General features: G+C 55.2%; 51 protein-coding genes and 1 riboswitch (2 of these 52 cut by a window edge). Of the genes, 21 read left to right on the top strand and 30 right to left on the bottom strand.

Annotated features, from left to right (window positions below; translation table 11 throughout):
* From aceF to pdhR, 3 genes are all read right to left on the bottom strand, one after another.
* Positions 1 to 792 carry the start of a pyruvate dehydrogenase complex dihydrolipoyllysine-residue acetyltransferase gene (gene aceF, locus AAF463_RS03555; RefSeq protein WP_350261534.1) on the bottom strand. The gene continues 1,104 nt to the left of window position 1, outside the view, so 792 of the gene's 1,896 nt are visible here — the first part of the coding sequence; the start codon lies at positions 790 to 792; its stop codon lies beyond the left edge, outside the window.
* Between the two features lie 14 nt (positions 793 to 806).
* Entirely contained in the window at positions 807 to 3,473 is a 2,667-nt protein-coding gene (gene aceE, locus AAF463_RS03550) for a pyruvate dehydrogenase (acetyl-transferring), homodimeric type (protein ID WP_101762093.1), read from the bottom strand.
* Positions 3,474 to 3,600: 127 nt separating this feature from the next.
* Positions 3,601 to 4,365, bottom strand: coding sequence for a pyruvate dehydrogenase complex transcriptional repressor PdhR (gene pdhR, locus AAF463_RS03545; protein ID WP_008108566.1), 765 nt, complete (start codon positions 4,363 to 4,365; stop codon positions 3,601 to 3,603).
* A gap of 513 nt (positions 4,366 to 4,878) precedes the next feature.
* On the opposite strand from pdhR, the gene aroP reads away from it, so the two are divergent.
* From aroP to AAF463_RS03530, 3 genes are all read left to right on the top strand, one after another.
* Positions 4,879 to 6,234, top strand: coding sequence for an aromatic amino acid transporter AroP (aroP, locus tag AAF463_RS03540; RefSeq protein ID WP_110867537.1), 1,356 nt, complete (start codon positions 4,879 to 4,881; stop codon positions 6,232 to 6,234).
* A 161-nt stretch (positions 6,235 to 6,395) separates the two neighbouring features.
* Positions 6,396 to 7,802, top strand: a complete 1,407-nt coding sequence (locus AAF463_RS03535) for an MFS transporter (RefSeq protein WP_350261533.1) — start codon at positions 6,396 to 6,398, stop codon at positions 7,800 to 7,802.
* Positions 7,799 to 8,752, top strand: coding sequence for a family 43 glycosylhydrolase (locus AAF463_RS03530; RefSeq protein WP_101762097.1), 954 nt, complete (start codon positions 7,799 to 7,801; stop codon positions 8,750 to 8,752). The genes AAF463_RS03535 and AAF463_RS03530 overlap by 4 nt, the downstream gene beginning before the upstream one ends.
* Here the strand turns inward: AAF463_RS03530 and ampE are convergent.
* Both ampE and ampD read right to left on the bottom strand, forming a co-directional pair.
* On the bottom strand, positions 8,734 to 9,588 hold the full coding sequence (gene ampE / locus AAF463_RS03525; RefSeq protein WP_192235712.1) for a beta-lactamase regulator AmpE: 855 nt from the start codon (positions 9,586 to 9,588) through the stop codon (positions 8,734 to 8,736). The two genes, AAF463_RS03530 and ampE, sit on opposite strands and share 19 nt — an antisense overlap.
* 16 nt (positions 9,589 to 9,604) lie before the next feature.
* Positions 9,605 to 10,156, bottom strand: coding sequence for a 1,6-anhydro-N-acetylmuramyl-L-alanine amidase AmpD (ampD, locus tag AAF463_RS03520; protein ID WP_101762099.1), 552 nt, complete (start codon positions 10,154 to 10,156; stop codon positions 9,605 to 9,607).
* A 180-nt stretch (positions 10,157 to 10,336) separates the two neighbouring features.
* Between ampD and nadC the strand changes: the two genes are divergently transcribed.
* From nadC to hofC, 4 genes are all read left to right on the top strand, one after another.
* Complete coding sequence (gene nadC / locus AAF463_RS03515) at positions 10,337 to 11,233, top strand: carboxylating nicotinate-nucleotide diphosphorylase (RefSeq protein ID WP_350261532.1); 897 nt, start codon at positions 10,337 to 10,339, stop codon at positions 11,231 to 11,233.
* A gap of 177 nt (positions 11,234 to 11,410) precedes the next feature.
* On the top strand, positions 11,411 to 11,854 hold the full coding sequence (gene ppdD, locus AAF463_RS03510; protein WP_350261531.1) for a prepilin peptidase-dependent pilin: 444 nt from the start codon (positions 11,411 to 11,413) through the stop codon (positions 11,852 to 11,854).
* Positions 11,854 to 13,242 carry a type II secretion system protein GspE gene (gspE, locus tag AAF463_RS03505; RefSeq protein WP_350261530.1) on the top strand — a complete coding sequence of 463 codons (1,389 nt, stop codon included), beginning with the start codon at positions 11,854 to 11,856 and terminating at the stop codon, positions 13,240 to 13,242. Before ppdD ends, gspE begins: the two co-directional genes overlap by 1 nt.
* Positions 13,235 to 14,434: a protein transport protein HofC gene (gene hofC / locus AAF463_RS03500; protein ID WP_277974523.1), complete on the top strand. Its 1,200-nt coding sequence runs from the start codon at positions 13,235 to 13,237 to the stop codon at positions 14,432 to 14,434. Before gspE ends, hofC begins: the two co-directional genes overlap by 8 nt.
* 33 nt (positions 14,435 to 14,467) lie before the next feature.
* Here the strand turns inward: hofC and AAF463_RS03495 are convergent, their stop codons facing one another.
* Positions 14,468 to 15,508: a GMP reductase gene (locus AAF463_RS03495; protein WP_176970696.1), complete on the bottom strand. Its 1,041-nt coding sequence runs from the start codon at positions 15,506 to 15,508 to the stop codon at positions 14,468 to 14,470.
* Between the two features lie 218 nt (positions 15,509 to 15,726).
* Here AAF463_RS03495 and coaE point away from each other — a divergent pair, with 218 nt between their 5' ends.
* Genes coaE through yacG form a run of 3 tightly spaced genes read left to right on the top strand, consistent with a single transcriptional unit; the run spans position 15,727 to position 17,289 of the window.
* Complete coding sequence (gene coaE / locus AAF463_RS03490) at positions 15,727 to 16,335, top strand: dephospho-CoA kinase (protein ID WP_350261529.1); 609 nt, start codon at positions 15,727 to 15,729, stop codon at positions 16,333 to 16,335.
* A gap of 4 nt (positions 16,336 to 16,339) precedes the next feature.
* Complete coding sequence (gene zapD, locus AAF463_RS03485) at positions 16,340 to 17,083, top strand: cell division protein ZapD (RefSeq protein ID WP_101762106.1); 744 nt, start codon at positions 16,340 to 16,342, stop codon at positions 17,081 to 17,083.
* A gap of 8 nt (positions 17,084 to 17,091) precedes the next feature.
* Positions 17,092 to 17,289, top strand: coding sequence for a DNA gyrase inhibitor YacG (gene yacG, locus AAF463_RS03480; protein ID WP_061718119.1), 198 nt, complete (start codon positions 17,092 to 17,094; stop codon positions 17,287 to 17,289).
* Between the two features lie 27 nt (positions 17,290 to 17,316).
* Here the strand turns inward: yacG and mutT are convergent, their stop codons facing one another.
* A complete protein-coding gene (gene mutT / locus AAF463_RS03475; RefSeq protein WP_101762107.1) occupies positions 17,317 to 17,712 on the bottom strand; it encodes an 8-oxo-dGTP diphosphatase MutT in 396 nt (131 codons plus the stop codon).
* A gap of 188 nt (positions 17,713 to 17,900) precedes the next feature.
* Here mutT and AAF463_RS03470 point away from each other — a divergent pair, with 188 nt between their 5' ends.
* A complete protein-coding gene (locus tag AAF463_RS03470) occupies positions 17,901 to 18,287 on the top strand; it encodes a response regulator (protein ID WP_101762108.1) in 387 nt (128 codons plus the stop codon).
* A 42-nt stretch (positions 18,288 to 18,329) separates the two neighbouring features.
* On the opposite strand, the gene secA is transcribed toward AAF463_RS03470, so the two are convergent.
* The 21 genes from secA to ilvI all read right to left on the bottom strand — a co-directional run bounded on the left by secA (position 18,330) and on the right by ilvI (position 43,599).
* Positions 18,330 to 21,035 (bottom strand): preprotein translocase subunit SecA, encoded by a 2,706-nt coding sequence (gene secA, locus AAF463_RS03465; RefSeq protein WP_101762109.1) that lies wholly within the window; start codon positions 21,033 to 21,035, stop codon positions 18,330 to 18,332.
* 76 nt (positions 21,036 to 21,111) lie between these two features.
* Positions 21,112 to 21,612 carry a secA translation cis-regulator SecM gene (secM, locus tag AAF463_RS03460; RefSeq protein WP_338064763.1) on the bottom strand — a complete coding sequence of 167 codons (501 nt, stop codon included), beginning with the start codon at positions 21,610 to 21,612 and terminating at the stop codon, positions 21,112 to 21,114.
* A 274-nt stretch (positions 21,613 to 21,886) separates the two neighbouring features.
* Entirely contained in the window at positions 21,887 to 22,804 is a 918-nt protein-coding gene (lpxC, locus tag AAF463_RS03455; protein ID WP_097094933.1) for a UDP-3-O-acyl-N-acetylglucosamine deacetylase, read from the bottom strand.
* 101 nt (positions 22,805 to 22,905) lie between these two features.
* Positions 22,906 to 24,060, bottom strand: coding sequence for a cell division protein FtsZ (ftsZ, locus tag AAF463_RS03450; RefSeq protein WP_008108602.1), 1,155 nt, complete (start codon positions 24,058 to 24,060; stop codon positions 22,906 to 22,908).
* 71 nt (positions 24,061 to 24,131) lie between these two features.
* Complete coding sequence (gene ftsA / locus AAF463_RS03445) at positions 24,132 to 25,388, bottom strand: cell division protein FtsA (RefSeq protein WP_007888634.1); 1,257 nt, start codon at positions 25,386 to 25,388, stop codon at positions 24,132 to 24,134.
* On the bottom strand, positions 25,385 to 26,224 hold the full coding sequence (gene ftsQ / locus AAF463_RS03440) for a cell division protein FtsQ (RefSeq protein WP_350261528.1): 840 nt from the start codon (positions 26,222 to 26,224) through the stop codon (positions 25,385 to 25,387). Before ftsQ ends, ftsA begins: the two co-directional genes overlap by 4 nt.
* Position 26,225: 1 nt before the next feature.
* The gene (locus tag AAF463_RS03435; RefSeq protein WP_137385156.1) at positions 26,226 to 27,146 is read right to left on the bottom strand and encodes a D-alanine--D-alanine ligase; all 921 of its coding nucleotides are present in this window, start codon (positions 27,144 to 27,146) and stop codon (positions 26,226 to 26,228) included.
* A complete protein-coding gene (gene murC, locus AAF463_RS03430; RefSeq protein ID WP_101762113.1) occupies positions 27,139 to 28,614 on the bottom strand; it encodes a UDP-N-acetylmuramate--L-alanine ligase in 1,476 nt (491 codons plus the stop codon). Before murC ends, AAF463_RS03435 begins: the two co-directional genes overlap by 8 nt.
* A gap of 70 nt (positions 28,615 to 28,684) precedes the next feature.
* On the bottom strand, positions 28,685 to 29,743 hold the full coding sequence (murG, locus tag AAF463_RS03425) for an undecaprenyldiphospho-muramoylpentapeptide beta-N-acetylglucosaminyltransferase (protein ID WP_192235725.1): 1,059 nt from the start codon (positions 29,741 to 29,743) through the stop codon (positions 28,685 to 28,687).
* Positions 29,740 to 30,954: a cell division protein FtsW gene (ftsW, locus tag AAF463_RS03420; RefSeq protein ID WP_101762115.1), complete on the bottom strand. Its 1,215-nt coding sequence runs from the start codon at positions 30,952 to 30,954 to the stop codon at positions 29,740 to 29,742. Before ftsW ends, murG begins: the two co-directional genes overlap by 4 nt.
* On the bottom strand, positions 30,954 to 32,270 hold the full coding sequence (murD, locus tag AAF463_RS03415; RefSeq protein WP_350261527.1) for a UDP-N-acetylmuramoyl-L-alanine--D-glutamate ligase: 1,317 nt from the start codon (positions 32,268 to 32,270) through the stop codon (positions 30,954 to 30,956). Before murD ends, ftsW begins: the two co-directional genes overlap by 1 nt.
* Before the next feature lie 2 nt (positions 32,271 to 32,272).
* Complete coding sequence (mraY, locus tag AAF463_RS03410) at positions 32,273 to 33,355, bottom strand: phospho-N-acetylmuramoyl-pentapeptide-transferase (RefSeq protein WP_007888613.1); 1,083 nt, start codon at positions 33,353 to 33,355, stop codon at positions 32,273 to 32,275.
* Positions 33,349 to 34,710: a UDP-N-acetylmuramoyl-tripeptide--D-alanyl-D-alanine ligase gene (murF, locus tag AAF463_RS03405; RefSeq protein WP_350261525.1), complete on the bottom strand. Its 1,362-nt coding sequence runs from the start codon at positions 34,708 to 34,710 to the stop codon at positions 33,349 to 33,351. Before murF ends, mraY begins: the two co-directional genes overlap by 7 nt.
* Entirely contained in the window at positions 34,707 to 36,194 is a 1,488-nt protein-coding gene (gene murE, locus AAF463_RS03400) for a UDP-N-acetylmuramoyl-L-alanyl-D-glutamate--2,6-diaminopimelate ligase (protein ID WP_350261524.1), read from the bottom strand. Before murE ends, murF begins: the two co-directional genes overlap by 4 nt.
* A complete protein-coding gene (locus AAF463_RS03395; protein WP_222234395.1) occupies positions 36,181 to 37,947 on the bottom strand; it encodes a peptidoglycan glycosyltransferase FtsI in 1,767 nt (588 codons plus the stop codon). The genes murE and AAF463_RS03395 overlap by 14 nt, the downstream gene beginning before the upstream one ends.
* A 16-nt stretch (positions 37,948 to 37,963) precedes the next feature.
* Positions 37,964 to 38,284, bottom strand: coding sequence for a cell division protein FtsL (gene ftsL / locus AAF463_RS03390; RefSeq protein ID WP_101762119.1), 321 nt, complete (start codon positions 38,282 to 38,284; stop codon positions 37,964 to 37,966).
* Entirely contained in the window at positions 38,281 to 39,222 is a 942-nt protein-coding gene (rsmH, locus tag AAF463_RS03385) for a 16S rRNA (cytosine(1402)-N(4))-methyltransferase RsmH (protein ID WP_101762120.1), read from the bottom strand. The genes ftsL and rsmH overlap by 4 nt, the downstream gene beginning before the upstream one ends.
* A 2-nt stretch (positions 39,223 to 39,224) precedes the next feature.
* Positions 39,225 to 39,683 (bottom strand): division/cell wall cluster transcriptional repressor MraZ, encoded by a 459-nt coding sequence (mraZ, locus tag AAF463_RS03380; protein WP_007885013.1) that lies wholly within the window; start codon positions 39,681 to 39,683, stop codon positions 39,225 to 39,227.
* A gap of 489 nt (positions 39,684 to 40,172) precedes the next feature.
* A complete protein-coding gene (gene cra, locus AAF463_RS03375; protein WP_101762121.1) occupies positions 40,173 to 41,183 on the bottom strand; it encodes a catabolite repressor/activator in 1,011 nt (336 codons plus the stop codon).
* A gap of 197 nt (positions 41,184 to 41,380) precedes the next feature.
* Entirely contained in the window at positions 41,381 to 41,872 is a 492-nt protein-coding gene (gene ilvN, locus AAF463_RS03370; RefSeq protein ID WP_007885011.1) for an acetolactate synthase small subunit, read from the bottom strand.
* A 2-nt stretch (positions 41,873 to 41,874) separates the two neighbouring features.
* Complete coding sequence (ilvI, locus tag AAF463_RS03365) at positions 41,875 to 43,599, bottom strand: acetolactate synthase 3 large subunit (protein ID WP_101762122.1); 1,725 nt, start codon at positions 43,597 to 43,599, stop codon at positions 41,875 to 41,877.
* A gap of 732 nt (positions 43,600 to 44,331) precedes the next feature.
* Between ilvI and leuL the strand changes: the two genes are divergently transcribed.
* The 5 genes from leuL to leuD all read left to right on the top strand — a co-directional run bounded on the left by leuL (position 44,332) and on the right by leuD (position 49,185).
* On the top strand, positions 44,332 to 44,415 hold the full coding sequence (gene leuL / locus AAF463_RS03360) for a leu operon leader peptide (RefSeq protein ID WP_099686952.1): 84 nt from the start codon (positions 44,332 to 44,334) through the stop codon (positions 44,413 to 44,415).
* A 93-nt stretch (positions 44,416 to 44,508) separates the two neighbouring features.
* Positions 44,509 to 46,071, top strand: a complete 1,563-nt coding sequence (gene leuA / locus AAF463_RS03355; RefSeq protein ID WP_101762123.1) for a 2-isopropylmalate synthase — start codon at positions 44,509 to 44,511, stop codon at positions 46,069 to 46,071.
* A 2-nt stretch (positions 46,072 to 46,073) separates the two neighbouring features.
* Positions 46,074 to 47,165, top strand: coding sequence for a 3-isopropylmalate dehydrogenase (gene leuB / locus AAF463_RS03350; RefSeq protein ID WP_101762124.1), 1,092 nt, complete (start codon positions 46,074 to 46,076; stop codon positions 47,163 to 47,165).
* 4 nt (positions 47,166 to 47,169) lie between these two features.
* Complete coding sequence (gene leuC, locus AAF463_RS03345; RefSeq protein ID WP_101762125.1) at positions 47,170 to 48,576, top strand: 3-isopropylmalate dehydratase large subunit; 1,407 nt, start codon at positions 47,170 to 47,172, stop codon at positions 48,574 to 48,576.
* Between the two features lie 3 nt (positions 48,577 to 48,579).
* The gene (leuD, locus tag AAF463_RS03340) at positions 48,580 to 49,185 is read left to right on the top strand and encodes a 3-isopropylmalate dehydratase small subunit (protein ID WP_101762126.1); all 606 of its coding nucleotides are present in this window, start codon (positions 48,580 to 48,582) and stop codon (positions 49,183 to 49,185) included.
* 36 nt (positions 49,186 to 49,221) lie between these two features.
* Here the strand turns inward: leuD and AAF463_RS03335 are convergent, their stop codons facing one another.
* Entirely contained in the window at positions 49,222 to 50,409 is a 1,188-nt protein-coding gene (locus AAF463_RS03335; protein ID WP_110867518.1) for an MFS transporter, read from the bottom strand.
* Between the two features lie 254 nt (positions 50,410 to 50,663).
* Between AAF463_RS03335 and sgrR the strand changes: the two genes are divergently transcribed.
* The 4 genes from sgrR (at position 50,664) to thiQ (ending at position 55,760) form a co-directional block, all read left to right on the top strand.
* Positions 50,664 to 52,325, top strand: a complete 1,662-nt coding sequence (gene sgrR / locus AAF463_RS03330; RefSeq protein WP_137385147.1) for an HTH-type transcriptional regulator SgrR — start codon at positions 50,664 to 50,666, stop codon at positions 52,323 to 52,325.
* Positions 52,326 to 52,360: 35 nt separating this feature from the next.
* A riboswitch (TPP riboswitch) is annotated at positions 52,361 to 52,456 on the top strand.
* A gap of 46 nt (positions 52,457 to 52,502) precedes the next feature.
* Positions 52,503 to 53,489, top strand: a complete 987-nt coding sequence (gene thiB, locus AAF463_RS03325) for a thiamine ABC transporter substrate binding subunit (RefSeq protein WP_350261523.1) — start codon at positions 52,503 to 52,505, stop codon at positions 53,487 to 53,489.
* Positions 53,489 to 55,075: a thiamine/thiamine pyrophosphate ABC transporter permease ThiP gene (thiP, locus tag AAF463_RS03320; RefSeq protein ID WP_350261522.1), complete on the top strand. Its 1,587-nt coding sequence runs from the start codon at positions 53,489 to 53,491 to the stop codon at positions 55,073 to 55,075. Before thiB ends, thiP begins: the two co-directional genes overlap by 1 nt.
* Entirely contained in the window at positions 55,059 to 55,760 is a 702-nt protein-coding gene (thiQ, locus tag AAF463_RS03315) for a thiamine ABC transporter ATP-binding protein ThiQ (protein WP_350261521.1), read from the top strand. Before thiP ends, thiQ begins: the two co-directional genes overlap by 17 nt.
* Here the strand turns inward: thiQ and AAF463_RS03310 are convergent.
* Entirely contained in the window at positions 55,757 to 56,521 is a 765-nt protein-coding gene (locus AAF463_RS03310) for a DedA family protein (protein WP_101762132.1), read from the bottom strand. The two genes, thiQ and AAF463_RS03310, sit on opposite strands and share 4 nt — an antisense overlap.
* 164 nt (positions 56,522 to 56,685) lie before the next feature.
* On the opposite strand from AAF463_RS03310, the gene polB reads away from it, so the two are divergent.
* A protein-coding gene (polB, locus tag AAF463_RS03305) for a DNA polymerase II (RefSeq protein WP_222234405.1) crosses the window boundary here: on the top strand, positions 56,686 to 57,671 show its beginning. The gene runs 1,375 nt beyond the window's last position; 986 of the gene's 2,361 nt are visible here — the first part of the coding sequence; the start codon lies at positions 56,686 to 56,688; the stop codon falls past the right edge of the window.

Raw genomic sequence — 57,671 nt, 5'->3', positions numbered from 1 at the left:
CGCCACTTTCAACTCTTTCACGGTACCGGCGAACGGTGCAGGCACTTCCATTGAGGCTTTGTCGCCTTCAACCACGATCAGGGATTGCTCAGCAGCGACTTTGTCGCCCACTTTCACCAGGATCTCGGTGACTTCAACTTCGTCGCCACCAATGTCTGGGACGTTGACGTCTTTAGCGCCAGAAGCCGCAGGTGCTGCTGCTGGAGCCGCTTCCTGTTTAGCTGCTGGAGCAGCCGCCGGCGCTGCGCCTTCTGCTTCGAACACCATGATCAGTGAACCGGTGTTCACTTTGTCGCCGGTGGAGATTTTGATCTCTTTCACCACGCCCGCGAACGGTGCCGGGACTTCCATTGAGGCTTTGTCGCCTTCAACGGTAATCAGCGACTGCTCAGCCGTTACGGTGTCGCCCACTTTCACCAGGATCTCAGTGACTTCAACTTCGTCGCCGCCGATGTCCGGTACGTTGACTTCTTTACTGACCGCAGCAGCGGCAGCAGCTGGAGCAGGAGCGGCTTCCGCTTTCTTCTCTTCGGCTGGCGCTGGCGCCGCTTCTGCGGCGCCTTCAGCTTCAAAGATCATGATCAGTTTGCCGGTTTCCACTTTGTCGCCGGTCGAGATTTTGATCTCTTTAACCACGCCCGCCTGTGGCGAAGGCACTTCCATAGAGGCTTTATCGCCTTCCACGGTGATCAGCGACTGTTCAGCTTCAACTTTGTCGCCCACCTTTACCAGGATTTCGGTGACTTCAACTTCGTCTGCCCCGATGTCCGGTACGTTAATTTCGATAGCCATTACTCTCTTACCTCTTATGCCAGACGCGGGTTAACTTTATCGGCGTCGATATTGAATTTGGTGATGGCTTCTGCCACCACTTTCTTATCGATTTCACCGCGTTTAGCCAGCTCACCCAGCGCAGCCACAACCACATACGATGCATCCACTTCGAAGTGGTGACGCAGGTTTTCACGGCTGTCAGAACGACCGAAGCCATCGGTACCCAACACGCGATAATCGCTGGAAGGCACGTAGCTGCGAACCTGTTCTGCGAACAGCTTCATGTAGTCGGTCGATGCGACGGCCGGTGCTTCGTTCATCACTTGCGCGATGTAAGGTACGCGTGGCTCATCGGTTGGATGCAGCATGTTCCAGCGCTCACAATCCTGACCATCACGCGCCAGCTCGGTGAACGAGGTCACGCTGTAGACGTCAGAAGCGATGCCGTAATCTTTCGCCAGGATCTGCGCGGCTTCACGCACGTGACGCAGAATTGAACCTGAACCCAGCAGCTGCACTTTGCCTTTGCTACCTTCTACGGTTTCCAGCTTGTAGATACCCTTACGGATACCCTCTTCCGCACCCTGCGGCATCGCAGGCATGTGGTAGTTTTCGTTCAGCGTGGTGATGTAGTAGTAGATGTTTTCCTGCGCTTCGCCGTACATACGCACCAGGCCATCTTGCATGATGACCGCGATTTCGTACGCGTAAGACGGATCGTAAGAGATACAGTTCGGGATAGTCAGCGACTGAATGTGGCTGTGACCATCTTCGTGCTGCAAGCCTTCGCCGTTCAGCGTAGTACGACCTGAAGTACCGCCCACCAGGAAGCCGCGTGCCTGCATATCGCCGGCCAGCCACATCAGATCGCCGATGCGCTGGAAGCCGAACATCGAGTAATAGATGTAGAACGGAATCATCGGCAGGTTGTTGGTGCTGTAAGAGGTCGCCGCCGCCAGCCAGGATGAACCTGCGCCCAGCTCGTTGATCCCTTCCTGCAGAATCTGGCCTTTCTCGTCTTCTTTATAGTACGCAACCTGCTCGCGGTCCTGCGGGGTGTACTGCTGACCGTTCGGGCTGTAGATACCAATCTGACGGAACAGACCTTCCATACCGAAGGTACGGGCTTCGTCGGCAAGGATTGGAACCAGACGATCTTTGATCGACTTGTTCTTCAGCATCACGTTCAATGCACGCACGAAGGCGATGGTGGTGGAGATCTCTTTATTCTGCTCTTCCAGCAGTGGACGGAACTCTTCCAGCGTTGGCATTTCCAGCTTCTCGCTGAACTCCGCCTGACGCGTTGGCAGGTAGCCGCCCAACTTCTCACGCTGACCGTGCAGATAGTTGTACTCTTCAGAACCTTTTTCGAAGGTGACGTATGGCAGCTCTTCGATTTTGTCATCGGCCACCGGCACATTGAAGCGATCGCGGATGTAGCGAACGCCATCCATGTTCATCTTCTTAACCTGGTGGGCGATGTTTTTACCTTCAGCAGTATCACCCATGCCATAACCTTTGATGGTATGGGCCAGAATCAGCGTTGGCTGACCTTTGGTTTCCTGCGCTTTTTTCAGTGCAGCGTAGACTTTCTTCGGATCGTGGCCGCCGCGGTTCAGCGCGAAGATCTCTTCGTCTGACCAGTCTTTCACCAGAGCTGCGGTTTCCGGATATTTACCGAAGAAGTGCTCACGCACGTACGCGCCGTTACGGGATTTGAAGGTCTGGTAATCGCCATCAACGGTTTCGTTCATCAGCTGAATCAGCTTGCCGCTGGTGTCCTGACGCAGCAGTTCATCCCAACGACCGCCCCAAATCACTTTGATCACGTTCCAGCCAGCACCGGCAAAGATGCCTTCCAGCTCGTTGATGATCTTACCGTTACCGGTGACCGGGCCGTCCAGACGCTGCAGGTTACAGTTGATGATGAACACCAGGTTGTCCAGCTTCTCGCGGGTGGCGATGGTGATCGCACCTTTGGATTCCGGCTCATCCATCTCGCCATCACCGAGGAAGGCGTAAACGGTTTGTGCTGAGGTGTCTTTCAGACCGCGGTGTTCCAGATACTTCAGGAATTTCGCCTGATAGATCGCGTTCAACGGACCCAGGCCCATTGATACGGTTGGGAACTGCCAGAAGTCCGGCATCAGTTTCGGGTGCGGGTAAGAAGAGAGACCTTTGCCCTGCACTTCCTGACGGAAGTTGTTCATTTGGTCTTCGCTCAAGCGACCTTCAAGGAAGGCGCGGGCGTAGATACCTGGAGAAATGTGACCCTGGAAGAAAACCAGATCGCCGCCGTCTTTGTCGCTACGCGCGCGGAAGAAGTGGTTAAAGCACACTTCATAAATGGTCGCGGAAGACTGGAAGGAGGACATATGGCCACCCAACTCCAGATCTTTCTTCGACGCACGCAGCACCGACATGATGGCGTTCCAACGAATTGCGGAACGGATACGACGTTCAAGAGAGGTGTTGCCCGGATAGTCCGGCTCATCTTCAACAGCAATAGAGTTAATGTAGTTGCTGATTGCAGAGGAACCTGCGGCAACTTTCACGCCACCTTTGCGTGCTGCACTCATTACCTGATCAATCAGATACTGCGCGCGCTCAACACCTTCTTCACGGATGACCGATTCGATCGCTTGTAGCCAATCACGAGTTTCGATCGGATCCACGTCATTCTGTAAACGTTCTGACATGGGGTGTATTCCTTATCTGTGTCTAATACGTTGAAATTATCAGGAGCCTGTCTTCTTGTGCTTTGCTTCTGGTTCACAGCACAAGAAGACAGGCCCGTCGTGTTTTCCGCACGTTCGTTGCCGTGCGTTATTCCTTACGTTGCTGTAAACGACGCAGGGAGCGTTCACGACGACTCTGCTCCCGACTTCTATCCAGCAAGATTTCCTCAATGAACGCCAGGTGACGATGAGATGCCTCGCGTGCTTGTTCTGGCTCACGAGCTACAATCGCCTCGTAGATACTGGCGCGGTGACCGCTCACTTTCGCCAGCATTTCCCGACGAGCGTAGAGCAATTCAAAATTCTGACGGACGTTTTGTTCCAGCATAGGGCCCATGGAACGCAGTAGATGCAGCAACACCACATTATGGGCGGCTTCTGTGACAGCGATCTGATACTTCATCACTGCATCCGCTTCGGCGTCGAGATCGCCGCTGTCCTGTGCCTGCTGAATATGAACGTGGCAGTCGCGGATGCGCTGCAGATCTTCATCGGTTCCCCGCAGTGCCGCGTAATAGGCAGCCACGCCTTCCAGCGCGTGGCGGGTTTCCAGCAGGTCAAACTGAGATTCTGGATGTTCGGCAAGCAGACCGACCAGCGGGTCGCTCAGGCTTTGCCAGAGATTTTTTTGGACGAAGGTGCCGCCGCCCTGACGACGTAGCAGCAGGCCTTTAGCTTCCAGGCTCTGAATCGCTTCGCGCAGGGATGGACGTGAGACATCAAACTGTTTCGCCAGTTCACGCTCGGGGAGCAGTTTTTCACCCGGCTGGAGCGTCCCTTCCATAATGAGGGATTCCAGCTGTTGCTCAATCGCATCGGAGAGCTTGGGTTGGCGAATTTTACTGTAGGCCATCTTCCCTTCTTATCAGCCAAACGTCCAGAGTAAATTGGTAATACCAATTGAAAAATGGTGCCGGTAAAGTAACAAAGTATTCACCTTGTGTCTATATGGGTGCGGTCACACTTCAGGGGAGGATCGTAGCGCTGGTGCGCTAACCTACCGGCATCAAGCGAGAAATCCCCCGCACGCGGCAAATGTTAACGAATTGCACTTTTACCTAACCTTACACTGAGTTAGCCCCCGAAAAACGGCCCAACCATAAGGGAAACCTATTCGTGTTCACCCTTTTTTCATGGCAGAAATACTGCGACGGGCGCGCAGAGGATGCTGCTGCTTTTTCAGTCATCTCTCAGCACAAAAAGCAAAAGCAGGTGCAAACTGTCGCGCTTATCACTATTCTGAACGCCATGGTAGCTCATGCATGCACACAGCACGCCAGATACCGTAAAGAAAAGAATACATTAAGGTAAACAGCCTTACAGTGCGCGCACTGCAGGTGCACAATAACAACATCACGAGGTTTGTATGGAACAACAGCATGGCGACACGCTGCACCGCGGCTTAAAGAATCGCCATATTCAGCTGATTGCGCTGGGCGGAGCCGTAGGTACTGGCCTGTTTCTGGGTAGCGCATCAGTGATTCAATCGGCCGGTCCGGCCGTGATTCTGGGATATGCGATTGCCGGTTTTATTGCCTTTCTGATCATGCGCCAACTCGGCGAGATGGTGGTTGAAGAGCCGGTTGCCGGCAGCTTCAGTCACTTCGCCTACAAATATTGGGGCAACTTCGCCGGTTTCGCCTCGGGCTGGAACTATTGGGTTCTGTATGTGCTGGTTGCCATGGCCGAACTCACCGCTGTGGGCAAGTACGTACAATTTTGGTGGCCGGATTTTCCTACCTGGGCCACCGCCGCCATCTTCTTTGTATTGATCAACGCCATTAACCTGACCAACGTCAAAGTGTTCGGTGAGATGGAGTTCTGGTTCGCGATTATCAAAGTGGTCGCGGTCATCGGCATGATTCTGTTCGGTGGCTGGTTGCTGTTTAGCGGCAACGGCGGCCCGCAGGCGAGCGTCAGCAACCTGTGGGATCAGGGCGGCTTCCTGCCTCACGGCATGACCGGATTGGTGATGATGATGGCAATCATTATGTTCTCGTTTGGTGGTCTGGAGCTGGTGGGCATCACTGCCGCAGAAGCCGACAATCCACAAGAGAGCATCCCGAAAGCCACCAATCAGGTGCTGTGGCGTATTCTGATTTTCTATATTGGCTCACTGGCGGTGCTGCTCTCGCTGCTGCCGTGGACGCGCGTGACGGCGGATACCAGCCCGTTCGTGCTGATTTTTCATGAGCTGGGCGATGCCTTTGTGGCCAACGCGCTGAACGTGGTAATCCTGACGGCGGCGCTTTCGGTCTACAACAGCTGCGTTTACTGCAACAGCCGCATGCTGTTCGGCCTGGCGCAACAGGGTAACGCGCCGAAAGCATTGCTGAAAGTGGACAGTCGCGGCGTGCCGGTCGCCACCATTCTGGTCTCAGCCGTAGCGACCCTGCTGTGTGTACTGATCAACTATCTGATGCCAGGCGAAGCCTTTGGCCTGCTAATGGCGCTGGTGGTTTCTGCACTGGTGATCAACTGGGCGATGATCAGCCTCGCGCATCTGAAATTCCGTAAAAAGAAAGACCAGCAAGGTGTCACCACGCGCTTCAAAGCGGTGCTCTATCCGCTGGGTAACTGGATTTGCCTGGTGTTCCTCGCCGGTGTGTTGGTCATTATGCTGATGACGCCAGGCATGGCGATATCGGTATGGTTGATTCCGGTATGGCTGGTGATTCTGGCTATCGGTTACACCATCAAAAACAAACTACAGAAAGCGTAATGTTGTTCCTGCCCGGCACGCTGTTGCCGGGCAGCACTTCTGATCTGGCTCACACTTTTCCCCGCCCGCGCGTTTTGTCCATCTACCCGACCATTTGCTCCCCAGCAGATTACTGATTTTGCACAGATAATTCCTGCTCATCATATCGCTGGAGACGATCAATGAAAGGAGCAGCCCTCTCGTTCAGAGAGAAACTGGGATATGGCATGGGCGATGCCGGATGCAACATGATTGGCGGTGCCATCATGCTGTTCCTCAATTATTTCTACACTGATGTGTTTGGTTTAGCCCCGGCGCTGGTCGGTACGCTATTACTGTCGGTACGCGTACTTGATGCGGTAACCGATCCGATCATGGGCGCCATTGCCGATCGTACGCAAAGTCGCTGGGGCCGCTTCCGTCCGTGGCTGCTGTGGGTTTCCGTGCCTTACGTGCTGTTTAGCGTGCTGATGTTCACCACGCCGGAGTGGAGCTACGACAACAAGGTTATTTGGGCATTTGTCACTTACTTCCTGATGTCACTCACTTACACCGCCATCAACATCCCTTACTGCTCGCTGGGCGGTGTGATCACCAACGATCCGGGTGAGCGCGTGTCATGTCAGTCCTATCGCTTTGTGATGGTGGGCATTGCCACGCTGATCCTCTCACTTTCGCTGTTGCCGATGGCCGAATGGTTTGGCGGCGACAACAAAGCGCGCGGTTATCAAATGGCCATGGGCGTGCTGGCGCTGATCGGTTTGGCGATGTTCCTGTTCTGTTTTGCCAATGTGCGTGAACGCATTCGCCCGGCCACGCCAAGCAACGATGATTTGAAACAAGACTTGCGCGACGTGTGGAAAAACGATCAGTGGGTGCGCATTCTGCTGCTGACCTTCTGCAACGTCTGCCCCGGTTTTATCCGCATGGCCGCCACCATGTACTACGTCACCTGGGTGATGGGGCAATCAACGCACTTTGCCACGCTGTTTATCAGCTTGGGCGTCATCGGCATGATGTTCGGCAGCACACTGGCAAAAATCCTCACCGATCGCTGGTGCAAGCTCAAGGTGTTCTTCTGGACCAACATCGCGCTGGCGCTGTTCTCCTGCGGCTTCTACTGGATTGATCCGCACGCCACCGTCGCGGTGGTCATCACCTACTTCCTGCTGAATATCCTGCACCAGATTCCCTCGCCGCTGCACTGGTCGCTGATGGCCGACGTGGATGATTACGGCGAATGGAAAACCGGCAAACGCATCACTGGTATGAGCTTCTCCGGCAACCTGTTCTTCCTCAAAGTGGGGCTGGCGGTTGCGGGGGCGATGGTCGGTTTCCTGCTGTCGATTTATGGCTACGATGCCGGCGCAAAACAGCAGGCCCCCAACGCGATTAACGGCATCATGCTGCTGTTCACGGTGATTCCGGGCGTGGGATATCTGATCACTGCCGGCGTGGTGCGTTTAATGAAAGTGGATCGCAACTTAATGCGTACGATTCAGGCCGACCTGGCGCTGCGCCGTGCCCATTCACACCACGAATCCCCTATCGCGTCCTCTGCGACCGCGCAACCTGGAGAGATCAAATGAGCTGGCCCAATCCTTTTATTACGCAACGCGCCGATCCCTTTATTCTGCGCCATGCCGATGGCTACTATTTTATCGCCTCGGTGCCGGAATATGACCGACTGGAGATTCGCTATGCCTCAACGCTGGCTGGCCTGATTGAGGCAGAAGCGGTAACGGTGTGGCACAAACCGGATACCGGCCCGTTTAGCGCGCTGATCTGGGCGCCAGAACTGCATCACATCAACGGGCAATGGGTGATCTATTTCGCCGCCGCACCGACGCGGGCGATAAAAGATGGCCTGTTCCAGCACCGCATGTATGCGCTGGTGTGTAATGATGCCGATCCGCTGAGCGGTAACTGGCAGCCCTGCCGCCGCGTACATACGCCCATCGACTCCTTCTCACTGGACGCCACCTACTTCCACCATCAAGGTAAACACTGGTATCTGTGGGCGCAAAAAGATCCGGCGATTCCCGGAAACTCTAACCTGTATCTTGCCGAGTTGCTCAATCCGTGGACGCTAAAAAGCGCCCCGCTGATGCTGAGCCGACCGGAGTATGAATGGGAGTGCGCAGGATTTAGCGTTAATGAAGGACCGGCGGTGATTCAGCATGGCGACCAGCTGTTTGTCACCTATTCCGCTAGCGCGACCGATGAAAATTACTGTCTGGGGATATTAAGCATTGATGTGTTGGCCGATCCGCTCAACATCAACGCCTGGCGTAAATCCGCGCGACCGGTATTTGCCACCAGCTGGGATAATCAGCAGTACGGGCCGGGACACAACAGCTTTACGGTGGATGAAGCGGGAAGAGCGGTGCTGGTGTATCACGCGCGTAATTACACCGAAATTGAGGGCGATCCGCTGTGGGATCCGAATCGCCATACGCGCTTGAAATATTTCGACTGGCGTGAAGACGGCACACCGGATTTTGGCGTGCCGCCAGCCGATCACACCAGCGTGCCGTAGATCGTCAACAGCGCGACCACCACCACCAGCACCAGAGAAATACGTTTCGCCAACGCCACTGCAACACGTGGCGTTTCGACTTTATCCATGTGCGGATCGCGCGCCAGCGAGAACTGCGCCAGGCTGGTCAGCACCTGATATTGCGGGCGATGCAGATCGCCCAGCGCGGCAAACCACGCTGGCAGCGCACGTTCGCCGTGGCCGAGCAACGCGTAAGCCACGCCGGCCAAACGCACGGGGATCCAGTCCAAAACGTGCAGCAGACGATCAACGCCAGACTGCGAGCGCGCCAGCGGCGTCTGATGCTTAGCCAGCCAGCTCTGCCAGGCGCGCAGAAACGCATAACCCACCAGCAGCACCGGGCCGTAAGGTCCACCGACCACAAACCAGAACAGCGGCGCAAGATAGAAGCGGAAGTTAATCCAAATCAGCGCGTTCTGCAGTTCACGCAGGAACTCGCGCTCGCTGCACTCAACCGGCACGCCGTGAATCAGCGTCAGTTCGGCCGCCATCGCCTGATGCGCCGCTTCATCGTCATGGCTCGCGGCTTTGAGATAGCTGTGATAGTGCAGTCGCACCGAACCCGCGCCGATACACAGCAATCCCACCAAAATCCAGAACAGCAGTTGCGCCACGCCAAACAAGATGCCTTTCAGGCTCCACACCACCAGCCAGACGATCAGCATCGCTATCACTGTCATCATCAGCGTGCGCAGCAGGGAAAAACGCTGGCGGCCACGAAACAGCGGCTCCAGCCGATGGTCCAGTTGCCAATGCTCACCCAACTTAAACAGGCGTTCCCAACCTAAAACCAATAACAAGCTAAACAACGTCATACCCGCTCCTGCTGTCTCAGGGATTCTCCTGCCTGATGGATTCTTTATAGCGCAACCAGTCAAAAGAGGAACCGGGATCGGTTTTCCGCTCTGGTGCGATATCGCTATGGCCGGTGATGCGCGCTGGCGTCAACGGATAGTGCTGCAGCAGGAGTTGAGTCACCTGTTGCAAAGTCGCGTACTGGGCATCGGTATAGGGCAGCGTATCAGTGCCTTCCAGTTCAATGCCCATGGAAAAATCGTTGCAGCTTTCACGTCCTTCAAATTGCGACACGCCGGCGTGCCAGGCGCGCTGATCGAAAGAGACGTATTGCACCAGCTCGCCGTCGCGACGGATTAAGCAGTGCGCTGCCACGCGTAAATGGGCGATGTCCGCAAAATAGGGATGCGCATCGGCAGGCAACGTGCCGGTAAATAAGCGATCAATCCACGGCCCGCCAAACTCACCGGGCGGTAAGCTGATGTTGTGAATCACCAACAGCGAGGGCACTTCATCATTTGGACGCTGATTGAAGTGTGGTGAAGGTACTTTACGCGCGCTGGTAATCCAGCCCTCTTCCAGTTTCATGCTGTTAAATCCTAAGCAAAATCAGGCTGAGAATAACATGTTTCACCCAGCAGACTTGCGACTTAATGCGCCGACGCGGCCGAGTTCAGGATACTAAACATTTCACCGCCAGCAACTGGCAATGGTCGATAAATCAGGCTAAGGTGAGCGCACGAAATTTCGTCTTATAAGGGGCAAACCATGGCAACGCGTCGTTACGATCCCGATCATCGCCGTCAGGAGCTAATTAAACGTATTGAACAGGATATCCCGGAGGCCGTTGCCCGGGCGCTTCAGGAGGATTTAGGCGGCGAAGTGGATGCGGATCGCGATATCACGGCGTTGCTGCTGCCGGCAGACAAGCAGGCGGTGGCAAAAGTCATCACCCGTGAAGCCGGTGTTTTTTGTGGTAAACGCTGGGTAGAGGAAGTCTTTATCCAGCTCGGTAATAAAGTCACTCTTAACTGGCATGTTGAAGATGGACAAGCGCTGGTTGCCGATCAGCTGCTGTTCGAGCTTACCGGCCCGGCGCGCCTGCTGTTAACCGCAGAACGCACCGCACTCAACTTCGTGCAGACGCTCTCTGGCGTGACCACCGAGGTCAGCCGTTATGTCGCCCTGCTGGCGGGCAGCCAAACCCAGTTGCTTGATACACGCAAGACCTTGCCAGGACTGCGTAGCGCGCTGAAATATGCGGTGCTGTGCGGTGGCGGTAATAACCACCGTTTAGGCCTTTCGGATGCTTTCCTGATAAAAGAAAACCACATTATCGCCAGCGGCTCGGTGCGTAACGCCGTAGAAAAAGCGCTGTGGCTGTCGCCGGATGTGCCGGTAGAAGTTGAAGTTGAATCGCTGACGGAACTGCAGGATGCCATCGATGCCGGAGCGGACATCATCATGCTCGACAACTTTAGCCTTGAGATGATGCATGCAGCGGTTGCGCTAACCCACAAACGCGCGCTGCTGGAAGTCTCTGGCAACGTAACCGAAACCACGCTGCCACAAATTGCCCAGACCGGCGTTGATTATGTCTCTGTCGGCGCGCTGACCAAACATGTGCGCGCGCTGGATCTGTCGATGCGTTTCCGCGAGCTTTAATGCCCCGTTCTGCCGCGTGTTAGTGCGGCAGATATGCGAGCTGGCTTCCAAAATGCAGTTATCTCCGCTGTAAATCTGACGATTCTCTGCGAGATGCTTTCCAGCCTCGCGCAGCCATGACTTCCGCTTTCCCTCGCCCTTTTCTACCGTAGCGGCTCCACAACAAGGAGCCTCACTATGGACAGACAACGCGGTTTTACCCTTATCGAATTAATGATTGTGATTGGCATCGTCGCCATTCTCAGCGCCATCGGTTTACCGGCTTATCAAAACTACCTGCAACGCGCAGCGCTCACCGACATGCTGCAAACCATGGTGCCGTACAAAACAGCAGTAGAACTCTGTGCCATTGAGCGCGGCGGACCGGCGCAGTGTCAGGCAGGAGAACGCGGCATTCCGGTGGCCAAAGGTTCGCGCTATGTGGCAACGCTGAGCGTGGTCAACGGAACCATCAACCTGACCGGCCAGGAAAGTCTCAGCGGATTAACGGTTGAAATGCTGCCGATTTGGAGCGCAACGGATGGCACGTTGAGCTGGCAACGCACTTGTACCAGCGATAACAGCAGCCTGCGCGATAGCTGCTTCGAGCAGTTTCGCTTTGCCGACAAGGATGCCAACTGATGGACAACCCTAATAGTGCGCTGCACACGTTGTGCGCCCGTTATCAGGCGGTGATTCTGCACCATGACGCCACACTACTGCGCGTAGCGGTAGCCGACACACCCGATCCGCTGCTGCTGGAAGCGCTACAGTTCGCCAGCCAGTGCAAGGTGGAGGTCGAGTGCTGGCCTGCGGCACGGCTTGAGCAGTTGCTGCACGAGCCGGATGCCGCTGCAGCACCACGTGAACAGGCCAGCGCTGAGTCAGCGATTAACGCGGTCAATCAGATTTTGCGCCAGGCCATTCAGCGGCGCGCCTCAGATGTGCATTTTGAACCGCAGCGCCATGGACTGCGGGTGCGTCTGCGCATCGATGGCGTGTTGCACAAACTACCGCAGCCTTCTGAAGCACAACCCGCTGCGATTCTGGCGCGCCTGAAAATTCTTGGAGGATTGGATATCGCCGAACGGCGTCTGCCGCAGGACGGACAGTTTACGCTGGAAATAGAGGACAAACTGGCGGCGTTTCGTCTCTCAACGCTACCGGTAAGCCAGGGCGAAAAAGCCGTGGTGCGGCTGCTACAAAGTGAAAACAGCGCCATCACCCTCGATAAACTCGGCATGCCCGCAGCACAGCTGCGTTTACTGAAAAACGCGCTAGCGAAACCGCAGGGTTTGATTCTGGTCACCGGACCGACCGGCAGCGGTAAAACCTTCACGCTCTATAGCGGGTTAAGCGCGCTTAATGTGCCAGAGAAGAACGTTTGTAGCGTGGAAGATCCGGTTGAGATCCCGCTGGATGGTATTAATCAAACGCAGATCCAGCCGCGTAGCGGGCTCGATTTCAATCGTGTGCTGCGCGCACTACTGCGCCAGGATCCCGATGTGATTATGGTGGGGGAAATTCGTGATGCCGAGACGGCCAGCATCGCCGTTAAAGCAGCGCAGACCGGCCATCTGGTGCTTTCCACACTGCATACTAACTCGACTGCTGAAACCCTGACGCGCCTGCGCCAGATGGATATTCCCGGTTATCTGCTGGGCCCCGCTTTGCAATTGGTGGTGGCGCAGCGTCTGGTCAGACGCTTGTGCGTGCATTGCCGTCAGCCGGGACAAGCCATCGCCCATCTGCCGGCCGAACTCTGGCCGGGCACACTGCAAACCTGGCGAGCGCCGGGCTGTGATCACTGCTTCTCCGGCTATTACGGGCGGCTGGCGCTGTTTGAAGTCTTGCCGCTAACCAGCAAATTGCAGAATGCTATCTCGGCAGATATGCCGCTGGAACATCTGCTAACGCTGGCAAATGAGCAGGGAATGAAAACATTGCTAGCTGCGGGGCTGGAAGCAGTAAGTCGCGGCGATACTTCTTTCGAAGAGATGCAGCGCGTGGTGGGACTGGGCGATGGCTAATCTCTATCATTTCCGCTGGCAGGCTCTTGATACCATGGGTGTGCTGCAGGAGGGCGAATCACTTAATGCCAGCCAGGATGCGTTGCTCAATCAACTCTCCGATCGCGGCATGCTGCCGGTGAACTGGCAGCGTGGAAAATGCTGGCGTTCGCGCGACTGGAAGTGGCAGCAAAAAATCGATTTGGTGCGGCAACTGGCGACGCTGCTAAAGGCCGGCTTACCGCTGGCGGAAAGTCTGATTCTGCTGGCAGAAGGCCATCCTCATGCCGGTTGGCGGGTATTACTGAAAGGATTGCAGCGCCGCGTCATCGCCGGTGAGCCCTTCTCGCAAGCCTTGCAGGAGTGGCCGCAGATCTTTCCCCCGCTGTTTCCCGCTTTGATGCAAGTGGGTGAATTAACCGGCCAACTCGACGAGTGCTGTCGCCAGCTGGCGCAGCAGCAAAGCAAGCAGCAATACTTACGGCAAAAAGTGGTGAAGGCGCTGCGCTATCCCCTGTTTATCTTGCTGGTAGCGCTCGCGGTCAGTGCTGGCATGCTGCTGTTTGTTTTGCCAGAATTTGTCTCTGTCTATGCCAGTTTTGATGCGCCGCTGCCCGCTTTTACTGCTGCAGTGATGTCGCTGTCAGAACTGCTGCAGAAGGCCGCGCTGCCGCTGTCGCTGGTAGGTGCCGTATTACTGATGATTGTGCAGCAGACTTATCGACGTTCGGTACCGTGGCAAAAGCGCGTACATCAATGGTTACTGCGCATGCCACTGTTATCTTCGCTGTGGCGCGGCGGGCAGCTCAGCCAGATATACGCCATCCTGCAACTTACACAACAATCCGGTTTGACCTTGTTGCAAAGCCTGCAGGCGGTTGAAGTGACCTTGGTATCGCGATTGTGGCGCGATGCCATCGTTCAGTTGCAGCAACACATTGCTGCGGGTGCGCCGCTGCATCAGGCGCTGCAACAGCATCTGCTGTTTACACCCCTGTGTGCCCAACTCATCCGAGTGGGTGAAGAAGCAGGTGCGTTAGATGTGATGCTGGCACGGCTGGCGGAGTGGCACGAGGCGCAAACATTAGCGCGCGCTGATGCTCTGGCGGCATCGCTGGAACCGATGATGATGGTGGTAATCGGCGGGATTGTTGGCACCTTAGTGATTGCAATGTATCTGCCGGTATTTGGTCTTGGCGATGCCATTCGATGACGGGCACGCGCGATGCGCGCCCGTTGGCAGAGATCAGCGAGTGAACACGCGGTTCTCTTGTTCAGCGACGCGGATAAAGGTAGTGCGTTTCGTCAGCTCTTTCAATCGTTCTGCACCGACGTAGGTACAGGCTGAGCGTAAACCGCCAAGGATATCTTTAACCGTCTCCTCAACCGGGCCGCGCACTGGCAACCGCACGGTTTTGCCTTCCGCCGCACGGTATTGCGCAACACCGCCAACGTGGCGTTTCATGGCAGATTCGGAGCTCATGCCGTAGAACAGCATAAATTTCTCACCCTGTTCTTCAACGATGGTTCCTTCACACTCGTCATGTGCCGCAAGCATGCCGCCGAGCATGGTGAAATCTGCACCGCCCCCGAAAGCTTTGGCAATGTCACCTGGAACCGAGCAGCCGCCGTCGCTGACGATCTGTCCGCCTAAACCGTGTGCCGCATCTGCGCACTCGATAACGGCAGAAAGCTGAGGATAACCAACGCCGGTCTTCACGCGTGTGGTGCACACTGAGCCGGGGCCAATACCCACTTTGACGATGTCTGCGCCAGACAAAATCAGTTCTTCCACCATTTCACCGGTAACCACGTTGCCTGCGCAGATGGTTTTACCAGGGAAGCTTTCACGCACGCGCAGCAGGAACTGAACGAAGTGCTCAGAGTAGCCGTTAGCAACGTCGATACAGATAAAGTTGAGCTGCGGTGATAACGCCAGAATGGCGGATAACTTCGTGAAATCTGATTCTGAGGTACCGGATGAGACCATCACATGACTCAGCACCGCAGCTGGCGCGCGCTGCACAAACGCCTGCCACTCTTGCACGCTGTAATGTTTATGCACTGCGGTCAGTACGTTAAAACTCGCCAGGGCTTCAGCCATCGTGAAAGTACCGACGGTATCCATGTTGGCGGCAATAATCGGTATGCCACTCCAGTTCAAGCCTGAGTGTTTAAAGGTGAAGGTGCGTTCCAGCTCAACCTCGGAACGGCTTTTCAAAGTGGAACGTTTTGGGCGGATCAAAACATCTTTAAAGCCCAGTTTTAGATCTTCTTCAATGCGCATAGCTGATTATCCTGGTTAGTGACGACGAACCGCGGTTCGGGTAGCGCTCACGGCTCCAGTGTCGTTATCATACGCGCCATTCGTTCCGCGACAAGACTGCGAATTTCACTTTATTTAGGCTACAATCCCTTAAATTTAGCTGAGAAAATTGATTGTGATCATGCTCTCATCTTGCTGTGGTTAATCGCCGCTCACGATATAAATTTTGCGAGAACGCTATGCCTTATACCGTTGCGCTCACCGGCGGCATTGGCAGTGGTAAAACCACTATTGCCAACGCTTTCGCAGCGCTAGGCGTTGATATTATTGACGCTGACGTCATTGCCAGAGAAGTTGTTGAGCCCGGAACGCCTGCCCTAAAGGCGATTGCTCAGCGTCATGGAGATACCATTTTGACGGCAGAAGGCACGCTCTATCGTGCGCGGCTTCGTGAAATTATTTTCCAACAGCCACAAGAGAAAAATTGGCTCAATCAGTTGCTTCATCCACTCATCAACGCCCGCACGCAACAATTAAAATTATTGGCCACCTCACCTTATGTGCTTTGGGTGGTGCCGCTGTTGGTCGAAAACGGCTTACAGCATCAGGCCGATCGCGTGTTGGTCGTGGATGTGGATACCGCCACGCAGTTGCAACGCACCCAACAACGAGATGGTATTTCGCTAAGTCAGGCGAAAAATATTCTTGCCGCACAGGCTAGTCACGAACAGCGTCGGGCCTGTGCGGATGACATCATTGATAACAGTGGTACGCCTGAACAGGTGCTACCGCGCGTTGCTGAGCTTCACCAGCGCTATCTACGCCTGGCAGCAACCGGAAAGGATTAACATCATGAGCACAATTGTTCTGTTTGAACACCCATTGAATGAGAAGATGCGCACCTGGCTGCGCGTCGAATATCTGATTGATCAGCTGCATGAAACGGTGCCGGTTAACGGTTCGGTATCAGCACTCGGCGTTTTCCGTATTCTTAGCGATTTACTGGATATTTTTGAGCGCGGAGATATGCGCACTGAATTGTTAAAAGAACTGGAGCGCCAGCAACAAAAATTACGCGCCTGGCTGGATGTGCCAGGCATTGATGAACTGCGCGTGAATGATCTGCGTCAGCAGCTGAAGCAATGCTCAAGCGAACTCATGGCGGCACCGCGCATGGGCCAACAGTTACGTGAAGATCGCCTGGTTGCTCTGGTACGTCAGCGTTTGAGCATTCCGGGCGGCTGCTGCAGTTTCGATCTACCCAGCCTGCACATCTGGCTGCATCAGGAGCAAGCAGTGCGAGATGTTCAGGTGAATGGCTGGCTGGCATCACTAAATCCGCTGCGTAATAGTTTGACGATGATCCTCGATTTGGTGCGCCAGTCTGGCATATTTCGTCATCAAACCAGCCTCAACGGTTTTTATCAGGATAACGCCGAAGGATCCGATTTACTGCGCCTGCAATTAACGCTGGAAGACGCGCTGTACCCACAGGTCTCGGGTCACAAAAGCCGTTATGCGATTCGTTTCCTGCCATTAGACAGCGAACGCGGAGAAGTACCAGCCCGACTGAATTTTGAATTAGCTTGTTGTTAGAGGAAGTTATGCCAGAAGAGATAATTACCGTACCTTGCCCCAATTGTCGTCGCGATGTGATTTGGGATGAGTTGAGCCCGTGGCGGCCATTCTGCAGCAAACGTTGCCAGCTGATTGATTTAGGTGAATGGGCAGCAGAAGAGAAACGTATTCCCAGCAGCGGTGACCAGATGGACAGCGATGACTGGAGCGAAGAACAGCAGTAAAAAGTAAGGGGCTTAGCGCCCCTTCACTTAAATCTCGCCAGCCACTAATCGGCTGATCAATTCATGGTTCGCAGGCGGAAATTCATCCGCGACCAAATCCTGCTGTTCGACCCAACGCTGTGGCTGACCTTCACGACCATAAGGTTCGCCGTTCCAGCCTTCAACCAGGAAGAAATGCAGCGTAACGCGCAGATCTTCATAACTGTGATCGGCCTGACCAATCGCGCTTGCCGACGTGACTTCAATACCGGTTTCTTCCATCAGCTCACGCTTGAGCGCCTGCTCGGCAGATTCATCTTGTTCAATTTTTCCGCCGGGAAACTCCCACTTATTCGCCATATAGGAGCTTGCCGCACGCTGGGCAAGGAAGATTTGACGTTCTGTATTGCGAATGATGCCCACCGCAACCTGCAGGTGTTTCATAAGCTGGATTCCGCTTTTTTAATAAAATGAGCGCTGAGTGTAAATCAGACATCGAGTGATGTTAACCGTTGAGCGGAAAGTGACGTCCCACGCCCTACAAAAGCCAGTGATTAAGACATGTCGTAAGGATCGCAACCGGGAATGTTGGGAATACTCGCAGCACTTTCCTCTGTTAAACCCGACTACCTATGGAATTTAAAGAAACAACGTTTCTGGCGCAAACTACGCCGGAACAATTACATGCCCTACGCCATCTGGTATTTCATGACATCCTGACGTTAGACAGCGCAAAGAACACCTTAACATGGTGGCCTGAACACAAAGTTATTTCGTTGAATGAAGCGCAAAAACGATTCTTCTCCTGTCTGTTGCTGCGGATTACCTCGAAGCGTCAGATTATTGCCACCGTTTGGAATGAGAGCTATCCGAGCATCAGCGATAACAATTACCATCAGCTACTGTTCCAAAGCCGGGCGCTGTTGAAGCGAGCTGGCTTACCGGATGGTTTGCTGGTCACGCTGCCGTATCATGGCGTGCGCCTAAACGAAGAGAAACTCATGGCGATAACACGCTAAATCGTCAGCAAAAAAAAAGGAGCCCGAAGGCTCCTTTTTTTATCAGGCCAGACGGCCGTGACACTGCTTGTATTTTTTGCCGGAACCACATGGGCAGAGATCATTACGGCCCACTTTACGCTCCCCGCCTTGTGCGGCTAACGCTTCGGCTGCTGCGGTGGCATCATCAACATGGCTCAGCTGCTGCTGTTGCGCTAAACGCTCCGCTTCTTCACGACGCTGCTGCTCCATCGCTTCCACTTCTTCTGGCATGCGCACCTGAACTTTGCTCAGGGTGCTAATCACTTCGTACTTCAGTGATTCAAGCATCGCCGCAAACATAGAGAAGGATTCACGCTTGTATTCCTGCTTCGGATCTTTCTGGGCATAACCGCGCAGGTGGATGCCCTGACGCAGGTAATCCATCGCTGCCAGATGCTCTTTCCACAACGAATCCAGCGTTTGCAGCATCACGCCTTTCTCAAAGTTGCGCATCATCTCTTCGCCAACCACTTCTTCTTTGGCAGCATAGCTTTCCGCGGCGTGGGTCATGATACGTTCGCGCAGCGTCTCTTCGTGAAGATCGGGCTCTTTATCCAACCACTCAGCAATAGGCAAGTTGAGATCGAAGTCGTTACGCAGACGCTCTTCCAGGCCGGCAACATCCCACATCTCTTCCAGTGACTGCGGCGGAATGTAGGTATCAATGGTAGTTTTGTAGACATCTTCACGGATGCTATTGATGGTTTCAGACACATCAGACACATCCAGCAGTTCGTTACGCTGGCTGTAGATGGCGCGACGCTGATCGTTGGCAACGTCATCGTATTCCAGCAGCTGTTTACGAATATCGAAGTTGCGGCTCTCCACTTTACGCTGCGCGTTGGCAATCGCTTTAGTCACCCATGGATGCTCGATTGCTTCACCTGGCTTCATGCCCAGTTTACGCATCATGTTCGATACGCGATCTGAAGCGAAGATACGCATTAATGCATCTTCCATCGACAGGTAGAAGCGTGAAGAACCGGCATCACCCTGACGACCCGCACGACCACGCAGCTGGTTATCGATACGGCGAGATTCGTGACGCTCAGTACCAATAATGTGCAGACCGCCTGCAGCCAGCACCGCATCGTGACGCAGTTTCCACGCTTCTTTCATCGCCTGAATCTGCTCTTCGGTTGGCTCGTCCATTGCGGCGAGCTCAGCCTGCCAGCTCCCGCCCAGCACGATATCGGTACCACGACCGGCCATGTTGGTCGCGATAGTAACCGCTGCAGGTTGACCCGCCTGAGCAACGATGTCTGCTTCGCTGGCGTGGAATTTGGCGTTCAGTACGCTGTGTTTAATGCCCGCGCGCGTCAGTTCATTGGAAACGACTTCAGATTTCTCAATCGAAATTGTGCCCACTAACACCGGCTGCCCTTTAGCAGTGCAGGCACGGATGTCTTCGATAATGGCGTCAATCTTCTCTTTCTCGGTCATATAGACCAGATCGGCCATATCTTTACGCACCATCGGACGGTTGGTTGGCACCACGATCGTGTCGAGCTTATAGATGGAGCTGAATTCGAATGCTTCGGTATCCGCGGTACCGGTCATACCGGCCAGTTTCTCGTAGATACGGAAGTAGTTCTGGAAGGTAATGGAAGCCAGCGTCTGGTTTTCATTCTGGATTTCCACGCCTTCTTTCGCTTCAACCGCCTGATGCAGACCATCTGACCAGCGGCGACCTTGCATGGTACGGCCGGTGTGTTCATCAACGATGACCACTTCGCCATCTTTAACGATGTAATCAACATCGCGGGTGAAGAGTGCATGAGCACGCAGCGCCGCAGTAACGTGGTGCATCAGCATGATGTTGGTCGGGGAGTAGAGTGACTCGCCCTCTACCATAATGTTTTGGCTAACCAGCAGCTCTTCAACTTTTACCAGGCCGCGCTCGCTCATGTGTGCCTGGCGCGCTTTTTCATCGACCCAGAAATCGCCTTCGCCCTGGAAGGTTTCAGAGTCTTCTTTTTCCTGACGCACCAGATGCGGGATGATCTTGTTAACTTTGGTATACAGCTCAGAGCTGTCTTCCGCCGGACCAGAGATGATCAGTGGCGTACGTGCTTCATCGATCAGGATTGAGTCGACTTCATCCACCAATGCGTAATGCAGCTTACGCTGCACGCGCTCTTCCGGACTGAACGCCATGTTGTCGCGCAGGTAGTCGAAGCCGTATTCGTTGTTGGTGCCGTAGGTGATGTCAGCGGCATAAGCTGCACGCTTAGCCACGGCTGGCATGTTTGGCAGGTTAATGCCGATGGTCAGGCCAAGGAATTCAAACAGTGCACGGTTATTTTCGGCATCACGCTGCGCCAGATAGTCATTGACGGTAACAACGTGCACGCCTTTGCCGCTCAGCGCGTTCAGGTAAGCGGGCAGAGTCGCGGTCAGGGTTTTACCTTCACCGGTGCGCATCTCTGCGATGCAACGTTCGTTGAGCACCATGCCGCCAATCAGCTGCACATCAAAGTGACGCATACCGAAGACGCGCTTACTTGCTTCACGTACGGTGGCAAAGGCCTCAGGAATCAGGCTCTCAAGGCTTTCGCCTTTTTTCAGGCGCTCGCGGAACAGGTCAGTTTTCGCTTTCAGTTCATCGTCAGAGAGCTTTACGAAATCCGGCTCCATCTTATTGATGACGTCGACGATTTTGCGCATACGGCGCAGAGTACGATCATTGCTGCTGCCGAATACTTTAGTTAATAATTTGATTAACATGATAAATTTTTCTCAATTCAGCCGTGATTTCACGGGCTGCAAAATCTGATTCAGGATGTGGAAAAAACGTTAGCAGTTAAGCAATGAAAGGCCCGGCGCGGATGCCATGAATAGCAGCTTGCCAATCAGCAGAGGAAAGGATTTGTGGTTCGTTGTGACGCAGGTTTTGTTGCGGCTCAACAACAGTCAGCGATTGCGCCGGAGAAGTTAGCAACGCCTGAAGCGAACCTATCAACGCCAGCTTTTGTGCCGCCAGCGGCACAGCTTGATCGGCTTCCGCCTGAGCGGGCGGCGTCATACTAAAGGAAAGGTGGCGAATAACGGTGCGAATCGCATGCTGGTGCCAGTAATCGACGTTGAAATTCGGTCGACGCGCGCTTTCCTGCAGACGAATCAGATGGTCAAAATGGACAACATTGCCGACAAACAGGCTGCTGATCGGCGAATCATTTGCTTTCGGCTCAGAACTTTGCGCACAGGCAGGCAAACCTAAACTGGCCGCCACCATCCCCAACAGGAGATGTGGCCAGAAATAGCGTCTGCCTAATTGTCGCCAGCGTGAGAAAATCCCGATCACAATCCGTCCACAATGCATTGAATAAAGTAATAAAGCGGTAGCAAAAATCTGCGTTACCCAGCTTATGTGAGCGCCAGATGATAGCACTTATGTGGGGCTACGACACCAGTGATTAAAGGGGCTTCGGCGGAATTCACGTTTTTTTGTACAGGGTTTCGCCAGTTGCTACAGCGAATTGAGATCGGCTTGGCAGGAATAAAAATGAGGCAATAAAAAACGGCAGGTTAAACTGACCGGAGAGGGTGTCAGCGAAACCTGCCGTTTTATGTCTGACTTACGCCAGAACTAAATTTGGTGCTTTGAATGCCAGTGGCAGTTCAGCTTCATCTTCGAAGGTCGCCCATTCCCAGGCTTCCTGTTTAGCCAGAACCGCTTGCAGCAACTTGTTGTTCAACGCATGGCCCGATTTAAAGGCGGTAAACGCGCCAATAACATTATGACCGCACATGAACAGGTCGCCGATCGCATCGAGCATTTTATGACGAACAAATTCGTCTTCAAAGCGCAGACCGTCTTCGTTTAATACGCGGAAATCATCAAGGCCAATCGCACAATCTAAACTACCGCCCAGGCACAGGCCTTTAGACTGCAGATATTCGATTTCACGCATAAAGCCAAAGGTGCGCGCACGGCTGATTTGGCGAACAAAGTTCTCAGCCGAGAAGTTGAGCTGGTAACGCTGCGAGCTTGAGTCGATCGCTGGATGTTTGAAGTCGATAGTAAAGTCGAGTGAGAAACCGTTGTACGGCTTGATCTCGGCCCACTTATCGCCATCTTCCACACGCACCGTTTGCTTAACGCGTACGAATTTCTTCGCGCTGCTTAGCTCTTCGATGCCAGCGTCCATCAGCAAATAGACAAAAGGCGCGGCACTGCCATCCATGATCGGGATTTCCGGTGCATCAACTTCAACAATAATGTTGTCGATGCCCAAGCCCGCCAATGCGGCGTTCAGGTGTTCAACGGTTGAAATACGCACGCCTTCATCGTTCACCAGGCAAGTACTCAGCATGGTGTCGCGCACATATTTTGCATCAGCCGGGAAATCTACCGGTGGATTCAAGTCAGTGCGACGATAGATGACCCCGGTGTTAGCCGACGCAGGGCGTAACGTCAGTGTGACTTTCTTGCCGGTATGTAAACCGACACCAGTCGCCTGAACAATACGTTTTAATGTCCTTTGTTTGATCATCGCTTTATCTCGCAATATTACCTGTCCGACCGCCAGTATAAATTACCAGCGGGCGAATACTTTAGCACAAAGAGCGGAGAATCCCAATTCTCGGGATATTCTTAATCAGCCTGCTTACGCAAGAAGGCTGGAATATCAAGGTAATCGGGTTCTTTGCTGGATGCCGCCGGTTGGTCATTCACCACTTTCGCAGCCGGTTTCTGCTCCTGCGGCAGTGGCGCCATGCCGTGCTGCTGGTAGCGATGATCCATCACTGGCTGAGTGGCCGGCTTGTTGGTCACCAGCGTGATTTCCGGACGCTTATCCATGCCGATGCCGGTTGCAACTACGGTAACACGCAGTTCGTCGTTCATCTCTGGATCCAGAGAAGTACCGATAACCACGGTTGCGTTGTCAGAAGCGAAGGCGCGGATGGTGTTACCCACGGTTTCAAACTCATCAAGACGCAGGTCGAAGCCCGCAGTAATGTTGACCAGCACGCCGCGCGCGCCAGACAGATCGATGTCTTCCAACAGCGGAGAAGAGATAGCCATCTCTGCCGCTTCTTCCGCACGATCTTCACCACATGCCACGCCTGAACCCATCATGGCGTAACCCATTTCTGACATCACGGTACGCACGTCCGCAAAGTCAACGTTCATCAGGCCAGGACGGGTAATCAGTTCAGCGATACCCTGTACAGCGCCTTTCAATACGTCGTTGGCTGCGCCGAACGCATCCAACAGAGAAATACCGCGACCCAGAACTTTCAGCAGCTTGTCGTTTGGAATAGTAATCAGTGAATCGACATGCTTAGACAGTTCAGCGATACCTTGCTCAGCAAAAGCCATACGCTTTTTGCCTTCAAAGTTGAACGGTTTAGTTACTACCGCAACGGTCAGGATACCCAAATCTTTTGCCACTTCAGCCACAACTGGCGCTGCACCAGTACCGGTACCGCCGCCCATGCCAGCTGCGATGAACACCATGTCTGCACCATCCAGCGCAGCACGCAGTGCTTCGCGATCCTCTTCTGCAGAGTTACGGCCCACTTCTGGGTTCGCACCTGCACCAAGACCTTTGGTGATATTGGTCCCGATCTGGATCGTCTGGCCGACCGCTGTCTTACGCAACGCTTGCGCGTCGGTGTTCACAGCGAAGAATTCCACACCTTCGATACGCTCGCGTACCATGTGCTCTACGGCGTTGCCACCGCCACCGCCGACGCCGATGACTTTAATCACCGCGTCATTGGTTAATTCCATAGGTTCAAACATGATTTCTCTCCGTTATGTGCCTGTCGCCTGGAGATCATAAACATTGCCAGCATGATCTCCTTTTTCAAAAATTAAAACTCTTTCTTCAGCCAGCTGTTGATTCGCTTGAACCAGTTGCCCACTGAAGCACGTTTTTCCGTTTCTGCATCACCGTTCATGTGTGACTCTTTGCCGTAATGCAGCAGGCCAACCGCCGTAGAGTAATACGGCTCCTGCGCATAGTCCGTCAGGCCGGTGATATTAAGCGGCTGTCCGATGCGCACTTGCGTGTGGAACACGCGCTGTGCGCAGGCTGCCAAACCTTCAATCTGCGCCGCACCACCGGTCAGCACGATACCGGCCGCCAGATGATGTTTTACGCCTTGCTGGCGCAGCTGCTCCTGTAATTGCAGAATCTCGTCGTTGACCAGATTCAACAGTTCGGTGTAACGCGGCTCGATGACTTCAGCCAGCGTTTGACGCTGCAGGCTACGTGGTGGACGTCCACCTACGCTCGGCACTTCGACATTTTCGTCTTTGCCGACAATTGAGCCCAATGCACAACCGTGACGCACTTTAATCGCTTCTGCGTCGGTCGGCGGTGTACCAAAAGCGTAAGCGATATCGCTGGTTACCACGTTCCCGGCATACGGGATCACTTTGGTGTGACGCAGTGCACCGCCAGTATAGACAGCGATATCCATTGTACCGCCACCGATATCAACAACACAGACGCCCAGCTCACGTTCATCTTCCGTCAGTACGGAGAAACTGGATGCCAACCCGGCAAAAATCAGTTGGTCAACTTTCAGGCCGCAACGTTCAACGGCTTTGACAATATTTTTTGCCATATCGTTGTGGCAAGTGATCAAATGTACTTTCGCCTGCATACGTACGCCAGAAAGTCCCACTGGATTCTTAATGCCTTCCTGATAATCGATGGCATATTCCTGCGGGATAACATGCAGAATACGATGCTCATCGCGTACGCGAACGGATTTCGCCGTATGCACCACGTTCTCTACATCATCCTGAGTCACTTCCTCTTCCGAAATCGGAACCATCCCGATTTCGTTCTGGCAACTGATATGTTTGCCCGATAAAGCAAGGTAGACCGAGGAAATCTGGCAGTCCGCCATCAATTCAGCCTGATCGATGGCGCGCTGTACGCATTTCACCACCGATTCCAGATCGTTTACGCCGCCTTTATCCATGCCGCGAGACGGGCAACTGCCCACCCCAATAATATTGACCATACCATCGGGCAGAATTTCCCCAACCAGGGCGGACACCTTCGCGGTGCCAATTTCGAGTCCTACTACCAGTTTTCTGTCCGTTGCCTTGATCATTGTGGTTTAGCCTGTGCCTGGTTCTGTTGCTGATTACTGTCCTGTGGCTCTATCGGTGCAGCGGCCCAACCGACTGCGGCGCCCGAATCGTAGCGCAAATCAACGTACGTGATGCGCTGGTTCTGACTTTGGCCCTGCTGCTGCAAATCCGGATAAAGCTCAATAAAACGGTTCAGACGCTTCATGGTATCGCTACGACCTAATTCGATGCGCACATCGTCACTGGTCACTAACTGCCACGAGCGCCGCGCCGTCATCGACGCGACCTTCAGGGTAAACTTGTTAGCCTTTAATACATCACTCATGGTGTGATAGCCGGCTAACACCTCGTTTTCACTGCCTTCCGGACCGTACAGCATCGGCAACGTTTCTTTGCCAACGTGACTGGCCGGAACGCTGAAGGAGACGCCAGCTGCGTCCACCATATGTGAGTCATTCCAGCGTGCAACCGGAACATACTCCACCAGATTTATCTTCAGCTCATCAGGCCACTGCTTGCGCACACTGACCTGCTTAATCCAGGGTAAACGCTCAATCTGCTGCTGGATGATATCCACGTTCTGCGACATGAAGGTTCCCGGCGCGCCAAGCGATAAAATGGCCTGACGAATATCATCATGCGTGGTGTAGTGGGTTTGCCCGGTCACCACCAGCTTCGATAACGGCAAGCGTGACGCGTCATTCATCCACTTCAGCACCATGAGGCCACCCGCCACCATAATGCCCAACACAATCAGCAGGAACACCATGCCAAACAGTCGCGCACCGTTGCTGCGCCCGGAGCGTGTCCGCTCCTGAGGTTCGCGATTGCGTACTCGTATCGCTGCCTGAGACATATCAGTCAGCCAGCTCCAGAATACGCGCCACCAGCTGCGGGAAGCTGTATCCCGCTTGCTTAGCGGCCATCGGCACTAAACTGTGGCTGGTCATGCCGGGCGAAGTATTCACTTCCAGCAGCTGGAAGTTGCCCTCACCGTCAGCCATCACGTCCACGCGACCCCAGCCGCTGCAACCCAATGCGCGCCAGGCTGACCACACCAACGTCTGCAATTCTGCTTCCTGCTCGGCGCTTAATCCGCTCGGGCAGAAGTATTCAGTATCGTCAGAAATGTATTTAGCTTCATAGTCATAGAACTCGCTGGCGGTTTTAATTCTGATAGAAGGCAGAATTTGCTCACCCACGATGCCCACGGTGTATTCCGCGCCGCTCAGAAAAGCTTCGATCAGCACGTCATCATCATGACGAAAGGCTTCTTCAAGCGCTGCGGGTAATGCATCCGCATGGTTCACGCGGCTGATACCGACGCTAGAACCTTCGCAGCTTGGCTTGACAAATAGCGGTAAACCCAGCGCCTCAATGGCTTTGGTAGTATCCGCGTTTAAACCTTGTTCATGCTGCTGACGCGTCAGCCAGACAAATTTGCCTGAAGGTAATCCCCTGCCCTGCCACAGCAATTTGCTGCGCAGCTTATCCATGGTGATGGCGGAAGCCATCACACCGCTGCCGGTATAGGGCAGTTGCAGAAACTCCAGCACCGCTTGCAGCGTGCCGTCTTCGCCACCACGACCGTGCAAAGCAATAAACGCTTTAGCGAAGCCTTGCTGTTTCAGGTCAAGCACCGACACATCACGCGTATCGACTGCATGCGCATCAATGCCCATTTCACGCAGTCCGGCCAGCACTGCCGCACCGGACATCAGCGACACATCACGCTCGGCCGAGGTGCCGCCCATCAATACTGCAACCTTCTCAGTCATGGCGCGCCTCCGACTTAACGGCAGGCTGTAATTCGTTTTCGGCCAGCTTGCGGGCAATCTTGCCGATGTTGCCTGCACCCTGCACGATCACCAGATCGTCGCCCGACAGCAACGGTGCCAGCGCATCTGGCAGTGCGTCATGCTCAGAGACCAGAATCGGATCAACTTTGCCACGGTTACGAATCGCGCGGCACAGCGAGCGGCTATCAGCGCCGGGAATCGCCGCTTCACCCGCCGGATAGACATCCAGCATCAACAACACATCCACCTGCGACAGCACATTAGCGAAATCATCAAACAGGTCACGCGTACGCGTGTAGCGATGCGGCTGGAACACCATCACTAGCTTCTTGTCAGGCCAGCCCGCACGTGCGGCTTTGATGGTGACATCCACTTCGGTGGGATGGTGGCCGTAATCGTCGACCAGCATCGCACTGCCTGGATTACCATTGACGGCGGCGGTATCGAACTCGCCCAGCACGTCAAAGCGGCGTCCGGTGCCCTGGAAGCTCTCCAGCGCGGCCAGAATCGCGTTATCTTCAATCCCCTCTTCGCTGGCAACAGCTACCGCGGCGGCTGCGTTCAGCGCGTTATGACGGCCAGGCGCATTCAGCGTCACTTTCAGCACCGGCTTATCCTGACGAATAATGGTGAAGTGTCCTTGTGCGCCACGCTGCTCGTAATTCTCGATACGCACATCCGCGTCATCGCTGAAGCCGTAGGTGGTTACCTGGCGGCCTACGCGTGGGATCAGGTCACGAATCACTGCATCATCCACGCACATTACCGCGCGTCCATAGAATGGCAGGTTGTGCAGGAAGTTAATGAACGTCTGCTTCAGGTTCTCGAAATCGCCCTGATAAGTGTCCATGTGATCCGCTTCGATGTTGGTGACAATTGCCACCATCGGTTGCAGATGCAGGAAGGACGCATCACTTTCATCTGCTTCAGCAATCAGATAACGGCTGCTGCCCAGGCGCGCATGCGTGCCTGCGGCTTTAACCAAGCCACCGTTAACGAAGGTGGGATCCAGCCCGCCTTCCGCGTAAATGCTGGTCACCATCGCGGTGGTGGTGGTTTTACCGTGCGTGCCCGCAACCGCAATGCCGTGACGGAAACGCATCAGTTCAGCCAACATCTCAGCACGACGAATCACGGGAATACGCTGCTCACGGGCGGCAACCAGTTCAGGGTTATCCTGCGCTACGGCCGTCGACACCACGACAACGCTGGCATCGGTGACGTTTTCCGGACGATGGTTGAAATAAATCGTCGCACCCAGCGCAGCCAGATGCTGTGTCACCGCGTTCGGCGCCAAATCAGAACCGCTGATGTGATAGCCTTCGTTCGCCAACACCTCGGCAATACCGCCCATGCCAGCACCACCGATGCCGACAAAGTGAATGTGCCGGACGCGACGCATCTCGGGCACAATAGAACGCAGTTTTGCCAATTGTTGTGTATTCATCTGTTTCAATTACCTGTTTTTCCCGTTTGTACCTGCTGAAGGTACGGGCCAAATCAACTGGCCGATTAATTTACTTCGCGACGCGCGCCACTTCATTTGCAACCCGCTCGGTTGCATCGGGAATCGCGACCTGACGGGCTTTTTCTGCCATCGCCAACAATGTGGCGCGATCCCAGTGACGCAGCGTGTCCGCTACCACAGCCGCGGTGAACTGCGGCTGCTCGAAAATTTTGGCTGCGCCCGCTTTTTCCAGCGGCAACGCATTCCAGTACTGCTGACGATCTTTGTGCTGAAACGGTACGAAAATTGCCGGTAAACCTGCGGCCGCCACTTCACTTACCGTCAATGCGCCCGAACGGCACACTACGACATCGGCCCAGGCGTAAGCTTCGGCCATGTCATCGATAAACTCGGTGACTTTGTGCTGCGGTTGACCCGCTGCGCGGTAAGCCTGCTGCACGGTTTCCAGTCCGCCTTTACCGGTTTGATGCCAAACCGTAATGGCTTCGCCCAACGCTGCGGCCACTTGCGGCACGGTCTGGTTAAGGATGCGCGCGCCCTGGCTGCCGCCAACCACCAGCACGCGAATCGGGCCGAAACGTGCGCTCAGTCGCTCTGCCGGTAACGGCAGCGCTAACACGTCGGTACGCACCGGATTGCCAACCACTTCAGCATTTGGAAACGCTCCCGGAAACGCCTGCATCACTTTGGTGGCGATCTTCGCCAGCCACTTGTTGGTCAGTCCGGCAATGCCGTTCTGCTCATGCAGCACCACCGGAATACCGCAGCTCCACGCCGCTAAGCCGCCAGGACCCGAAACGTAGCCGCCCATTCCCAGCACCACATCCGGCTGCCAGCTCTTCATGATGCGACGCGCCTGGCGCCATGCATTGAAGATGCGTACCGGTGCCAGCAACTGCGCTTTAACACCTTTACCGCGTAAACCGCTGATGCGGATAAAATCAATTTCAATGCCGTGTTTCGGCACCAAATCCGCTTCCATTCGGTCAGCGGTTCCCAGCCAGCGCACCTGCCAGCCTTGTTCCATCAGGTGATGGGCAACGGCCAGACCGGGGAACACATGTCCGCCAGTACCGCCTGCCATGACCATCAACCGTTTGCCACTCATCGTGCACCTCGGGTAAACGCCTGCGCTTTTGCCAGACGAGTTTCATAATCTATGCGCAATAAAAACACGATGGCGGTCGACATGATGATCAGACTCGAACCACCGTAACTGATCAGCGGCAGCGTCAGACCTTTCGTCGGCAGCATGCCAGCAGCTGCACCCACGTTAACCAGCGCCTGGAAGCTAAACCACACGCCAATTGAGCAAGCGAGGAAGCCTGAGAAGCGCTGATCGATCTCCAGAGCACGGCGACCAATCGACATCGCGCGAAAAGCGACGAAGAATACCATCAACAGCGCTAAAACCACACCGACATAACCCAACTCTTCACCGATGATGGAGAAGATGAAGTCAGTATGTGCTTCCGGCAGATATTCCAGTTTCTGCACCGAATTGCCTAATCCCTGCCCCCAGAACTCACCGCGCCCAAACGCCATCAACGATTGCGTCAGCTGGTAGCCGCTGCCGAAGGGATCTTCCCACGGGTTCCAGAAGGAGGTCACACGGCGCATGCGGTACGGTTCGGCGATGATCAGCAGCACCACGGCGAAAATGCCGGAGCCGATGATCGCCAGGAACTGCCACATTTTCGCCCCGGCGAGGAACAGCATCGCCAGCGTGGTAACAAACAGCACAACGACGGTACCGAGATCCGGCTGCGCCAGCAGCAGCACGGCCAGCACCACCATCACGCCCATCGGCTTACAGAAGCCCCAGAAGTTGTTACGCACCTCTTCGACTTTGCGCACCAGATAGCTGGCGAGATAGCAGAACAGCGTCAACTTCGAAAGCTCGGCCGGCTGAATACGCAGCGGGCCAAGGGCAATCCAGCGCGATGCACCGTTCACCGAGCTACCGACGACCAATACGATCAGCAGCATCACCACGGACACCATCAGCATCACGTTGCTGTAGCGCTGCCAGAAATCCATCGGGATGCGCAAGGTCACCAGCGCCATACCAAACGCCAAAGCGATATAGAATGCATCACGCTTGGCAAAGTAGAACGGATCTTCATTCAGACGTTGACCGACCGGCATCGACGCCGACGTCACCATCACAAAACCAATCAGCGCCAGCCCAAAGGTCAGCCACAGCAACGTGCGATCGTACAGCACCACCGGCGCATCATCACTGTCGCGCGCGCCCATCACCCATTCACGCAGGCGCAACGACAGATAGTTGGCGATACCGGCTCCAGGAATGCGCATCAGCTCAACTCCCTTGCCAGTTGCGCGAACTGATCGCCGCGCTGTTCAAAATTACGGAACTGGTCAAGGCTGGCGCAGGCCGGTGATAACAGCACCATATCGCCGGCTTTGACCTGGGCGGCAATCTGCGTCATCGCCTGCTGCATGGTTTCAGTGCGCGTGGCGATCTCCGGACGCAATGCCGCTAACGCATCACCATCTCGACCAAAACAGAACAGCTTCACGTTGTCGCCCTGCAGATAGCGCGCCAGCGGGCTGAAATCAGCCGACTTGCCGTCGCCGCCCAGCAGTAGCCACAAGGTGCCTTTCACCTGCAGGCCATTCAGCGCCGCTTCGGTGCTGCCAACGTTGGTGGCTTTGGAATCGTTAATCCAGCGCACACCGTGGGCTTCATGCACCAATTGGAAGCGATGCGCCAGGCCGGTAAAAGTGGTTAAGGCTTTCAGGCTGGAAGCGCGTGGAATATTCACCGCGTCGGCCAATGCCAGCGCTGCCAGCGCGTTGGTATAATTGTGTTGGCCCACCAGCGTCATCTCATCGGTGTTCAGGACTTTCTCGCCCTTCGCCCGCAGCCAGGTGCTGCCCTGCTGCTGATTAAGATGATAATCGCCGAGGTTGATGCCGAAGCTTACGCAGCGCTGATCAACACCGCGCACCGGCATGGTCATGCCATCGTCAGCATTCACCACGCATACGCTGGCGTTTTCGTAAATGCGCAGCTTGGCGGCACGATACTGCTGCATGCCGAGCGGATAGCGATCCATGTGATCCTCGGTGAGATTGAGGATCGTCGCCGCCGCCGCTTTCAGGCTATGCGTGGTTTCCAGCTGGAAGCTGGAGAGTTCGAGTACATAAAGCTGTGCTGGCGATTTCAACAGCGTCAGCGCCGGCAAACCGATGTTGCCGCCCACGCCAACCTGCCAACCTGCTGCGCGCGCCATTTCACCCACCAGCGTCGTGACGGTGCTTTTGCCGTTCGAACCGGTGATCGCCACAATCGGAGCCTGCGCTTCACGGCAGAACAGCTCAATATCGCCGATGATTTCAATCCCGGCATCGGCGGCTTCGCTTAATGCAGGATGCGCCAACGCGATGCCGGGGCTGGCGATAATCAGATCGGACGCCAGCAGCCAATCACTATTAATACCGCCAACATAGCGCTCCACCGAAGCTGGCAGTTTGTCCAGCCCCGGCGGCGAGACACGGGTATCCATCACGCGTGGCGTTACGCCTTGCGCGAGGAAGAAATCAACACAGGAGAGGCCAGTAATGCCTAATCCAATGATGACGACTTTTCTGCCCCGATAGTCAGCCATGATTAACGTACCTTCAGCGTTGCCAGGCCAATCAGCACCAGCATCAGCGAAATAATCCAGAAGCGCACGATGACGCGCGGCTCCGGCCAGCCTTTCAATTCATAGTGGTGGTGAATCGGTGCCATGCGGAAAATGCGTTGACCGCGCAGCTTGAACGATCCCACCTGCAGAATCACCGACAGCGTTTCGACCACAAACACGCCGCCCATGATTAACAGCAAGAATTCCTGACGCAGCAGCACGGCGATGGTGCCGAGCGCGCCACCCAACGCCAATGAGCCGACATCGCCCATGAACACTTGCGCTGGATAGGTGTTGAACCACAAAAATCCGAGTCCGGCTCCGACAATCGCGGTGCAGACAATTACTAATTCGCCCGCGTGCCGTAAATAAGGAATGTGCAGATATTCGGCAAACTTAACGTTACCGGTCGCCCACGCCACCAGCGCAAAGCCTGCTGCCACGAACACCGTTGGCATAATGGCTAAGCCATCAAGACCATCCGTTAAGTTAACCGCGTTGCCGGTACCGACAATCACGAAGTAGGCCAGCACCACATAGAACAGGCCCAGCTGCGGCATCACGTCTTTAAAGAACGGCACCACCAGCTGCGTTGCTGGCGTATCTTTACCGGCGATAAACAGCGCGAACGCAACCGCCAGCGAAATTACTGACATCCAGAAATATTTCCAGCGCGCGATCAGGCCTTTGGTGTCTTTGCGCACCACCTTACGATAGTCATCCACAAAGCCGATGATGCCAAAACCGACCAGCACCACCAGTACGCACCAGACGTATGGATTAGACGGATAGGCCCACATCAGCACCGAAATGGTGATTGAGGTGAGGATCATCACGCCGCCCATGGTTGGCGTGCCGCGTTTGCTGAAGTGTGACTCTGGACCGTCGTTACGCACCACCTGACCGATCTGCAGCTTCTGCAGCCAGGCAATCAGGCGCGGGCCCATCCACAGAGAAATGAACAAGGCGGTCAGCAGGCTGACAATGGCGCGAAACGTCAGATACGAGAAGACGTTAAAGCCGGAATAAAATGCGACCAGATGTTCGGCCAGCCAGACTAGCATGTTCCTTTCTCCTGTAAGCTCTGTACTACCTGCTCCATGGCGGCACTACGTGAACCTTTAACCAAAATAGTGATGTCCTGATGTTCGGACAGCAATGTGCGTAAACGTTCAGTTAGCGCGGTTTTTGTGGCGAAATGCTCGCCTTTACCGCTGTTTTCGCCAATCAGCTGGCTCAGAGTCCCAATGCTCAGCACGCGATCGACACCGGCCGCTTTGGCCGCATCGCCGACCTGGCGATGACACAGTTCGGCTTCATCACCCAATTCAGCCATATCGCCCACTACCATCACGCGGTAGCCCGGCATATCGCCTAGCACCTGTGCGGCGGCAGTCATAGAACCGACATTGGCGTTGTAACTGTCATCCAGCAGCAGTTGATTGACCGCCAGGCGAATCGGGAACAGTCGACCAGGAACAGCCTGCAAGGTTTTAAGGCCAGTTTGAATCGCCGACAGCGGCGCATCTACTGACAATGCCAACGCTGCAGCGGCTAACGCATTCGAGATGTTATGACGGCCCGGCAGCGGCAGCTCCACGGCGATATCACCGCGTGGCGTATGCAGCGTGAACAGCGTGGCATCGGCTCGCAGCACGATTTCGCTGGCGCGGAACTCTGCATCAGCCATCGGCTGCGGCGAGAAGCGCCACAAGGTTTTATCTGCAAACTGTGATTTCCAGTTGGCCAGATCGTTGCTGTCAGCGTTGACGATCGCGGTGCCGTGTACCGGCAAGCCGCCAAAAATTTCGCCTTTGGCTTTCGCCACACCCGCCAGCGAGCCAAAGCCTTCCAGATGGGCAGCAGCAAGGTTATTCACCAGCGCAGTTTCCGGACGCACCAGATCGGTGGTGTAAGCAATTTCACCCTGATGGTTGGCACCTAACTCGATCACCGCGTAAGCATGCTCTTTGGTGAGACGCAGCAGCGTCATCGGTACACCGAAGTCGTTGTTCAGGTTGCCGGCCGTGTAAAGCGTTTCGCCACACTGACGCAAAATCGCGGCGGTCATCTCTTTGACCGAGGTTTTGCCAGATGAACCGGTCAACGCAACCACGCGAGCATTCGCCTGTTGGCGTACCCACGCGGCGAGTTGGCCGAAAGCAATCCGCGTATCAGCCACAACCACTTGCGGTATTGAAACCGGCAGCAGCTTACTGACCAGCAGCGCCTGCGCGCCGTTGGCAATGGCATCGTTAGCAAAATCGTGAGCATCAAAACGTTCACCCACCAGCGCCACAAACAGGCTGCCGGCGGTGACTTTGCGGGTATCGGTGGTGACATCGGCAAGGGTTAAATCCGCGCCATGCAGTTGACCGCTGCTGATTTCGGCCAGCGTATTGAGAGAAACGGGAATCATGCCATCACCCCCAACAAACGGGCGACGGTGTCGCGATCGGAGTAATCCAAACGGCGGTTGCCAATGATTTGATAATCTTCGTGGCCTTTTCCGGCCACCAACACGATGTCGTCGGCGCTGGCTTGCATCACGGCGTTGGTGACCGCCTGCGCACGACCGGAAACCACGCGTGCGCGGCCCGGATCGAGCAAGCCGGTGAGAATGTCATTCACAATCGCCATCGGCTCTTCGCTGCGCGGATTATCGTCGGTGATCACGACGATGTCGGAGAATTGCTCAGCAATCGCGCCCATCAGCGGACGTTTGCCTTTGTCACGATCGCCACCGCAGCCAAACACGCACCACAGCTGGCCTTTACAGTGCAGACGCGCCGCTTCCAGCGCTTTTTCCAGCGCATCCGGCGTGTGAGCGTAATCGACAACAACCGTAGGTTTGTCTGGCGCAGTGAATACTTCCATGCGACCACACACCGGCTGCAGCTGCGGTGCAGTGGCAACCAGCGCATCAAGCGGATAATCCAGCGCCAGCAGCGTACCCAGCGCCAGCAATAGGTTGCTCACGTTGAAAGCGCCCATCAGGCGGCTATCAAACTCGCCGTTGCCCCAGCTGGAGCTGAACTGAATATGCGCACCGCCGTCGTGATAATCCACCGCCGTAGCTTTCAGCCAGCGGCCATGACAGCCCAATTGCAGATTGTCTTCCATGGTGACCGCTACCGCATCCGGCAATTTTGCCAGCCAGCGACGTCCCACGTCATCATCAGCATTGATGATGGCTTCAGCGACCTGATGCTCAGAGAACAGTAACCATTTAGCGGATTCATAACTCTGCATATCACCGTGATAATCGAGGTGATCGCGGCTCAGGTTAGTAAATACCGCGGCCGCAAACGGCAAGGCGGCAACGCGATGCTGCACCAAACCATGTGAGGAGACTTCCATTGCCGTCAGGGTTGCGCCCTGCCCGACTAAATCATTCAGCACATGCTGCACATCCACCGCAGAACCGGTGGTGTTTTCGGTTGCCACCAGTTGACCGCAAAGGCCATTGCCTACCGTGCCCATCACTGCGCCGGTTTCACCGAGCAGATTGGCCCACTGCGCCATCAGTTGCGTGGTGGTGGTTTTGCCGTTAGTGCCAGTAACACCAATCAATTTCAGTTTGCTTGCAGGCTGCTGATAAAAGCGTCCGGCCAGTGCAGAGAGACGCTGCTGCAACTGCGCCAGATAGATAACCGGGACGCCATGCATCTCGCGGATATCTCCATCGCTGGCTTCGCCTTCGGCTTCGGCAATCACTGCCGTTACGCCTTGTGCAATAGCCTGCGGAATAAAACGGCGTCCATCAGCATGATGGCCCGCCACGGCGATAAACAGATCGCCAGAAGCCGCCGCGCGGCTATCTAGTGTCATGTCACGGAGTGGACGCGCCGGCGCACCCGGCACCCACGGGGCCAGTAAGTCGCGCAGGTTACGATCTGTCACTTGATCCCTCACTTCTATTCTTCACCAACTCGTTCTTATCAACTGTCGGCAGCGCATCAGGTTCGATATTCATGGTACGCAATACGCCGCCCATGATGGCGCCAAACACCGGTGCTGAAACCGCACCACCATAATATTTACCGGCCTGGGGATCGTTGATCACCACCACCAGCGCAAAACGAGGACGGCTGGCAGGCGCAACGCCTGCGGTATAAGCAATGTATTTGTTGACGTAACGTCCATCCGGTCCAACTTTCTTGGCGGTACCGGTTTTGATGGCAATGCGATAGCCCTTGATGGCGGCTTTCACCCCACCACCGCCAGGCAACGCAACGCTTTCCATCATGTGCATCACCGTTTTCACCAGGTCTTCCTGGAAAACGCGTTCACCCGCCACTGGCGGGTCAACTTTGGTGATCGACAGCGGGCGATTGATGCCGTAGCTGCCAATGGTTGCGTAGACTCGCGCTAACTGTAACGGCGTTACCATTAGCCCGTAGCCGAAAGAGAAGGTGGCCCTCTCTATGTCAGACCACCGTTGTTTTTGAGGGTATAAGCCACTACTTTCCCCGACCAGCCCCAAATTGGTCGGTTTACCCAGTCCAAAGCGCGCGTAAGTATCTACAAGTGCTGAGGAGGGCATCGCTAACGCCAAACGTGAAACCCCGACGTTACTCGACTTCTGTAAAACCCCGGTAAGGGTCAATTCGTTGTAGCGCGCCACGTCTTTGATCTCATGACCATTGACGCGGTACGGCACGGTATTCAGTACGCTGTTCTCTTTCACCACACCGCGCTGCAAAGCCGTCATCACCACCATCGGTTTCACGGTGGAACCTGGCTCGAAGATGTCGGTAATAGCGCGGTTACGCATCACGTCTTTCGGCGTGTTGCTGAGATTATTCGGGTTGTAAGCGGGGCTGTTCGCCATCGCCAGCACTTCGCCGGTGTTTACATCCACCAGCACCGCGGTGCCTGATTCGGCTTTATTAAACGCCACGGCATTATTCAGTTCGCGGTACACCAGCGCCTGCAGACGTTCATCAATGCTTAGCGTCAGGTTATGCGCGGCGCGGCTGTCTACCGAGGAGATATCTTCAATGACGCGGCCGTTGCGGTCTTTACGCACCGTACGTTCACCCGGTGCGCCAGTCAGCCATTTGTCGAAGCTCTTTTCGATGCCTTCAATGCCCTGGCCATCAATGTTGGTGAAACCAATCAGGTGCGCGGTCACCTGGCCCGCCGGATAGTAGCGGCGCGACTCTTCACGCAGATAGATGCCCGGCAGCTTAAGCTTTTTCACATACTCGCCAATCGCTGGATTCACCTGGCGCGCCAGATAGACAAAGCGCCCTTTCGGGTTGGCATTGATACGTGCAGCAAGCTGATCGAGCGGGATCGATAACGCATCCGACAGCGCTTTCCAGCGACTATCCAGCGAGACGCCGCCGTGTTCGGTCAGCTCTTTCGGATCGGCCCAGATCGCATTCACCGGCACGCTCACCGCCAGCGGACGACCGGCACGATCGCTGATCATACCGCGCGCAGTTGGCACCGATTGCACGCGCAGCGAACGCAAATCGCCCTCTTTTACCAGCTTGTCAGGGTTGATCACCTGCAGCCACGCTACGCGCGACAGCAGTCCGCCCAGCGCCAGTAAAATGCACCCGCACAGTAACGCAAAGCGCCAGCTTACAAAGCTGGCCTTATCTTCTTGTTTTTTTAACTTCAGCGTTTTGCCTGCGCCACTCATTGAGTTCTGCGATTCCTTATTTCTGCACCACAATATTTTCCTGCGAAGGATCTACATGCTGCATTTGCAGTTTATCGGTTGCTATCCGCTCTACACGGCTGTGATCGCCCAGTGCGTTCTCTTCAAGAATCAGGTTGCGCCATTCGATATCGAGCGCATCACGCTCCAGCACCAGCTGTTCACGCTGCGCCGTTAACAGGCGCGTCTTATGCGTGGTGGTCACGACCATTACCGAGGACACCAGCACCGCGATCAACAGCAACAGCGGGATCTTGCCAAATCGCAGCAAGTCCCCACCAATGACACCGGGTAAGCTGTGGCGCTCGTTGCCAATCATGAGGCCGTTCGCTCCGCGATACGCAATACCGAACTGCGCGCACGTGGGTTTTCGTTCACTTCGGCTTCGCCAGGAATCAATTTGCCCAGCGTTTTCAGCTCACGACCGCCTAAGGCTTTAAGCTGCGACTCCGTCATCGGAATGCCTGCTGGCACCTGAGGACCGCGGCTCTGATCGCGCATAAAACGCTTCACTAAGCGATCTTCCAGTGAGTGGAAGCTGATGATCGACAACCTGCCGCCTGGCGCGAGAACCGACAAGGCCCCTTTCAGCGCGGTATCGATCTCTTCCAGCTCACTGTTGATCCAGATACGAATCGCCTGGAAAGTACGCGTTGCCGGGTGCTTAAATTTGTCTTTGACGGGCATTGCGGCGGCAATCACCGTCGCCAGCTCTTTGGTGCGTGTCATCGGCTGGTCGCGGTTACGCTCTACGATGGCGCGCGCAATCCGTTTACCGAAACGCTCTTCACCGTAGGTCTTGATCACGAAAGCGATATCCGCCTCCTCTGCGCTCATCAGCCATTCGGCGGCCGATTGCCCGCGTGTTGGATCCATACGCATATCCAGTGGCCCATCACGCATAAAGGAGAAGCCACGTTCAGCATCATCCAGTTGCGGAGAAGAGACGCCCAGATCGAGCAGAACGCCATCGATCTTGCCGGTCAATCCACGCTCTTCGACGTATTCCGCCAAAGCCGAAAACGGCCCGTGGACGATCGAGAAGCGCGGATCGTTTATCTCAGCGGCTGCGGCTATCGCTTGCGGATCGCGATCAATCGCTATCAGTTGCCCTTTCTCACCAAGCTGCGAAAGGATTAAGCGCGAGTGACCGCCGCGACCAAAAGTGCCATCAATATAAATGCCGTCTTCCCTGATATTGAGGCCGTTTACCGCCTCATCCAGCAGCACTGTGGTGTGTTTGAAATTTTCCTGCATAGCTATAGCGACAAGTCCTGCAACCGCTCAGATAAAGGCTCCTGAGCCGACTGTTCTGTGTCAATATCATCCTTAACTTGTTGATACCAGGTCTGTTCATCCCACAGCTCAAACTTATTGAACTGTCCAACCAGCATCACTTCTTTGGTCAGGCCGGCATGTTGACGTAACGTGTTCGCCAACAACAAACGACCCGCATTATCCATCTGGCATTCACTGGCATGTCCCAACAGCAGTCGCTGTACGCGACGCTCGGCAGGATTCATGCTGGATAAGCGAGACAGCTTTTTCTCAATGATTTCCCATTCGGGCAGGGTATAAAGCAGCAGGCATGGCTGGTGGAGGTCAATGGTGCATACCATTTGCCCCTGAGACTCTGCGACAAGCAATTCACGATAGCGCGTTGGTACTGCTAATCGTCCTTTGCTGTCGAGATTGACCAACGTTGCTCCACGGAACATGCCAGCCTTACCCCTCAATCACCCGTTTTCACCACTTTATCCCACTTTTTACCACGAAACGAGTTTACGGAGCCGATGAAATCCTTGTCAAGCCGCAACGGCAAGTGAATATCACTATTTACATCGGGTGAAATTAATCAATGAGGGAATTAATCGACATGGATTCGTAAAATAAAAAATTAACCTGATGAATAATTGAATAAAAATTTCTGCACGAGGATAAATGGCGAAAAATAAAGCGCTCCGGCGCAAAAGTATATTTGCCCCGCAATCTGCGACAGCGGCGGCATTTTAGGGGATTTCTGAAAGGAAGCCCAGCATCATCGCGCCAGCTCTGCCACGCCTCACTGGTGAACAGGTAAACAATTAAGAAAAGTCAGCAAGGTTAAATTGTTAGCTGGAGTGGCGATTATTTACGCTTATTTACGCCCTAAGGTTTCAAAATATCGACAGGATTAATAAATGCTGGGCAGCGAACTGCCCAGCATTTCATTTAGAGCGGCGACTTAATTGTCCGCGGCGGAATAAATTGCGACGAATACGGGTTAAACCCGGCTTGGGTTTACGTGGTTCATCTAGCGAGGCTAACACCAGTTCCAGCACGCGCTCAGCCACGTCGCGGTGACGTTGCCCCACCGCCAGCACCGGGCACTCGAGGAAATCCAGCAATTCATGGTCGCCAAAGGTGGCGATCGCTAAATCCGTCGGCAGGCGACCATCACGCTTCAGCGTAATGTCCATTACGCCCTGCAGCAGCCCAAACGATGTGGTGAAAAGTGCCTCCGGCATCGGATGATCTTCGAGGTACTTCTCAAATAGCGCGGCAGCGGCGGCCCGATCGAAACTGTTGCAGTAGATGTAATCAATTGGCCGCTCATCATCTTTCCACGCATCGCGGAAACCTAACTCACGCAGGAAGCTGACCGACAACTCAGGCAGCGCGCCGAGGAACAGCACATTTTTCACCGGTAGCTGACGCAATTCAGCCGCCAGCGCCTGCGCATCATCCTGATCGGCACCCACTACGCTGGTAAAGTGTTCACGATCCAGCGCACGGTCCAGCGCGATAATCGGTAACGGATCGTTGATCCAACGCTGATAGAACGGATGCTCTGGTGGCAGTGAAGTTGAAACAATGATGGCATCAACCTGGCGCTGCAACAGATGCTCGATGCAGCGCATTTCGTTGTCTGGCTGATCTTCTGAGCAGGCAATCAGCAGCTGATAGCCGCGCTGACGCGCCTGACGCTCCAGATAATTCGCAATGCGCGTGTAACTGGTGTTTTCCAGATCGGGGATCACGAGGCCAATCGAACGTGTGCGCCCGGCGCGCAGCCCAGCCGCGACGGCATTGGGGTGATAGTTGTGTTCACGCACCACCGCCATCACTTTTTCGACGGTTTTTTCGCTGACACGATACTGCCGCGCTTTGCCATTAATTACATAGCTGGCCGTGGTGCGCGACACGCCTGCCAGGCGCGCAATTTCATCCAGTTTCACGGTGACACCTTAATTCTGATAAGCCAGCGCTGACGAAAATATCCGCAGAGTAGCTATGGGTAAAACATTTGTAACATCTAACCGCAGAACACTACGCCGAGCAACCGCTTTTCTCTCGCATCCTGGTTAAGCGCATAAAATAAAAAAACCCGGCATTTCGCCGGGTTAGAATCAGATAAAATCGTTACTTTGGGTGATTAACGCATCACGCGATCGCCGCGCGACACACCCACAATTCCTGAGCGCGCCACTTCGACAATTTCTGCCACGTCACGCACGGTGTTGAGAAACGCATCGAGTTTATCGCTGGTGCCTGCCAGCTGAACCGTGTAAAGCGTTGGCGTGACATCGATAATCTGCCCACGGAAAATTTCCGCGCTGCGCTTCACTTCTTCACGGCCGTAACCGCTGGCCTGGATTTTCACCAGCATGATCTCACGCTCAACGTAAGCGCCCTGACCCAGCTCGCTGACACGTAACACGTCCACCAGCTTGTGCAGCTGCTTCTCAATCTGCTCCAGCACTTTCGCGTCGCCGACCGTTTGAATGGTCATGCGTGACAAGGTGGGATCATCGGTCGGTGCCACAGTCAGGCTTTCGATGTTATAGCCACGTTGAGAGAACAGCCCCACTACGCGGGACAATGCGCCGGATTCGTTTTCCAGCAGAACCGATAAAATACGACGCATAATTAAGTCCTCTCCGTTTTGCTCAGCCACATCTCATCCATCGAACCACCACGAATTTGCATCGGGTAAACGTGCTCGCTGCCGTCAATGTTTACATCGACAAACACCAGACGGCCTTTCGCCAGCGTATCCAGTGCCAGCTGCAGCTTCTCTTCCAGCTCCGCCGGATGCGCAATGGAAATGCCCACATGCCCATACGCTTCGGCCAGACGCACGAAGTCAGGCAGCGATTGCATGTAGGACTGCGAGTGGCGGCCCGAGTAAATCATGTCCTGCCACTGCTTAACCATGCCGAGGAAGCCGTTGTTGAGGTTCAATACCAGCACCGGTAAATCGTACTGCAATGCGGTCGACAGCTCCTGAATGTTCATCTGGATACTGCCATCGCCGGTCACGCAGATAACCGTCTCATCCGGCAGCGCCATCTTCACGCCCAGCGCAGCAGGCAAGCCGAAGCCCATGGTGCCTAAGCCGCCGGAGTTGATCCAGCGACGCGGCTTGTCGAACTGGTAGTAAAGTGCGGCAAACATCTGATGCTGACCAACGTCAGACGTCACGTAAGCTTCGCCTTTGGTCAAACGACAGATGGTCTCGATGACTGCCTGCGGTTTGATTTTGTCGCTGGTACGATCGAATTCCAGGCACTTACGACCGCGCCAGCCATCAATGGTCTGCCACCAGTCGCGCAGGCTATCAAGTTCCTGCTTCGCATCGCTTTGTGCCAGCAGCTCTAGCATCTGTGCCAGCGTCTGCTTCGCATCGCCAACGATTGGAATGTCGGCGCTGACCGTTTTGGAGATCGACGTCGGATCGACATCGATATGCATGATGGTGGCGTTCGGGCAGTACTTCGCCAGATTGTTGGTGGTGCGGTCGTCGAAGCGCACGCCAATACCGAAAATCAGATCGGCATTGTGCATGGTCATGTTGGCTTCGTAAGTGCCGTGCATCCCCAGCATGCCGACACACTGACGATGTGTGCCAGGGAACACGCCCAAGCCCATCAGCGAGGTCGTTACCGGAATATTCAGTTGCTCTGCCAGCTGCAGCAGCTCGGCTTCGCAGCCCGACATAATCGCGCCGCCGCCGGCGTAAATCACCGGCTTGTGTGCTGCCAGTAACGTTTGCAGCGCGCGCTTGATCTGTCCTTTATGGCCCTGAATGGTCGGATTGTATGAGCGCATGCTCACCGTTTCCGGCCAGACGTACGGCAGCTTGTTGGCGGGATTCAGGATATCTTTTGGCAGATCGATCACCACCGGTCCCGGCCGACCGCTTGCTGCCAGCCAGAAGGCCTTTTTCAACACGGTTGGGATCTCTTCGGCGTTTTTCACCAGGAAGCTGTGCTTCACCACCGGGCGGGAGATGCCGACCATGTCGCACTCCTGGAACGCATCGTAACCAATCAGTGACGAAGGCACCTGACCCGAAAGAATTACCATCGGGATCGAATCCATATAGGCGGTTGCAATACCGGTAATCGCGTTGGTGGCGCCCGGACCGGAAGTCACTAGCACCACGCCCACTTCACCGGTCGCACGCGCAAGGCCATCGGCCATATGCACCGCGCCTTGTTCATGACGGACCAATACGTGGTCAATACCACCGACCGTTTGCAGCGCATCGTAAATATCGAGCACCGCTCCGCCCGGATAACCGAATACCTGCTTAACGCCCTGATCGATTAACGAACGGACGACCATTTCGGCTCCTGACAACATCTCCATTTTCTGCCTCCAGGCTTGAGGGACTGAATCCACTGACGTTCGCGTTTCCCGCACGCCACTGATATCCGGCCCCCGATCGCCAATTAAGATCAAAACCTTATGTTTATGCTCAGAAGGCGGCGTTCTGTCCACCTTCCAGGTACAGGGAATCTACTTGAGTTAATTATATGAGAGTAGGTCGATTACCATAACCGCAGACAACCCGCCCTGCAAACGCCAGGACGCCACGTCGCGCCCGATCCGGCAATAAAGGCACTGATGCGTGATTATTGCCTGCGAGGATTAAACTAATGCTTCGTCATAACCACAGAGGAAAATGCTGGTTTATAGATTATTTGCAGCGTGTTCTAAGAAATATGATTTTCATATTGCCTGACCACTCAGTCCACAATCTTTTGTGATAATTACTTTCTGGCGTGATTATCTATAAAACGGCCTGATCACATCATATTCTTCTTAACAACAAGCCTAATCTTGTTTTATCAGCAATGCGCATTATCAACTTAAGATGTTAATTATCAAATATTTAAAATAAATTCTATTTTCTAAACGATTTTTTAAGTGGATGGATTCACTTATTCTGTTGCTAATTAATGTCATTGCTCTGCGCAGCCGAAAAATCACAGCACATCGCCCTTCTGACTTCACAGAAATACCCTTGTACTTAAGGTTGACTTCACACGTCAATTCCAGTACCAATATGTGCAGCACTCAATTTACGAGGTTTGACTCATGTTTCATTCTTTCCGCCTACTCGGTCTACTACTAAACGCATCCAGTTTGCGCGGTAGACTCGTGGGCGGAATCAATAACTGATTCGAACCTGCAGAAGTTTAAGAAACCCGCGCCAATGCGCGGGTTTTTTTATGCTCGTAGCACCGGCAAAGTTAATGCATAAGGAAGATTACGATGAGCCAGCAAGTTATTATTTTCGATACCACTCTGCGTGATGGCGAACAGGCTTTACAGGCCAGCCTGAGTGTTAAAGAAAAACTGCAAATCGCTCTGGCGTTGGAACGTATGGGCGTGGATGTGATGGAAGTGGGCTTCCCCGTTTCCTCTCCAGGCGATTTTGAATCCGTACAAACCATCGCTCGTACCATTAAAAACAGCCGCGTCTGCGGACTGGCACGCTGCGTTGAGAAGGACATTGACGCCGCTTACGAATCACTGCGTGTGGCTGAAGCGTTCCGTATTCACACCTTCATCGCGACTTCGCCGATGCACATCGCCACCAAATTGCGAAGCACACTGCCAGAAGTGATTGAACGCGCAGTGCACATGATCAAACGCGCCCGCAACTACACCGACGACGTTGAGTTTTCCTGTGAAGATGGCGGGCGTACGCCAATCGACGATTTGTGCCGCATGGTTGAAGCCGCGATCAATGCCGGTGCAACCACCATCAACATTCCGGACACCGTCGGCTACACCTTGCCAGGCGAATACGCCAACATCATTGGCCAACTGGTGGCACGCGTTCCAAATATCGATAAAGCCATCTTGTCGGTTCACACCCACGACGATTTGGGTATGGCGACCGGCAACGCCATCGCTGCGGTATTGGCCGGTGCGCGTCAGGTTGAAGGTACGCTGAACGGTTTAGGCGAACGCGCCGGTAACTGTGCGCTGGAAGAAGTGATTATGGCGATCAAAACCCGCCAGCAGATCATGAACGTCCACACCAATATCAATCATCAGGAAATCTACCGCACCAGCCAAACCGTGAGCCAAATCTGCAACATGCCGATTCCAGCCAACAAAGCGGTGGTCGGTTCTAACGCCTTCGCCCACTCTTCCGGTATTCACCAGGATGGCGTGCTGAAGAACCGCGAAAACTACGAAATCCTGACGCCAGAATCTATCGGCCTGCACAAAATCCAGCTGAACCTGACTTCCCGTTCTGGCCGCGCTGCGGTGAAACACCGCATGGAAGAGATGGGTTACAAAGAGTCCGATTACAACCTCGACACGTTGTACGACGCCTTCCTGAAGCTGGCCGACAAGAAAGGTCAGGTGTTCGATTACGACCTGGAAGCGTTGGCCTTTATCAACAAGCAGAACGAAGAGCCAGAATATTTCGAGCTCAACGAATTCAACGTGCAGACCGGCTCCAGCGTAACCGCAACGGCCTCCGTGCAGTTGGGCTGCGGTGAAGAGACCAAAGCGGACGCCGCAACCGGTAACGGTCCGGTTGATGCGGTCTATCAGGCGATCAACCGCATCACCGGCTTTGAAGCCGAGCTGATTAACTACAAGCTGACGGCGAAAGGCCACGGTGAGAACGCGCTGGGTCAGGTCGATATCGTGGTCAACTACAACGGTCGTAAATTCCACGGCGTTGGCCTGGCGACCGATATCGTCGAATCATCGGCGAAAGCGATGGTGAACGCGTTGAACAATATTTGGCGTGCTAAGCAGGTGGAAAAAGAACTGCAGCGTAAATTTAAAGATCAGAAGGAAACGGTGTAACTATGTCTAAGTCTTCTCATATCGCGGTATTGCCAGGCGACGGAATTGGTCCGGAAGTGATGGCGCAGGCCATGAAAGTTCTCGATGCAATTCGTACGCGTTTCGACATGCGTATCACCACCAGCGAATATGATGTTGGCGGTATCGCCATCGATCGTCATGGTGAACCGCTGCCACCGGCTACCGTTGCCGGCGCAGAGCAGGCAGATGCAATTCTGTTTGGCTCCGTAGGTGGCCCGAAATGGGAACATCTGCCACCTGCGCAGCAACCCGAGCGCGGTGCGCTGTTGCCGCTGCGTAAGCACTTCAAGCTGTTCAGCAACCTGCGCCCTGCTGCGCTGTATAAAGGCCTGGAAGCGTTCTGCCCGCTGCGTAGCGATATCGCCGGACGCGGTTTCGACATCCTGTGCGTGCGTGAACTGACCGGCGGCATCTACTTCGGTCAGCCGAAAGGCCGCGAAGGCAGCGGCCCGCACGAGCGCGCTTTCGATACTGAGGTTTATCACCGTTTCGAAATCGAGCGCATCGCGCGTATCGCGTTTGAATCCGCGCGTAAGCGCCGCAACATCGTCACCTCAATTGACAAAGCCAACGTTTTGCAGACTTCCGTCATGTGGCGCGAAATTGTGAACGAAGTGGCAAAAGATTATCCGGATGTGCAGTTGAGCCACATGTACATCGATAACGCCACCATGCAGCTGATTAAAGATCCATCACAGTTTGACGTGCTGCTGTGTTCTAACCTGTTTGGCGACATTCTGTCAGATGAATGCGCGATGATTACCGGTTCAATGGGCTTGCTGCCTTCCGCCAGCCTGAATGAAGAAGGTTTTGGCCTGTTTGAGCCAGCGGGCGGTTCCGCACCGGATATCGCCGGTCAGAACATCGCTAACCCGATTGCGCAGATTCTGTCGCTGTCACTGCTGTTGCGTTACAGCCTGAATGCGGATGAAGCCGCCGCAAGCATTGAACGCGCCGTGAGCCGTGCGCTGGAAGCGGGTTATCGCACCCGTGATTTGGCCGGTGACGGCAAAGCCGTGAGCACAGATGAGATGGGCAGCATCATTGCCGGTTTCATCGCCGAGGAAAAATAATAAAATGAAAAGCTTATATCAGAAGTTATTTGATGCACATGTCGTTAACGAAACCCCGAACGAAACGCCGTTACTCTATATCGATCGCCATCTGATCCATGAAGTGACGTCGCCGCAGGCCTTTGATGGTCTGCGTGCGCACGGGCGCAAAGTGCGTCAGCCGTCGAAAACCTTCGCCACCATGGATCACAACGTTTCGACGCAGACCAAAGACATCAATGCGTCTGGCGAGATGGCGCGTATTCAGATGCAAGAGCTGATGAAAAACTGTGCTGAGTTCGGCATTCAGCTGTATGACCTGAATCACCCGTTCCAGGGCATCGTGCACGTCATTGGGCCAGAGCAAGGTATGACGTTGCCGGGCATGACCATCGTCTGCGGTGATTCCCACACTGCCACGCACGGCGCGTTTGGTTCGCTGGCATTCGGTATCGGTACTTCCGAAGTTGAGCACGTGTTTGCCACGCAAACCCTGAAACAGGGCCGCGCGAAGACCATGAAGATTGAAGTGCTGGGCGAAGCGGCGCCAGGCATTACCGCCAAAGACATTGTGTTGGCCATTATCGGTAAAACCGGCAGCGCTGGCGGTACCGGTCACGTTGTCGAATTCTGTGGCCCAGCGATCGAAGCGCTGAGCATGGAAGGCCGCATGACGCTGTGTAACATGGCGATTGAAATGGGCGCCAAAGCGGGCCTGGTCGCGCCGGACGACACCACTTTCAATTATCTGAAAGACAAGCAGTTCTCGCCGAAGGGCGAGCAGTGGGAACAAGCGGTCGCTTACTGGCGCACGCTGAAGTCTGACAGCGATGCCAAATTCGACAGCATCGTCACGCTGCACGCGGAAGATATCGCTCCGCAAGTGACCTGGGGCACCAATCCAGGCCAGGTAATGGCGGTAGATCAGGCGATCCCGAATCCACAATCCTTTGCCGATCCGGTTGAGCGCGCCTCAGCAGAGAAAGCGCTGGCTTACATGGATCTGCAGCCCGGCATCAAACTGACTGACGTGGCGATCGATAAAGTGTTTATCGGTTCCTGCACCAACTCACGTATTGAAGATTTGCGCGCCGCTGCTGCGATTGCCAAAGGCCGTAAAGTGGCGCCGGGCGTGGTGGCGATGGTGGTGCCAGGTTCGGGTCCGGTAAAAGCACAAGCCGAAGCCGAAGGTCTGGACAAAATCTTCCTCGAAGCCGGTTTTGAATGGCGTTTACCGGGTTGCTCCATGTGTCTGGCCATGAACAACGACCGCCTCAATCCAGGCGAACGTTGCGCATCAACCAGCAACCGTAACTTTGAAGGCCGTCAGGGCCGCGGTGGACGCACTCACCTGGTGAGCCCGGCAATGGCTGCTGCGGCTGCCGTAACCGGTCGCTTTGCCGACATTCGTGAATTGACTCAGGGAGCGTAAGCCATGGCGAACAAATTTACTCAACATACCGGCATTGTGGCGCCATTGGATGCGGCCAACGTCGATACTGATGCCATTATTCCAAAGCAGTTCCTGCAGAAAGTGACGCGCACCGGTTTTGGCGCGCATCTGTTCCACGACTGGCGTTTTGAAGATGATGCGGGCACCGTGCCAACCGCCAGCTTTGTCCTGAACAAACCGGAGTTCAAAGGCACCAGCATTTTGCTGGCGCGTGAGAACTTTGGCTGTGGTTCATCGCGTGAGCACGCGCCGTGGGCGCTGACCGACTTCGGCTTCCATGTGGTGATTGCGCCAAGCTTCGCCGACATTTTCTACGGCAACAGCTTTAACAACCAGCTGCTGCCGGTGAAGCTGAGCGATGAAGAAGTGGATGAGATGTTCAAACTGGTTGCCGCGCAGCCGGGCATCACCTTCACCGTGGATCTGGAAGCGCAAACTGTAACCGCAGGCGATAAGACTTATAGCTTCGAAATCGACAGCTTCCGCCGTCACTGCATGATCAACGGCCTCGACAGCATTGGCCTGACGCTGCAACACGAAGCGTCTATCTCCAGCTACGAGACCAATCAGCCCGCGTTCTTACGCTGAGGCAACAAGGGCGACATCCTGTCGCCCTTCTCTTTGCTATCTATCAACCACATCCCGCACGCGCGACGCCAATCCCAACGCCAGCACCGCCAGCCCCAACGCCAGCCAGTAAACCGACTCATGACCAAAGCGTTCACTCATGGTGCCCTGAATGATGCCAGCGATAATCATGCCGGTGGAAATTGAGGTGGTGAACAGCGTCGTCGCCGCACCTGCGCGGCCCGGCATTAAATCCTGGAACCACAACATGCCAATTCCGGCGATGATGCCAACAAACGCGGCATTAAACAGTTGCAGCACCATCAACGCTGTCCGCGACTGGAACATCACCAATCCGAGATAAAACACAATCGCCGCCACCAGCGCCAGCAGCATCAGGTTGCGTTTGCCGGTGCGCCGCGCGTAATGGCCAGCCAGCAGCATGATCGGAATCTCCAGCCCGGCGGCGGTGCCCATCAGCAATCCCGCCAGCTTCTCCGGCAGGCCAAGCGTGGTACTGATATACAGCGGCATATCAATGATATACATGGTGTTGCACGCCCACATGGTGACGGAGGCGATAAACAGCAACCGCACCTGACTGTCTTTCCACGGGCTCAGCTGCGTCAGCACCTCTTCAGGCGAGACCACCACGCGCGGCACCGAGGGCAAGGTGCGCCAGATTAGCAGCATGCTTAGCAGGAAAATCCCCGCCGCCACGCAAAACAGCGTCACAAAACCGTAATTAAGCGCCAGCGCAAACGACAGCGGTGGCCCGATCACCCACGCCAGCGACAGCTGCGCACGCATCACCGAGCTGAACATCACCACTTCACGCGCCGACTGATCGGCATATTCCCGCGCGAGGGCGAACACCTGCGGAATCGACACGCTGGCCAGCGCCGACAAAAACACGCCCAGCGTCACCAGCGTTAAATAGTGGCGATTGAAGGCAAACAGCAGCGCATTCAGCGTGGCCATCAGGCAGCAAAACAGAATCAGGTTGCGGCGATCGCCCTGATTATCGGAGCGTTTCGCCATCAGCAGGCTGACCACAATCCCCGCGATCGCATTGATGGTAAAGAACAAGCCGACCCAGAACGGACTTACCTGTACTTCGCGCGTCAGAAACAGGCTCAGCGTCGGCGCCTGTAGTGCACCGGCCACGCCGGTCATAAACGACACCGCCATAAACGAGAGGTAGACCGGATTGATGCGACGTTGACGCGTTAACAGCGATTTCATGCAGAAATCCCTTTGCGAATAAAAAAGGTAGAGAAATGAGGGTGGAAGATTCTACAGCAAAACGAAAAAAGCCAGCAGATAAAGCGCTGCTGGCGGTGAAAATGCACCCTACTCAGAAAGGGGTTCCACGTCGGCGGAACCGCTGGCAGAGCGCCATTCATTACTGAATGCCTCCCGCTCTTCCATTACCGGGCAGTATGCCTCTAATATGAGGCAGGAAAAACTGAGCGATTCTGACAAGGAGTTCCCCTTTTATGTCATCTTCACGTCTGCAGCAGCAATTTATCCGCCTATGGCAAAGCTGTCAGGGGCAGGATCAGGAAACCACGCTCAGCGAGCTGGCCGATCTGCTGCACTGCTCGCGTCGCCATATGCGTAACCTGCTCAACGCCATGCAAAGCGAAGGCTGGCTGATTTGGCAGGCAGAAGCGGGACGCGGCAAGCGCTCAATGCTGAGTTTTTGCTACACCGGCCTGGCGCTCCAGCAGCAGCGCGCCGAGGATCTGCTGGAACAAGATCGTATCGAACAGTTAGTGCAGCTGGTGGGCGATAAAAACCAGGTGCGCCAGATGATTGCGGCACATTTAGGCCGCAGCTTCCGCCAGGGTAAACACATCCTGCGCGTGCTCTATTATCGCCCGCTGCCCAATCTGCTACCCGGTTCGCCGCTGCGCCGTTCGGAAACCCATCTGGCACGACAAATTTTCAACGGCCTGATGCGCATAAATGAGGAAAAGGGGGAAATCGAACCCGATATCGCCCATCACTGGCAGCAAACCTCGCCGCTGCAGTGGCGTTTCTTCCTGCGCCCGGCGATTCGTTTTCATCATGGCCGTGAACTGGAAATGGCGGATGTGATTGCTTCGCTGGAGCGCGTGCGCAGCCAGCCGCTGTTTTCTCACATCAGTAAACTGGATTCGCCCGCGCCCTGGACGTTGGATATTCATCTGAGCCAGCCGGACGATTGGTTGCCGTGGCTGCTGGCCAGCGTCAGCGCGATGATCCTGCCGCGCGAATGGCCCACGCTGCGCCAGTTTGCCCGCCAGCCGCTTGGCACCGGCCCGTACAGCGTGGTGCGCAACCAGCAAACGCAGCTGAAAATCGCTGCCTTTGATGATTACTTTGGCTATCGCGCGCTGATTGACGATGTGTCGATTTGGGTGCTGCCGGAGATCAGCGACGAGCTGGTGTATGCCGGAGTCAAGTTGCAGGGCGAAACCGCCGATGAAAAATCGGAAGAGAGTCGTCTGGAAGAAGGCTGCTACTTCCTGCTGTACGATCAGCGCTCCGAGTTGGGCCGCGATGCGCATTTCCGCCGCTGGGTAAGCTATCTGTTTAATCCCATCGCCTTACTGAATCATGCAGGCGTCGGCTATCAGCGTTACTGGTTCCCGGCTTATGGCTTGCTGCCGCGCTGGCACCATCGCCGCGATCTCACCTCCGCCGATAAACCGGCAGGCTTAACTCAGCTGACGCTGAGCTGGTACAGCCATCACGTTGAGCATGAAGGTATCGCTAACGCGCTGCGACCGCTGCTGGCGCAGCAAGGTGTTGAGCTAATTACTCGTGTCGTGAGCTACGAAGCGTGGTTCGAGGGCGAAGGTGAAAGTGATATCTGGCTTGGCAGCGTCAACTTTACCCTGCCGCTGGAGTACGCGCTGTTCGCGCAACTATTCGAGTTGCCGTTGATGCATCACTGCATCCCGATTGACTGGCAAGCCGATGCCGCGCGCTGGCGGCAGAAAGCGTTACCGCTGGCGGAATGGAGCAAACAGCTGATCGACCGCGACTATCTGCATCCGCTGTTCCATCACTGGCTGCTACTGGAAGGGCAACGCAGTATGCGCGGCGTGCGGCTGAATACGCTCGGCTGGTTTGACTTCAAATCAGCCTGGTTTGCACCACCGGAGCTGTGATCCTTTCGCGCTGTCATATAAATGTCTAGAATGAGCCGTTCTCAACGGGGTGCCTTGATATCAGGGCTGAGAGAAACCCGTCGAACCTGATCCGGCTAATACCGGCGTAGGGATTTGAGATGCCTCACGCCTCAGATCCTTTGCGACTCAACATCTCTTCTCCTCAAGGAGCGCAAAGTGTTAAACAAAGTTCTGCCTATGTTGCTGCTGGTTACGGCACCGGCTTTCGCTGCTAAACCGGTTCTGACCGTTTACACCTACGATTCGTTCTCTGCCGATTGGGGCCCCGGCCCAGCGGTAAAAAAAGCCTTTGAAGCGCAGTGCGACTGCGAATTGAAGTATGTGGCGCTGGAAGATGGCGTATCGCTGCTCAATCGCGTGCGCATGGAAGGCAAAAACAGCAAAGCCGATGTAGTACTGGGGCTGGATAACAATCTGGTGCAGGCGGCGGAGAAAACCGGCTTGTTTGCCAACAGCAGCGTCGATACCCGCAGCTTAAAACTGCCGGATGGCTGGAACAATCAAACCTTTATCCCGTTCGATTATGGCTACTTCGCTTTCGTCTACGATAAAAACAAACTGAAGAACCCGCCGAAAAGCCTGAAAGAGCTGGTCGAAAGCCCGGAAAAATGGCGAGTGATTTATGAAGATCCGCGCACCAGCACGCCGGGTCTTGGCCTGCTGTTGTGGATACAAAAAGTGTATGGCGATAACGCAGCTGATGCGTGGCAGAAGCTGGCGCAAAAAACCGTTACCGTCACTAAAGGCTGGAGCGAAGCTTACGGCCTGTTCCTGAAAGGTGAAGGCGATCTGGTGTTGAGCTACACCACGTCTCCGGCTTATCACATCATCGAAGAGAAGAAAGAGAACTACGCCGCGGCCGAATTCAGCGAAGGCCACTATTTACAGGTGGAAGTCGCCGCGCAACTCGCCAGCAGCAAACAGCCTAAGCTGGCGCAGCAGTTCATGCAGTTTATGGTTTCTCCGGCCTTCCAGCAGACCATTCCTACCGGCAACTGGATGTATCCGGTGATCAAAAGCGATCTGCCAGCCGGTTATCAAACGTTGCAGGTGCCCGCGAAGGCGTTGCAATTCACGCCAGCCGAAGTCGCCGACCATCGCGCCGCGTGGATCAGCGCATGGCAAAGCGCCGTTAGCCGTTAATGCCCGGCTGGTTGATTCCCGGTAGCGCCATCGCGCTGTTGCTGTGCGCGGTGGCGCTGCTGGCGTTTGGCGCATTGGTGGTGGTCGCTCCGGCCACCGACTGGCGCGCGCTACTCGACGACAGCTATTTGCATCATGTGCTGCTGTTCTCGTTTGAGCAGGCGCTGCTGTCGGCGCTGCTTTCGGTGCTGCCCGCGATCCTGCTGGCGCGCGCGCTCTATCGCCGCCGTTTTCCGGGACGCAATCTGTTGCTACGTCTGTGCGCCATGACGCTGGTGCTGCCGGTGCTGGTGGCGGTGTTTGGCTTGCTCAGCGTGTACGGTCGCAGCGGCTGGCTGGCACAACTGTGCGCGACCATCGGCTTTGACTACCACTTTTCGCCGTATGGCCTGCAGGGCATTCTATTGGCGCACGTCTTCTTTAACCTGCCGCTGGCGACGCGCCTGCTGTTACAGGCATTGGAGAACATTCCCGGCGAGCAGCGCCAGGTCGCCGCCCAGCTTGGCCTGCGCGGCTGGAATCTGTTTCGCTTGCTGGAGTGGCCGTGGCTGCGCCGTCAGATTCTGCCGACGGCGGCACTGATCTTTATGCTCTGTTTCGCCAGCTTCGCCACGGTGCTGGCGCTGGGCGGCGGACCACAAGCGACCACGCTGGAACTGGCGATCTATCAGGCGCTGAATTTCGATTACGATCCGGGCCGCGCGGCGCTGCTGGCGCTGTTACAGCTCGCTTGCTGTTTGCTGCTGGTGCTGCTGAGCCAGCGCTTTAGCAAAGCCATTCCCACCGGCAGCCAGAGCATTCGCGGCTGGCGCGATCCGCAGGATTCATGGCAGGCGCGCATCAGCGATACGGTGCTGATTGGCCTGGCGCTGCTGCTGCTGTTACCGCCGCTGGCGGCAGTAATCGTCGATGGTTTGCGCGGCGGCGTTGCCGGTGCGCTGCAACAAGCGGCGCTGTGGCAAGCCACCTTTACCTCGCTGCGTATTGCCGTGGGCGCCGGCGTGCTCTGCGTGGTGCTGACCATGATGCTGCTGTGGAGCAGCCGCGAACTGCGGCAGCGCCAGAACAGAGTCGCCGCGCAGGCGATGGAGATGAGCGGCATGCTGATTCTGGCGATGCCGGGCATTGTACTGGCGAGCGGTTTCTTTCTGCTGTTCAACGCCACCGTGGGGTTACCCCAGCGCGCCGATGGTTTGGTGATCTTCACTAACGCCCTGATCGCCATTCCTTATGCGATGAAAGTGCTGGAGAATCCGATGCGCGATATCAGCGCCCGTTACAGCCAGCTCTGCGCTTCGCTCGGCATCTCCGGTTTCAACCGCTTGCGGCTGATCGAGCTGCGCGCGCTGAAACGCCCGATTGCTCAGGCGCTGGCGTTTGCCTGCGTGCTGTCGATTGGCGATTTTGGCGTGGTCGCGTTGTTTGGCAGCGCCGATTTCCGCACGCTGCCTTTCTATCTGTTCCAACAGATTGGCGCCTATCGCGGTGCGGACGGTGCCGTCACCGCACTGCTGCTGCTGCTGCTCTGCTTGCTACTCTTCACTCTGATGGAAAAATTACCGGGTCGCCATGCTGACACTGAATAACCTTACTTACCTTTATCAGCATCTGCCGATGCGCTTCAGTTTTGCGGCGCAGGCGGGTGAACGTCTGGCGATCCTCGGTCCGAGCGGCGCGGGGAAAAGTACTTTACTGAATCTGATTGGCGGCTTTTTGCCGATCAATCAAGGCTCGCTGGTGATGAACGGCGTTGATCATACCCACAGCGTGCCGTCGGCGCGCCCGGTTTCCATGCTGTTCCAGGAGAACAATCTGTTTCCGCATCTCACGGTGCAGCAAAACATGGCGTTGGGCTTACATCCGGGCCTGAAATTGACGCGCGAACAGCAGCAGCAAGTGGTGGATATCGCCGAGCAAACCGGCTTGCAGGCGATGCTCACGCGTTTGCCTGGTCAGCTTTCCGGTGGCCAGCGTCAGCGCGTGGCACTGGCGCGTTGCCTGCTGCGCAATCAACCGATTTTGCTGCTGGATGAACCCTTCTCAGCACTGGATCCGGCGCTGCGCAACGAGATGCTGCAGCTGGTACGTTCGGTATGCGAAAACCGCAACATCACCTTGTTGATGGTGTCGCACAGCCTGGAAGATGCTCAGCAGATTGCGCCGCGCAGTTTGGTGATCGTCGACGGGCGCATCTATTGGGATGGCAATACAGAGAGTTTGGTGCGCGGTGAAAGTGCCGCGGCCGCCATCCTTGGCGTGACAGCGCGTTAAGCGAAGAAAACTTTCCACAGCAGGTGGCGGAAGATTGGCATCATCGGATGGAACTGGATTGCGATAAACGCGCCCAGGCCAATCGCCGCCATCAGCGGTGCCAGCCAGCGCAAACGCGATGCAGGCAGATACTTTGTCGCCCAATCCACCGTTTTACCGCTGCGCGACCAGCGCCACAGCAACCAGCCACCGATCCACAGCAGCAGCGCCACCAGCAACAGCAGCCATTTAAAGCTGCCGCCCTGCGCGGCCTGTGGTACATCAATTGCCACGCCCGCCAGAATGCCCGGCATCAAATACGCGGGCGGCCAGAGAATGCAGCCAATCAGGTTAGGCGGCAGGAATTTGCGCACCGGCAACTCCAGCATGCCCGCTGCTAGCGGAATCAGCGGACGCGTCGGGCCGACAAATCGCCCCACCAGAATGGTGAACATGCTGTGTTGATGCAGCGCATGCTCGGTTTTATCCAGCAAACCCTTGTACTTTTTCAGATATTTCCAGCGATGCAGCGGCCCCTGAAACTTCCAGCCGATGCCGTAGGAAACCCAATCGCCGATTAAACAGCCAACGAATCCGGCCGCCCACGCAGGGTAAAGACCAATTTGTCCGCTTCCGACCAGCGCCCCAAGGCTGGCCATTAATACCGTGCCCGGCAACAGCAATCCCACGAAGGCCAGCGACTCAAGGAAGGTCACCAGCGCCACAGCGATCAGCGCGTACTCCAGCGATTGCGAAAACAGGTGTTGAATCCAGGCTTCCATAAATATCCTCTGCGGAATATAGAGGCTGGATTGTCCAGAGCATACACATGGTCGTCAAGGCAAGAATTGTAGAACGATGTTGACAAAGTGGTGACAATTTCGCCTGCAGGACACTGTATAAACATCCATGTTATACTCAATGCAATTCATTCTCTGGAGTTCACGTGACCGATCCGCGCGCAGGTTTTCTGCTTACCCGACATTGGCGAGATACGCCGACCGGCAGCGAAGTGGTGCTGTGGCTGGCCACCGACAGCGGCCCGCAGCGGCTGGTGCTGCCTGCCCAGGAATCCGTGGCGTTTGTGCCCGAGGAGTTTCGCACGCCAACCGAAGCGCTGATCCGCGACGAACGTCATACGCGCCTGCAAACGCTGGAGCTGAAGGATTTCCGCCGCCGCCCGGTGTTTGGCCTCTATTGCCGCAGCAATCGCCAGCTGCAAAATCTGGAAAAGCGCCTGCGTGAAAACGGCATTCCGGTCTATGAAGCGGATATTCGTCCACCCGAACGCTATTTGATGGAGCGCTTTATCACCGCGCCGGTGTGGTTTAGCGGTGAAATACGCGGTGACAGCGTGGTCAACGCGCGTCTGAAACCGCATCCTGATTACCGTCCGCAGCTGAAATGGGTATCGCTGGATATCGAAACCACGCAGCACGGTGAGCTCTACTGCATCGGGCTAGAAGGCTGCGGTCAGCGCCAGGTTTACATGCTCGGTCCGCCCAACGGCGATGCCAGCACGCTCGATTTTGAACTGATCTATGTTGATAGCCGCCCGCAGCTGCTTGAGCAGCTCAACGCATGGTTCGAGCGGCATGAACCGGATGTGATTATTGGCTGGAATGTAGTGCAGTTCGATCTACGCGTACTGCAGAAACACGCCGATCGCTACGGCATTCCGCTGCGTTTAGGGCGTCAGAAGCAGGCGCTGGAGTGGCGCGAGCACGGCTTCAAACCTGGTGTGTTCTTCGCGCAGGCAACGGGCCGCTTAATTATTGATGGTATCGACGCGCTCAAATCCGCGTTTTGGGATTTCCCGTCATTCAGCCTCGAAGCGGTCTCGCGCCAGCTGCTCGGTGAAGGCAAGGCCATCAATAATCCGTGGGATCGCATGGAAGAGATCAACTGGCGCTTTGCCAACGATAAACCGGC

Origin of the sequence: Pantoea sp. BJ2, assembly GCF_040255075.1 — a bacterium.
In the GTDB taxonomy this organism is placed as follows: domain Bacteria; phylum Pseudomonadota; class Gammaproteobacteria; order Enterobacterales; family Enterobacteriaceae; genus Pantoea; species Pantoea leporis.
Note: the sequence above shows the minus strand (reverse complement) of the source record. Positions and strands in the feature narration are given on the sequence as shown.

What these genes read in the sequence shown, in the direction of transcription:
- ampD (WP_101762099.1), bottom strand. Translation starts at nt 10,156, where the DNA reads ATGAAACTGGAAGAGGGCTGGATTACCAGCGCGCGTAAAGTACCTTCA.
- secA (WP_101762109.1), bottom strand. Translation starts at nt 21,035, where the DNA reads ATGTTAATCAAATTATTAACTAAAGTATTCGGCAGCAGCAATGATCGT.
- leuA (WP_101762123.1), top strand. Translation starts at nt 44,509, where the DNA reads ATGAGCCAGCAAGTTATTATTTTCGATACCACTCTGCGTGATGGCGAA.
- ftsQ (WP_350261528.1), bottom strand. Translation starts at nt 26,224, where the DNA reads ATGTCTCAGGCAGCGATACGAGTACGCAATCGCGAACCTCAGGAGCGG.
- AAF463_RS03435 (WP_137385156.1), bottom strand. Translation starts at nt 27,146, where the DNA reads ATGACTGAGAAGGTTGCAGTATTGATGGGCGGCACCTCGGCCGAGCGT.
- leuD (WP_101762126.1), top strand. Translation starts at nt 48,580, where the DNA reads ATGGCGAACAAATTTACTCAACATACCGGCATTGTGGCGCCATTGGAT.
- leuC (WP_101762125.1), top strand. Translation starts at nt 47,170, where the DNA reads ATGAAAAGCTTATATCAGAAGTTATTTGATGCACATGTCGTTAACGAA.
- pdhR (WP_008108566.1), bottom strand. Translation starts at nt 4,365, where the DNA reads ATGGCCTACAGTAAAATTCGCCAACCCAAGCTCTCCGATGCGATTGAG.
- murG (WP_192235725.1), bottom strand. Translation starts at nt 29,743, where the DNA reads ATGAGTGGCAAACGGTTGATGGTCATGGCAGGCGGTACTGGCGGACAT.
- thiP (WP_350261522.1), top strand. Translation starts at nt 53,489, where the DNA reads ATGCCCGGCTGGTTGATTCCCGGTAGCGCCATCGCGCTGTTGCTGTGC.
- hofC (WP_277974523.1), top strand. Translation starts at nt 13,235, where the DNA reads ATGGCTAATCTCTATCATTTCCGCTGGCAGGCTCTTGATACCATGGGT.
- ilvI (WP_101762122.1), bottom strand. Translation starts at nt 43,599, where the DNA reads ATGGAGATGTTGTCAGGAGCCGAAATGGTCGTCCGTTCGTTAATCGAT.
- mutT (WP_101762107.1), bottom strand. Translation starts at nt 17,712, where the DNA reads ATGAAACACCTGCAGGTTGCGGTGGGCATCATTCGCAATACAGAACGT.
- ftsL (WP_101762119.1), bottom strand. Translation starts at nt 38,284, where the DNA reads ATGATTGGCAACGAGCGCCACAGCTTACCCGGTGTCATTGGTGGGGAC.
- rsmH (WP_101762120.1), bottom strand. Translation starts at nt 39,222, where the DNA reads ATGCAGGAAAATTTCAAACACACCACAGTGCTGCTGGATGAGGCGGTA.
- leuB (WP_101762124.1), top strand. Translation starts at nt 46,074, where the DNA reads ATGTCTAAGTCTTCTCATATCGCGGTATTGCCAGGCGACGGAATTGGT.
- aceE (WP_101762093.1), bottom strand. Translation starts at nt 3,473, where the DNA reads ATGTCAGAACGTTTACAGAATGACGTGGATCCGATCGAAACTCGTGAT.
- AAF463_RS03535 (WP_350261533.1), top strand. Translation starts at nt 6,396, where the DNA reads ATGAAAGGAGCAGCCCTCTCGTTCAGAGAGAAACTGGGATATGGCATG.
- sgrR (WP_137385147.1), top strand. Translation starts at nt 50,664, where the DNA reads ATGTCATCTTCACGTCTGCAGCAGCAATTTATCCGCCTATGGCAAAGC.
- ftsW (WP_101762115.1), bottom strand. Translation starts at nt 30,954, where the DNA reads ATGCGCATTCCTGGAGCCGGTATCGCCAACTATCTGTCGTTGCGCCTG.
- AAF463_RS03335 (WP_110867518.1), bottom strand. Translation starts at nt 50,409, where the DNA reads ATGAAATCGCTGTTAACGCGTCAACGTCGCATCAATCCGGTCTACCTC.
- ppdD (WP_350261531.1), top strand. Translation starts at nt 11,411, where the DNA reads ATGGACAGACAACGCGGTTTTACCCTTATCGAATTAATGATTGTGATT.
- AAF463_RS03395 (WP_222234395.1), bottom strand. Translation starts at nt 37,947, where the DNA reads ATGAGTGGCGCAGGCAAAACGCTGAAGTTAAAAAAACAAGAAGATAAG.
- AAF463_RS03495 (WP_176970696.1), bottom strand. Translation starts at nt 15,508, where the DNA reads ATGCGCATTGAAGAAGATCTAAAACTGGGCTTTAAAGATGTTTTGATC.
- ftsZ (WP_008108602.1), bottom strand. Translation starts at nt 24,060, where the DNA reads ATGTTTGAACCTATGGAATTAACCAATGACGCGGTGATTAAAGTCATC.
- ampE (WP_192235712.1), bottom strand. Translation starts at nt 9,588, where the DNA reads ATGACGTTGTTTAGCTTGTTATTGGTTTTAGGTTGGGAACGCCTGTTT.
- yacG (WP_061718119.1), top strand. Translation starts at nt 17,092, where the DNA reads ATGCCAGAAGAGATAATTACCGTACCTTGCCCCAATTGTCGTCGCGAT.
- lpxC (WP_097094933.1), bottom strand. Translation starts at nt 22,804, where the DNA reads ATGATCAAACAAAGGACATTAAAACGTATTGTTCAGGCGACTGGTGTC.
- AAF463_RS03310 (WP_101762132.1), bottom strand. Translation starts at nt 56,521, where the DNA reads ATGGAAGCCTGGATTCAACACCTGTTTTCGCAATCGCTGGAGTACGCG.
- coaE (WP_350261529.1), top strand. Translation starts at nt 15,727, where the DNA reads ATGCCTTATACCGTTGCGCTCACCGGCGGCATTGGCAGTGGTAAAACC.
- murD (WP_350261527.1), bottom strand. Translation starts at nt 32,270, where the DNA reads ATGGCTGACTATCGGGGCAGAAAAGTCGTCATCATTGGATTAGGCATT.
- murF (WP_350261525.1), bottom strand. Translation starts at nt 34,710, where the DNA reads ATGATTCCCGTTTCTCTCAATACGCTGGCCGAAATCAGCAGCGGTCAA.
- leuL (WP_099686952.1), top strand. Translation starts at nt 44,332, where the DNA reads ATGTTTCATTCTTTCCGCCTACTCGGTCTACTACTAAACGCATCCAGT.
- zapD (WP_101762106.1), top strand. Translation starts at nt 16,340, where the DNA reads ATGAGCACAATTGTTCTGTTTGAACACCCATTGAATGAGAAGATGCGC.
- AAF463_RS03530 (WP_101762097.1), top strand. Translation starts at nt 7,799, where the DNA reads ATGAGCTGGCCCAATCCTTTTATTACGCAACGCGCCGATCCCTTTATT.
- mraY (WP_007888613.1), bottom strand. Translation starts at nt 33,355, where the DNA reads ATGCTAGTCTGGCTGGCCGAACATCTGGTCGCATTTTATTCCGGCTTT.
- ftsA (WP_007888634.1), bottom strand. Translation starts at nt 25,388, where the DNA reads ATGATCAAGGCAACGGACAGAAAACTGGTAGTAGGACTCGAAATTGGC.
- nadC (WP_350261532.1), top strand. Translation starts at nt 10,337, where the DNA reads ATGGCAACGCGTCGTTACGATCCCGATCATCGCCGTCAGGAGCTAATT.
- thiQ (WP_350261521.1), top strand. Translation starts at nt 55,059, where the DNA reads ATGCTGACACTGAATAACCTTACTTACCTTTATCAGCATCTGCCGATG.
- murC (WP_101762113.1), bottom strand. Translation starts at nt 28,614, where the DNA reads ATGAATACACAACAATTGGCAAAACTGCGTTCTATTGTGCCCGAGATG.
- AAF463_RS03470 (WP_101762108.1), top strand. Translation starts at nt 17,901, where the DNA reads ATGGAATTTAAAGAAACAACGTTTCTGGCGCAAACTACGCCGGAACAA.
- ilvN (WP_007885011.1), bottom strand. Translation starts at nt 41,872, where the DNA reads ATGCGTCGTATTTTATCGGTTCTGCTGGAAAACGAATCCGGCGCATTG.
- gspE (WP_350261530.1), top strand. Translation starts at nt 11,854, where the DNA reads ATGGACAACCCTAATAGTGCGCTGCACACGTTGTGCGCCCGTTATCAG.
- mraZ (WP_007885013.1), bottom strand. Translation starts at nt 39,683, where the DNA reads ATGTTCCGTGGAGCAACGTTGGTCAATCTCGACAGCAAAGGACGATTA.
- aroP (WP_110867537.1), top strand. Translation starts at nt 4,879, where the DNA reads ATGGAACAACAGCATGGCGACACGCTGCACCGCGGCTTAAAGAATCGC.